Genomic DNA, 57098 nt, shown 5'->3' with positions numbered 1-57098 from the left:
GGCGCAGGATCCTGATATCCCTTCGGATGTCAGTGCGTTGATTGAGACCAAACTGCTGACTTCACAGCAAGAGAATATTCGTGCGCTGAACCGGCTGCTGCAGAGTTAATTGAAGTGTATCGGATTGAGCGCTTTCAGGATTCATGGATAAGCCGGGCATAAAGCGCCAACCCAGCCAGCATGGCGTTTCAATTTGCTTTTGAGTAATCAGGCAATCGCCAGGGGAAAAAACTGACGGTCTTATTTTCGCGGTTTAAACCATCGTTAGAGGTTAATATGAAGATTCTTAATGTTGCTACGAAAAAATTGTGGTTACCGTTCGTTCTCGGCGGCGGCCTGGTCTGGGGCGCCCAGATGGCGCAGGCCGAAGGCATGGGCGGCACGAGCGCTACCGGGGAAGAAGGCGATGTAACGGAATATCCGACTTTTCAGGAAGTCGATAAAAATGGCGATCACTATGTAACCAAGGATGAATTGGCCGATCATCCTGATTTGCTCAAGCATTTCGATATGGTTGATGCCGGCAAAACCGGCAAGCTGGAAGAGCATGAATACGGCAACCTTATTTTGGAGAAGGCGCAGTCAAGAGGTAGATAATCAATCTCGGCACTGTGTTCGCAAAACATCCACTTAAGGTTCCGTTAGGTTCTGTTTTTTTAAAGGTTCTTGCGATCTTAAAACAATCTCAACGAAGGTAACCATTATGGAAACTATAGACAAATTATCAAGCACCGCGGATGAGGCAGCCGAGAAAATCGCCAGCGCCGCGGAAGAGGCGGCCAAGAAAATTGCCAGCGCCACCAGTCAGGCTACCGAGATGCTCGGCGAGAAAGGCGAGCAGTTAAAAGAGCTGGAAGAGAAACTTGTGGAAGATGCCCGCGACTACATCCGCGAGCACCCGATCAGCTCAATGGGCATCGCGCTGGCGGCCGGCTTCATGCTGAGCCAGTTGACGACGCATACTTTAGAGCACAGGAGATGATAGATGGCTATCCGTACCCCAGAGGAAAGGCCGGTATACTCATCCGCCGCTTCCAGCGAGCCGGTTAGCCATCCTGACTTGCTGGAGGATGTCCGGTCGCTTTGGCTCGAGTTGCGCGGGCTGACCCACGATCATTTAAAACTGGTCACGCTGGAGGCCAGGCGCGCGGGCCGGAGCCTGGTAAGCATGATCGCGGCGGGGGTGATCATGGCGGTCATGCTGATCAGCGTCTGGTTCGGGCTCATGGCGGCTGCCGCGCTGGCGCTGATCGAGAGCAATATGGTGGGCGATATAGAGGCCATACTGCTGGTCGCCGCCGTCAATCTGGTGGCCGCGCTGCTGCTGTTCTGGTTTATTCGGCGCAAAAGCCATTATTTACTGTTCCCTGAGACCATCCGCAGTCTTCGGGATAAGGAGATCTCATGAAACCGGATAAAGACATTCATGATGCAACAGAGGATTCCGGCACGTTAGCCGAGCAAATCAAAGAGATTGAACACCGGATTATGAGCCGGCAACAGGGCGTCCATGCCCGCACCGATATTCTGGTCAAGGATTTGCACCGGCAGATGACCTCGCCGGCAACATTGCTGCTGGTGGGCGGTGTCGGATTCATTGTCGGCGAGCTTACCAAGCGCCCGCCCAAAAAAGAGCGCCAAGCCGCCGCCAGGGCGGATGCCGATGTCACGCCTTTAAAAAAGGCGGTGAATCTCATGTCCTTGCTGCATAGCTTCTATCAGGCGTTACCGCTGGTCTGGATCATGGATGTGCTGTTTCCGGAAGATGCATCGAAAGCCGGCGCTTCCGCCAGCGGCGTTAAAAAAAGCCCCAACCAGCCCGTGTAAAGTGGATCGCCGCGCCCACGGCAGGACAAGGGGGGGCGCCTTCGGGCACCTGCGTGTAGCCGTTTATGGACAGCCTGTCTACTTTTTTCCGGTGCGGCCCACCCCAACAAAGCAGGCCGATTGTCAGCATAAAGCGATCTTCTCTTCACACCGTTATTGTTCTCGATTTTCCGGCCAGGGTTTGCCTGGCATCCATGCCATGGCATCTTTGGATTTATAGACACAGGTGAAACAACCAAAAAAAAACCCCGGAACTACGGACCGAGGCCATGTTCACGCCGAGACATGCTTGCGTGACAGGTGGTGGTAGGAGGCACCCCAAAAATATGTTCAGTTTGTCGAACAGCGTAACGCTTGGTATGGCGCGGACCATGTGACTGCGTGTCAAATGCACTGTCGGCTGGTCTGCCTTCCCCCTAATGATCATTCCTGTCGAGGTGCCCGCCAAAGTACGCCAAGAACATGGCGCTTTTTGACTACGGATAGTCTCAGGGGGCTACCGGTGAATTCGCACCGGCGCGGGCATTGGCACCAGGGCGCTTTCGCCAAATGAGGCTCAAACGCTCCGGTGCTCAGATGCGGCAAGCGGCGTACACGCGCCCCGCGTTCACATCAGTCAAAATTTCCACCAACAGCGATTCGACATAAGCGCTGCCGTTTACTCTTTTCAAGAAAAAAATGAATAGTAAGTTTATTGGGAGGCCTTAAGGTGTTCTTCCGCTTCTTTAGCGGCTTTTTGGGCCATGTCATCGTGGCCCTGATTGCCATGATCAATGGCTTCTTCCAGGCTTTTCAGACCGGCGTCCAAATGTTCATCGGCGATTTTGGCGTGTTTTTGCGCTTCTTCGGCATGCTGGGCGACTGACTTTCCATCCTTTGCCTTAGCAGCCATCATGACGTGCTTAATGGCTTCCTGCAGATGGTTTTCTTCCGCGTAAGCGGCAACAGAGCCCAGGCTCAGCGCGATGCCCGCCGATAATAGAGTCAATTTTATATTCATATAGATACCCTTCCAGTTGTTTTTTATTTTAAAAAAACTCTCGTTCGGACGAGAGAGGAAACCACGCCGCCGGGACAGCGTGGCATTGAATAACTAATGATGTGTAGGGCCGGATTCGCTTGAATACGGTTGCTGAATAGACTCAGTTGTATACGGCTTTGTTCCATAAAAGGAATGGACTTCTCTAGACCAGGTCTCATCCGCCATATCCGGCCAGCGGTCCTTGTCGAACCCGGGCGCCGATTCCAGGCGTTGTTTGTCGACATCCAATGTGAAACGTTCATTTTTGGTATCCAGCTTTAACGCATCCCAGGGTACCGCAAACAGTTTTTCGCCCAGCGTCAGAATCCCTCCGAATGACAGGACGGCGTAAGCCACTCTGCCAGAAGCCATGTCCAGCATGATCTCCTTGATATCACCCAAATCCTCGCCTTTGGTATTGTAGACATCATTGCCAAGCAGTGTGTCCGCCCCCATCAATCGCGGGCCGGGGCCTGATTTATCCAGTTTGCCCTTGTATATGCCATAGGTATCGCGATCTACATAGCTCATGTTCGTCTCCTCATAATGAATTTCAATATAGCCGGAGCGGTTATTCTCCAGCACTTGCTGTAAGAGGATACCTACAGGTTTGGAAATAATCAGTTCGGTTGCGCACATAAAAAAAGAAACCGTGGCCAGGGCCGATTACCGGTGACTTATGTTCGTCAGCGTACTGACATGAGCGGCATTTGCAACTAAGCTCCAATCATCTGTGGAAGAGGGCATTCAGCTCCAAAGAGTTGCTATCGGACATTGCGCAGTTAGCAGTCGCTAGAGCAGATGCTCGGCAATTTTCATTAACTGGATTCGGAGTACATGGTTATGAGCAATTTATCCTATGAACAAATGCAGGCAAGGTCCGGTATATCGGCTACTCAGAGACCAGGCCGGACGCGATGGATAAAACGGGTGTCCTGGGCGTCGGTCTTTGCCGGCGTGGCTGTCGCCCTGGGTGTTCAGGTACTGTTGAGTATGCTGGGCACCGGCATCGGCATGAGCACGGTCGATCCGTTGTCTGCCGAAGGCACGCCCAGCGCGAGCGCATTCAGCGTCGGCGCCGGGTTATGGTGGGTGGTCTCGAGCTTTATTTCGCTGGTGATCGGCGGCTGGGTTGCGGCTCAGTTTTCCGGCTATCTGCGCCATCTGGACGGTTTATTGCACGGCCTGCTGGTTTGGGCGGTGACCACGCTGTTTACGATTTATTTGCTGGGCAGCGCCATCAGTTCGATCGTGAGCGGCGCCGGCACTGTGTTGAGCGCGGGTGCTCGCGGCATGGCCGAGAGTACCTCTTCAGCGCTTTTACGGGACGATATCCGGGAAGATGCGATGGTGCTGCTGTCCAATCAGCCAGGCGCGGGTTCGCAACAGGCAATCGACCCAATGACCGGCATGCCTATCCCGGCAAGACCTCGCTCCAGCGTGATGGATCCTGAATTCAGCATGGCTCTGGAACGGTTTCTGACGGCGGAAGATGAGGATACCAGGATCAGCAATCGTACGACTTTGATCAATCTGCTTGTGACGCGTACGGGTATGAGCATGGATGAAGCGGCGAATCGGGTAGACACTTGGAGCAGTGCCTATCAACAGGCTGAACAGCGAGCCCGGGAAGCGGCCGATAGCACGGCTAAAGCGGTTTCGTGGTCAGCCTTGTGGGGCTTTATCGTGATTCTGCTGAGTGCCATAGCGGGCGCCTTGGGCGGTATTGCCGGAACGCCGATCCCGGATGAAGAGTACCCGGAGGAGGTTTAATCCTCTATTCAGTGGTGCATGTGCCACATTGACATTTTTACCGCGAAGCGCACGAAGCGACAGTCCGCGGCACGTCTTTACCACGGGCTGTCTTTATCAGCACAAAGCTGCAGGCCTTGCATCCCGCCGGGTTGTCAATGGCCGTAAACAGTATTGCACGACTGGAATCCGTTTGTTTTTTCCAGCGTTAATTTAAGGGGAGACCGTTATGAATCAGGCAAAGAGACAATCGGGAGAGCATGGCGGCGGTGAACAGAACGCGATTGCATTGCTCACCCAGGATCACAATAAAGTAAAAAAGCTGTTCGAGGAATTTGAAATGCTTAAGGAAAGCGAGGAAGCCGAGGACGAAAAGCTGGAGATCGTGCAGGAGATCTGTCTGGAGCTTTCGATCCATGCCCAAATCGAAGAGGAAATTTTCTATCCGGCCGCCATCGACTCGATCGGCCAATTGGATATCATGGATGAGGCGATCGTGGAGCATGCCGCGGCCAAGGATTTGATCGATCAATTGATAACGATGGCACCCGAGGATGAGCATTTTGACGCAAAAGTCACGGTGCTCAGGGAAATGGTGGAGCACCACATTAAGGAGGAAGAAGGCAAGATGTTTCCGCGGGTCAGAAAAGCCAATATGGATTTGGCCGCGCTAGGCGGGGAAATCACTCAATTCAAACAGAATCTGCAGATTGATATGGGCTTACTCAGCAGCGTATCGATGAGCAAGGACAAGCCGGCTAGCGAGCAAATGCAGCGGGGCCAAAACCGCTAGCCTGGAAATCGTGAGGCCCGTTTTTCGTGCCGGAGCCTCGCGCTCAACCGCATTCCGAATTTTCATTATTTTCACTGTCGTGACGCACAGACAGAGGGTTATGCCGTCCGCCGCTCCGGGCAGGCATTGTTCACTGGCCAGTGGGAGCGATGCCCACATCGCGACCGGCCGGGCGATTTTAAATCGAGATGCAGTCATCGCTCTCACGGAAACGGCCTTAACCTGAAGGGATATCAGTGGTTATTTTCAGCCGAATCCGCTCCTACCGGTGCCTGAATCAATTGTCTACGTAATATCAGATCTTCATCTTCGTTGCTTGACATGGGACCTGCCGGTTAGATGCTTATCGAAAAATCCGGCTTACCTATCGCAAAAAATGATTTATGTACGGCAACGCACCGACTGCAAATGCTGTTCGGGTTAAATTAGTTATCAGGTTTAAACGTAACGCGCGTGGCGAAACCTGGTGTTCTAGCAAAATAGCGCAGCCCTTTGAGGCTGCGTTTGTCTTTCTAATTTTGGAGAATCGACCATGTATACCAGTCAATCAGAGCAAAGAAAAACCTCAAGCCCATCCTATCAATCCATGCAGTCATGCATCGAAATGTGTACCCGCTGTTCCCAGGTCTGCCGGGAAACCGCCATGAACCAATGCCTGGAAATGGGCGGACAGCATGTTGAGCCGGAACACTTCCGCCTGATGATGAATTGCGCCGAAATTTGCCAAACATCCGCTAATTTCATGCTCAGCAGTTCACGATTCCACAACCGTACCTGCGAAGTCTGCGCCGAAATCTGCGAAGCCTGTGCCATGGACTGCGATAGCATTGGCGATATGGAGGAGTGCGCGTCTACCTGTCGTGAATGCGCCGACAGCTGCAGGCAAATGGCCGGCATGACCACGCAGCACTGAATTTAAACGGCACAGCATGTCTGTTCGGCCCGGGTTGCGTCATCGCATTGGGGCCATTAAAAAATATCAGAAACTTAGCCACAAACCGGCTGTGCAAAATTACTCGTGGCCTCAGGGGCAGTTGAGTTAACGGAAGGGCGGTCAAGCGCCCTTCCATCATTTACCCGATCCGTTTGCTTGCCGGTGCTTCCAATCTTCGTTCGATAAGTTCGATAATCCCATTCTAGTCCGCAAGTCCCGCATGCCGTTTTTCCGCGGCGCATTTGATGAATGTGACGATTGGCTGCTCAATATCGGATCTTGTTATCTATGAAATTGAGCGGTAGTGCCGGAATGAGCGGGGCACATATCGATTTATTGCGATGTTCCCGTTTTTAGCGGACTTGCGTCAGTTATTATGTGATGCGGTTAGCATTTTTAGATGACATTCGCTTCTACAATGTTTTTCATATTAGGAGTGATTATTATGAAAAACATACAAAAAATATCGAATGCATTAGCTATAACGCCGAAGTCAGCCATTGGCACGACTCAGGACGACTTTGCCGGCACCAAGCCGTCTTGGACTGTGCTGAAAAGAAAATACGCTGTTGTTTTTCAGGCAAGCCCGTTGTTGCTTTGCCTGTTCTCCAGTCCAGTCCTGGCGCAGAATTATTATGTCTGTGACAATGGATCGGATAGCAATTTCGGTTCCTCACCTTATGAACCTTTAAAAACCTTTGATTACGCCATGACGAAGTTCGGCCGTTTAAATGCCGGTGACGCCATTTTGTTTTGCCGGGGCGGGACCTTCACATCCTCTTACCCTCGATTGTTTAATCAATACTGTACCCCGGACGCGCCTTGTACCCTCGCCGACTATATACCCCCGAATATCTCGCCTATGGATGATCATCCCTCAATTTCCGATCTGCCGGTTATTACAAGTAGCGGCGCCAACGGGGTGTTGAATTTCCAGGATGGCGGTCCGGCCGATCATGACGAAGGCTATGTGGTCAGGAACCTGTCGCTCAAGGGAAACGGCAGCGGTAACGGCATTTTCCTGTTCAACGACGTGGATTACGTAACCGTTGAGAGCGTGACTATCGATGGCTTTTCCCAGGGGATCTATTCCGCGGGCGCCAATGCCCCCAATCCCGGCGCCAACCAGGTTAACGAACATATCGTATTCAAAAACTCCACCATCATTAATAATGCAGGTGGGGGATGGCTCGGCGGCTGCAATGACTGCGTAATTGATAATAATCAATTCATCAATAACGGCTTTGCCAGAAAACTGAATAACCATAATATAAAATTTGTCGGCCATAATTATTATGGCATTACCATTTCCAATAATTTTCTGAACAAATCAACTCTTGTCAACGGTAAATGCGCGGGCACCTCATTAGCGGTGCATGGGGTTGTACAAGACTTGACGATTGAAAATAATACGATCTATGAAGATATCGGCGCCGCCGAACAATCGTGTTGGGGTATCGGCGTTTATCCTTGGTCTACGGTTGATGAATCCTTTAATAACCTTATGATTGCCGGCAACAGGGTGACCAACGTCGGCAATGTGGGCATCGGTTGCGCTTCCTGCACGGATTTGCAGATCTTGAATAACACCATAACGCATTCCCAGGACTTCGGTTTTGTCGGAATCAAGGTGCCCGTTAGAACGGAGGATACCGTTAAGTCCGACAGGATAATCATTACCGATAATTATATTGAGCTGCTGAACACGAATAAGAAGAGCAAGCAGGGTATTGTCGTGCCTGCCGCCGGCGATGTGAACATAGGCTCGAATGATTTTTTCCTCCGATAAGGAATGGATACCATCCCATATAATTTTACTGCCCTATCGATGCTCGACAGGATGAATCCGGCGTCTTAAAACCCAAGGATGGGTTTTCTCCCTAAAAAACCCGCTATTCGACGCGAGGAATCGACAGAAATAACCGTCGCGGCTGGCTGCATTTTGTCAAACCAGATCAAAATTCTCCGATATTGCTCCTGAAATTCATCAGGACGATATTTTTCAATGGCTTATCGATCATGATGATCCAGTTGAACAGATAGAGCTGATAGTAGATAGATGCGATTTTGAATGTGCGGCAGCGCACGGACTTCCGCATTTTTTGCGTCTTATCTTTGAAGCGCATACTAGCGTTATGGTCTGAGAGAATGTGAAAGCGTGTAGGCTGGGTTGGAGCTTTGCGGAAACCCGGCATAAAGGGCTTCGAAATGCCGGGTTTATCAACCCCGCCTACACCCTGCGTTTTCGACATTCGCCACATCCCTGTGGCTTAGCGCGTAGGCTGGGTTAGCGCTTTGCGGAATCCCGGCATAAGAGGCTAATTCATCCACAGTCTCTAGAGTGCGTATTTTGATTTATTCTCCGATGTATTGGCGGTCTTGCTGTTTTTAACGGACAAACACAAACCGCCCGGCAATCACTATGTGATGCGGTTAGACATTGTTTTTTAGATCACATTTGATTTGTACAATGTTCTCAATTGAGGAAACTATTATGAACGCGACAGACAACGTATCGAAAGCAATCATTGAAAACCCGTTGACGGCTATCGGATTGAATAAGGATGGTCTCGCCGATATCAAACGGTCATGGGATATGACAGAAAAATATACTTCTATGCTTAAAGCCGGCCTGTTATTCCTGTGCCTGTTTTCCGGGGCAGTACAGGCACAGAATTATTATGTTTGTAATAATGGCGACAATAGTAATTCCGGCCTATCGCCTTTTGAACCATGGTCAACCTATGATTATGCCATGTCGAAGTTCGGCGCTTTAAATGCCGGCGATGCCATTTTATTTTGCCGGGGCGGGACCTTTACTTCCTCTTATCCCCGGCTGTTTAATCAGCACTGTACTCCGGATGCGCCTTGCACAATAGCTGACTATATACCTCCAAACGGACCTTCCGGGAACAATAATTCTTCAAACAGCAATTCCTGTACCGACATATTGCCTGTAATTTCAAGCAGCGGCGCCAACGGGGTATTGAATTTCCAGGATGGCGGTCCGGCCGATCATGACGAAGGCTATGTGGTCAGGAACCTGTCGCTCAAGGGAAACGGCAGCGGTAACGGCATTTTCCTGTTCAACGACGTGGATTATGTAACCGTTGAGGGCGTGACCATCGATGGCTTTTCTATCGGTATGTATTCCGCGGGCGCCAATGCCCCCAATCCCGGCGCCAATCAGGTTAACGAACACATCGTATTAAGAAACTCAAGCATCATTAATAACAAGGGACAAGGGTGGCTGGGCGGCTGCAATGACTGCCTGATACATAATAATAAGTTCACTAACAACGGGTTCGAGCGGAAAATATTCAATCATAATATCTACATTGGGGGTAAAGATAATTATGGCATTACGGTTTCCAACAATACGTTATATAAAGCCGCTATCGTGGAAGGCAAATGCTATGGGGTTTCCCTGGTGGTTCACGGTGTGGTAACGGATTTGACGATTAAAAACAACACGGTTTATGAAGATCTTGGCGCCGCCCATCAAACCTGCTGGGGCATCAGCGTTGATCCGGGCTATGCTTCAGAGGAATCGTTCAGCAATGTGGTTATCGCTGACAATAAAGTAACCAATGTCGGCAATATAGGCATCGGTTGCGCTTCCTGCACGGATTTGCGGATTATAGACAACACCATAACGCATTCCCAGGATTTCGGTTTTGTCGGAATAAAGGTGCCCGTTAGAACCGAGGATACCGTTAAATCCGACAGGATAGAAATCACCGGCAATTACATTGAGCTGCTGGATACGAATAACAGGGGCAAGGAGGGTATTGTTGTGAATGTTACCGGCGATGTGAACGTGGGCTCAAATGAGGTCATTATCCTGGAATGATCCCATAATTGCTGGTCGATATTGCACCGACTATTTATTTATCCCGACGTAAGCTGCGTACCGCGGTTGTTCACGGTCTATGCGTTTTCGTCGGGAGTCGAAAAAAATCGCTTTGATAAACCCTTGAATCCAATACCGGTAGATAACCTGAATTCGGGCTAAGAAAAGAGAGCGGATTGTGTTGTCGCTGATATGGCATGGAAGGCGATCGTATTCCAAGCCGTAAACAAGCGGCGGACTGCGATGAAGGGTTTTATCTTGCTCAAATTCCCGATATCCCGCATTAAGGGAATCAGTCGATAATTTATGTGCGACAGCGCACTGACTTTGGCAAGTTCCGTAACTAAGCTTTTAAAACCTACCCGGGTGAATCTATCGATGAGCTAATTCGTGGCAAGTCCCGATACGAATGGCCATTACGCCTTAACAATTGAAGGAGAAAGTCTATAAATCCCGATGGATAGTATTCCCGCTGACAGCGGCCAAATCCAGTCCGCTCAGCCATGTTGCGTCAGACACTGTTTTTTTGATCACAGATGGTTCTACAACGTTCTCAAGAGGAAACTATTATGAAAATCATAGACAGAGCATCGAATACAGCAGCTACAAGGCCAGAAACGGTTTTCCGCATGAATACGGCCGAATTTAGCCAAAAAAAGTTCTGGTTGCCTTTGCTCTTAGGCATCGCTCTGATTTATGTGGGCAATCCACTGTACGCCGGGGAATATGAGAGCTCGGGTAATCAGCCCATGCAATCCGAAGGCATTCAAGGTCAAGGCAGTCAACCGGGAAGAACGCAAGGTACTGAAAGACAGGGTGTCGGCAGGGATACCGAGCCGTCTTCCGGTTATACGGACAAACTGCGTGAGCAGGGCAGCGAAACCATGGAGCGGGGCAGGGATAGAATGAGGCAGGGTATGGATCCCAGTCCGGGCACCGAAGAAATGGAGACTCCCGCTCCCGGCAGTGAAAATATCAACAGGGATACCACCGCCCCAGGCGGCGATAACATGATGCGGGACGCCATACCAGGCGGCAGTGGCATCGATAGGGAATGACAAATTGACGGACGGCAACATGGGGGCAGAGGGCAATAGCCAACACAACGATAGACAAGGCAGGGCGGTCTCCTTTCAACGACAGCGCGGCAGCAGCGGCAGCCTCCGGCACAGGCGGCTGTAAAATGAACAGACACGTAGGGGCGAACCTGTGTGTTCGCCCTTGCTCAACGGTTCACCTATGGCCAGCGGTCCTCCGATAACCCGTTGTGCACCTGAAACTCCTACATTTTCTGCATCATTACATTCCCGTTCCTTACCGATTCCAGCGATCCCGAAAATTTCAATCCCTGAAAAAAACAGTGTTATGTGCGGTATTGTACAGACCGAATTCAATTATAGAGCTAGACTAATTTCGGGTTTACGTAGTGTGATGCAAGTAATTGATTAAATAAGGAGATTTCCATGAGTGCTATGACTATCACGCCTGTTCTGTCCTTGATAATAGGGATATTAATCTTGCTGATACCCAGGTTTTTGAATTATTTCGTGGCTATTTATTTAATTATCGTCGGGATTCTGGGATTGATGCAGCAGTAGGTTTTATGCGTGGATTACATAATGCAGTACCGCGACGATTCATATTGACGTTCACGTTTTAAAGGAGAAACGCCATGACACCCGAAACTATATTATTGATCATTTTAGTCTTGATTATCCTGGGCGTGGTTCCCATTTGGCCTTATAGCCGAAGCTGGGGTTATGGGCCTAGCGGTATACTCGGGGTAATACTGATCGTTCTTTTGATTATGCTCATATTATAGGCGCAGGCCGCCGAACCGATTGGCATAGGCAGTAATCCTCAAGGATTACTGCCGGGCAGGAGCGTGTTTTATAATCTTGACGAATGTACACAAAATAACCCGGGCATTCCCTTTCCTCATCCGGGGGGAAAGGCCCAGGATGCCACGGCTGTTTTGTGCTCTTAAACACATGCCGAGGACTATGCCATGAAAACAAAGAATGCGAACTTATCAAACACAGTCCTTACTGCCGCCTTGTCCATGGCGGCCGGACTGGCCGGCTGCGCTCAGGACAGAGTCGGAGAGCGGACCGGACGACAGGTTGATCAGGCCGCAACAACAGCGGCCGAGACTATGGACGATACCCGCGAGTCGCTGGACGAACAGACCGAAAAAGCCGGCGGCTATATCAGCGATGCCGCCCTGAGCGTCCGCCTCAAGGCCGAACTGCTTAAGGACCCGCACCTGGCCTTGTCCGATATTCGCGTCTCGACTACTGACGGCGTGGTCACGCTTACCGGCACAGTAAGTTCACAAATCGCGGTCACCCGAGCGCTGGAAATAGTGCGCCGCGATCCGAACGTGAAGTCGGTCAAGCACAATCTGGTCGTTAGAGGGCCGGGCAGGGTATAGCCGGTGCGTGCGGCAACCCTGAAAAGAGACCGTTCGGCATCGGAAGAAAAAGGCCGGATTTAATAAAAAACCTTGAGTCGAGCTCGCCAGAAAAACTTATAATGAGTCCATTTTTCCGCACTTGAGCTGCAAAACGGACATTCATTATAGGAATCCATGATCAAACGAATTCTCCTTATCGTTGCGTTATCCGTGCTGATTTTCGGCGGACTGTTCGGCTGGAAGTTCTATCAGGACCGGCTGGCGCTAAGCCAAATGCAAGCGCCGCCGCCGGCCGTCGTGGCCGTTACCGAAGTCAAACGGGAACGGTGGCAGCCTTATCTGACCAGCGTCGGCAGCCTGGTTGCCGTTGCCGGCGTTGACGTCAGCAACGAACTGGCCGGCAAGATCACGGCCATTCATTTCGAGTCGGGGCAGTCGGTCAAAAAAGGCCAGTTGCTGCTCGAACTGGATACTTCCACGGATGAGGCGGAACTCAGGGGCTTGCAGGCCGATGCGCAGCTGGCGAAAGTCCGGTTTGAGCGCAGTGAGCGGCTGATCGGTAGAAATTTCATTTCCCGATCCGATTATGATCTTAACCAGGCGCAGCTGGCCCAGGCCCAGTCGGCGGTCAAGGCCAAGCTGACGGTAATCGCCAAAAAACACATCCGTGCGCCTTTCGACGGCAAGCTCGGCATCCGGCTGGTCGATATCGGACAGTATCTGGCCGAAGGTTCGGCGATTGTACCCTTGCAAATGCTCGATCCCATCTATGTCGATTTCACGCTGCCCGAACAGCATCTGGCCGGACTGACAATCGGCCAGCAATTGATCCTGACGGTGCAGGCCTATCCGGGCAAAATCTTCACCGGCACGATCAGCGCCATCAACCCGGCCATCGACATCGAAACCCGGTCGATCAAACTGCGCGCGACAATGGCCAATCCCGACAGCATCCTGCGCCCGGGCATGTTTGCCGACGTACGGGTCCTGTCCAGCCAGGAACAGGAAGTGCTGACGCTGCCCGATACGGCCATTACCTACAACCCTTACGGCGATTCCGTGTTCGTGGTCGAGTCCGGCGAGCAGGGCCTGACGGTACAGCGCCGGCAGATTGAAACCGGCGAGACGCGCGAGGGTCGCGTACAGATTGTCAAAGGGCTGCAGGCCGGCGAACGCGTGGTCAGCGCCGGCCAGGTCAAATTGCGCAACGACATGCCGGTCCGCGTCGATGACAGGCCGGCGCCCGGCGAACGCGAGAACACGCCGTGAAATTCACCGACCTGTTTATCCAGCGGCCGGTACTGGCCAGCGTCATCAGTTTGCTGATTCTGGTGATCGGCCTCAGGTCGATCCTGGTACTGGACGTGCGCCAGTATCCCAAGACCGAGGATACCGTCGTCACCGTCACCACGGTCTATCACGGCGCCAGCAGCGATCTGGTCAAGGGCTTTATCACGACGCCGCTCCAGCAGGCGATCGCCGAGGCCGAAGGCATCGATTACCTGTCCTCGACCAGCCGCCAGGGCAGCTCCACGATCGAAGCGCACATGCGCCTGAATTACGATCCGAACGCGGCGGTGGCCGAAATCCAGGCCAAGGTCGCCAGCCAGCGCAATGTCCTGCCGATAGAATCCGAAGATCCGGTCATCACCTCGCAGACCGGCGACCGGACGGCGTTGATGTACATGGCTTTATACAGCGAAACGCTGGCGCCGGCGCAGATCAGCGATTACATGCTGCGCGTGATACAGCCGAAGATGCAGGCCGTGGCCGGCGTCGGCAAGGCGCAGATGCTGGGCAATAAAACCTTCGCCATGCGCATCTGGCTGGACCCGCAACGCATGGCCGCGTTGGGCGTCACCGCCGACGATGTCGCCGAGGTGCTGCGTACCAACAATTATCTTTCCGGCGCGGGCCAGACCAAGGGCGATTACGTCATGATGGACCTGAGCGCCACCACCGACGTCGCGCGCGAACAGGATTTCCGGCGGCTGGTCGTGGGCAATCGCAACGGCACCCTGGTGCGCCTTGGCGACGTCACCCATACCGAAATGGGCAGCGAGGATTACGATTCGGTCAGCTGGTATAAAGGCAAGGATGCCATCTTCATGGCCATCGAACAGGCACCGGGCGCCAATCCGCTGGTGGTCGCCCAGGATGTGCGAAAAGCACTGGACGAGCTTAAGTCGGAACTGCCGGAAGCGCTTCAGGTGCTGGTGCCTTACGACGCCAGCCAGTTCATTCAGGACTCGATCGATGAAGTGTTTTTTACCCTGGTCGCCGCGGTCGTGATCGTGCTGGTGGTTATCTATCTGTCCCTCGGCTCTTTTCGCGCGGCGCTGGTGCCGGCGGTGACCGTGCCGCTGTCATTGATCGGCGGCACATTTCTGATGCTGCTGATGGGTTTTTCGATCAATCTGCTGACCATGCTGGCGATGGTGCTGGCGATCGGCCTGGTCGTCGACGACGCCATTGTCATCGTCGAAAATGTGCACCGGCATATTGAATTGGGAAGCTCGCGGTTTCAGGCCGCGATCGATGCCATGCGCGAACTGGTGCTGCCGGTCATCGCAACCACGATCGCCCTGGCCGCGGTCTATTTGCCGATCGGCTTCATGGGCGGCCTGGTCGGGACCTTGTTTACCGAATTCGCGTTTTCACTGGTCGGAGCCGTCATCGTATCGACCGTTGTGGCGATGACGCTGGCCCCCATGCTCAGTTCCAAGGTACTGAAGGAAAAAGGCACGTCCGGCCGCTTCGAGCACATCGTCGAGCGCCTGTTTACCGGCCTTTCCGAGCGTTACCGGCGCCTGCTGCATCCTGTGCTGGAATTCGCGTCCATTCTGCCGGTTTTCGCGCTGGTCGTGATCATCAGCATTTACTTCATGTTCACGCTGTCGCAGAAAGAGTTGGCGCCCACGGAAGACCAGAGCATCCTGTTCTTTATGGCCACGGGACCGCAGACTGCGACCTTGAAATATAACGAGACTTACGCACGGGAACTGCTCAACACCTTCGAGACTATTCCGGAATATTACGAAAGCTTCGTGCTGCTCGGCTTCGGCGGCGACGACAACGTCGTGTTCGGCGGCTTTAAAATGCCGTCGACGACCGAGCGCCAGCGCTCGCAAATGGACATCCAGCCGGAACTGCAGGACAAGGTCAATGACATCGCCGGTTTCCAGACCGCCGTGATTCCGCGCCCGAGCCTGCCCGGATCGGGCGGCGGCCTGCCGCTGCAGTTCGTGATACAGAGCGATGCCGATTATGCGCAGATCGATCAGCTTGCCGATGAGCTGGTAAACTCGGCTATGGGCAGCGGGCAGTTTTCGTTTCTGATGAAGGAAGTCGAATTCACCCGCCCCATGGCCACGCTGGTGATCGATCGCAACCGGGCCGCCGATCTCGGCATCTCGATGGAGGAAATCGGCCGCAATCTGGCGGCATTGCTGGGCGAGAGCTATATCAACCGCTTCAATCTGCAGGGCCGCAGTTACAAAGTCATACCCCAGGTGGACGACTTGTCCCGCTTCGATACCAGCAAGTTCAGGGATTATTACCTGCGCACGGAATCGGGCGGCCAGGTGCCGCTGTCATCGCTGGTTCACATCGAAAAATCGGTGGAACCCAGCAAGCGGACCCAGTTTCAGCAGCTTAACAGCCTGACGGTCTCAGGCTCGCCGCAGCCGGGCATCGCCCTGGGAGACGCCATGGCGTATCTGGAGCGACTGGCCCGCGACGTGTTTCCGCGCGGCTACACCTTTGATTACACAGGCGTCTCGCGCCAGTATGCGCAGCAGGGCAGCGAACTGGTCATCACTTTTTTCATGTCCCTGCTGGTGATTTATCTGATCCTGGCCGCACAGTTCGAAAGCTGGCGCGATCCGCTCATTATCATGACCTCGGTGCCGATGTCCATCGCCAGCGCGCTGGCGTTTCTGATGCTGGGGTTTGCCTCGATCAATATCTACACGCAGATCGGCCTGATCACCCTGATCGGGTTGACGGCGAAAAACGGCATCCTGATCGTTGAATTCGCCAACCAACTGCAGATCCGGGAAGGGCTGTCCAAACACGATGCCGTGGAACAGGCGGCCATGATTCGCATGCGGCCAATTCTTATGACGGCCGTATCGACCATGGTCGGCATGGTGCCGCTGTTGCTGGCGACAGGACCCGGCGCCGCCAGCCGCTTCGATATCGGCCTGGTGGTCATCACCGGCCTCGGCATCGGCGGCACGCTGTTTACCTTATTCATCGTGCCGCCTTTTTATCTGCTGCTGGCGCGCGACCGGCACCAGGGCGAGGCAAGCGCTCAGGCATCATAGGCATTGAAACCGATGGCCTTCTGGTTCCCACGGTCCTGAGACTGTGAAAGTATTCAATTTAAAGGATTTAACCACGAAGGACACGAAGAGCACGAAGTTTTAAGCTATTGATTAACTTAATTTTTTCTTCGTATCCTCGGCAACTGCTCCTGCGTTGCTCTACCTCCTGCATCCCTGCAGTCGTTCGTGATCTTCGTGGTGAATAAGGCTTTTTATGACGTTTTTCACTAATTCTTTCACAGTCTCTCCTCCGTGGGAATCCATACCGGTCGCCCCGAAGCCTCGATATGCATTTCCACGCAGGAACGCGGGAACGAATAGAAACCAGACTGAAGGTTGCGTGTTATCAGGAAAAAGCGTTTTTAATCCTTAAAACCTTCGTGTTCTTCATGGCCTTCGTGGTAAAAATACCTTGACCAGCGTTTAACTAACAAACAAGCTTGATGTATGACCGATGCTAACGAATCTCATCAAAACCCTGCCACGGGCCGCGTTAAATCGGTCAAGGGCAGCATTGTCGACGTCGCTTTCACGACGGCGCTGCCCGGCATCAATCAAATGTTGCTGGCCGGCACGGAGGGCGATATCGTGCTCGAAGTCGCCGGCCATCTGACTGAAACCGATGCGCGCTGCATCGCCTTTCATTCCACCGAAGGGCTGGAGCGCGGCGCGCCCGTGACCGATACCGGCCGCTTTCTGTCCGTGCCGGTCGGCGAGGCGCTGCTGGGCCGCATGATCAACGTGTTCGGCCAGGCCATCGATGGCAAGCCGGCCATAGCCGGCGGACACAACCGCTCCATTTACCAGCCGCCTTTGTCGCTGGCGCAACGCAGCACCGCCTCCGAGGTGTTCGAGACCGGCATCAAAATCATCGACCTGCTGGTGCCGCTGGAGCGGGGCGGCAAGGCCGGGCTGTTCGGCGGGGCCGGCGTCGGCAAGACCGTGGTGATTACTGAACTGATCCATAACATGGTCGGCCATTACCGCGGCGTCAGCGTGTTCTGCGGCATCGGCGAGCGCTGCCGCGAGGCCGAGGAACTCTACCGCACCATGGACGAGGCGAACGTGCTGAAGGATTCGGTGCTGATTTTCGGCCAGATGAACGAACCGCCCGGCGTGCGCTTTCGCGTCGGCCATACGGCGCTGGCCGTGGCCGAGTATTTCCGCGACGAGACGCGGCGCGACGTGCTGCTGCTGATCGATAACATCTTCCGGTTTATTCAGGCCGGCTCCGAGGTTTCGGGGCTCATGGGCCGGATTCCGTCGCGCGTCGGTTACCAGCCGACCTTGGCGACCGAGCTGGCGGAACTGGAAGAACGTATCACCAACACGGCCAACGGCAGCATGACCTCGATCCAGGCCGTTTACGTGCCGGCCGACGATTTTACCGATCCGGCCGCCACCCATGTGTTCGGCCATCTGTCGGCCTCCATCGTGCTGTCGCGCAAGCGTGCCAGCCAGGGCTTTTACCCGGCCGTCGACCCGTTGGCCTCGCGCTCCAAAATGCTCAATGCCGCCGTGGTCGGCGACCGCCATTACGCGATCGCCATCGAAGTGCGCCGGGTGCTGGCCGAATATGACGAATTGCAGGATATTATCGCCATGCTGGGCCTGGAGGAACTGAGCGAAAACGACCGGGCCACGGTCAACCGCGCGCGCCGGCTGGAGCGCTTTCTGACGCAGCCGTTCGCCACGACCGAGCATTTCACCGGGCGCAAGGGCAGCCTGGTCAGTCTGAACGATACGCTGACCGGCTGCGAACGCATACTGAACGATGAATTCGCCCGGACCGACGAACAGGCGTTATACATGATCGGCACGATCGACGAGGTAAACCGTGAGACTAAAACTGCTGCTGCCTAGCCAGATCCTGATCGACGAACCGGTGCGGAAGATCATCGCCGAAGCCGGGAACGGCTCATTCTGCCTGGAGCCTCGCCACGTCGATTTCGTTGCCGCGCTGGTGCCGGGCTTGCTGATGTATGTCCCGGAAACAGGCGGAGAGGTGTTTATCGCGGTCGATGAGGGGATCCTGGTCAAATGCGGCGCCGAGGTGCTGATTTCGACGCCCAACGCGGTGCGCGGCGATGATCTGGCGACCCTGCGCGAAACGGTCGAGGAACGCTTCAAGCAACAGGACGAGGCCGAGCGACTGACCCGCAGCGCGCTGGCCAGGCTGGAAGCCGGCGTATTGCGCCGGTTCACGCAGATGCAGGAATAATGATGAACAAACACAAACCTGAAGCCCCGGGCGATAAAATCAGCCAGTCGGTCGACCGGCAGGCCCAACGCAAGCTCAAGGCACGCCGAGACAAACGCCATAGCGTCTGGTTCGGCCTGGGCATGTTCGGGCTGATCGGCTGGTCGATCGCGATTCCGACCCTGGCCGGCATCGCCCTGGGCTTGTGGATCGACCGGCAGTGGCCCGGCCAGGTGTCGTGGACCTTAACCTTACTGTTCGTCGGCGTGGCGCTGGGCTGCATGAACGCCTGGCGCTGGATCGGCAAGGAGCGCGACCGTGACTGAAAGCGTTTACCTGTATGCCGGTATTATGCTCTGGGGCGTTGTGCTGGGATTTTGTTATTTTGGCGGGCTTTGGTTCACGGTACGCCGTTTGCCAACGGCGAGGCATCCGGCTCTGTGGATGCTGGGCAGTTTTATTCTGCGCAATGCGCTGGTCGCCTCCGGGTTTTATGCGGTCATCAGATGGAGCTGGCAGTCTGTGCTGTTGTGCCTGGTGGGATTTGTCGGCGTCCGGTTGCTATTGATCAGGCGCATTAAAGCGCCTTCTCCTGGTAGTGAGAGTTGGATGGGGAGGAACACTATTGTGGGGGCGACTTCAGTCGCCTGTTCGGAGAAAAAAGGGCGACCGAAGTCGCCCCCACAGGATAGATGACAACTCGACAAGGGCACAAAAATGATTAACAACCCTGACCAGATCATTCTATGGCAATACGGCTTTGTTAAAATCAATGCCACGCTGGCGTTTACCTGGCTGGTCATGGCATTGTTGACGGTAGGCAGTTTCCTTATTACCCGCCGGCTGTCGATCGACGCGCCTATATCAAGATTTCAGAATCTGCTGGAAGTCATCGTGTTTTTTGTCAACAAGCAAATCCACGAAATCGGCCAGCAGAATCCCGCGCGCTATCTGCCGCTGATCGGCACCTTATTCCTGTTTATCTTTCTGTCCAACCTGCTGGCCGTGGTGCCGGGCTATCTGCCGCCGACCGGCTCGCTTTCGACCACGACCGCCCTGGCCATCTGCGTCTTTGTCGCCGTGCCGGCATACGGCATCAGCCAGGTGGGATTATGGCGCTATCTCAAGCAATATGCCCGCCCGAGCGTGTTCATGTTGCCGTTCAATATCATCGGCGAGTTTTCGCGCACGCTGGCCCTGGCGGTCAGGCTGTATGGCAACATCATGAGCGGCACGGTGGTGGCCGGCATCCTGATCAGCCTGACGCCGTTCTTTTTTCCGGTGGTCATGCAGGTGCTGGGTTTGCTGACCGGCTCCATACAGGCGTATATTTTCTCGATCCTGGCCATGGTTTATATCGCCTCGGCAACCTCCGGCGATCAGGCGGATTAATGGCGGGATGTCGCGGTCGCTTTGCTAACTTTAAGGAGTACAACATGAATGAAATCAGTCTGATCGGCATGGTATCGGTTTTTACCGCAGGCTTGACGATGGCCATCGGCGCCATCGGACCCGCGCTCGGCGAAGGGCGCGCCGTCGCCCAGGCACTGAGCGCCATCGCCCAGCAGCCCGACGAAGCCAATACGATCACGCGCACGCTGTTCGTCGGCCTGGCGATGGTTGAATCCACGGGCATTTACTGTTTCGTCATCTCGATGATCCTGATTTTCGCCAATCCGTTCTGGGACTACGTCATCGCCAGGGCAGGGGGCTGATTCATGGAGATAGACTGGTTTACGACCGGCGCCCAGATCGTCAATTTTCTGATTCTGATCGGCTTGCTGAAGAAGTTCCTGTACCGGCCTATCATCAATGCCATGGCGGCCCGCGAGCGGAATCTGGTTGAGCAGCGCCAAGCGGTGATGGACCAGCGGGCGCAAGCCGAAAGCCTGAAACAACAGTATGAGGCCAGCCTGCAAGGCCTTCATCGCGAACGGGAAAAAGTCCTGTCCGAGGCCAGGGCGCGGGCCGAAGCCGAAAAAACCGAGCGGCTGCAACATCTGGACGATGAAATCCGGCAGAAAAAAAATCGCTTCTCGGAACAAATGCGCCAGGAGCAACAGGAACTCGGCACGGCAGTCGGGCGGGCCATCGCCGATAAAGCCCTGCGGCTGGGCGGTAAAATCCTGGCAGGGCTGGCCGATCAGACCCTGGAGCAGCGCATCGTCGAGCAGTTTCTGCGGCAATTGTCGAACCTGCCCGGTCCCGAGCGGGCGGCGCTCGGGCAAAGCCGTACGGTCACGGTCATTACCAGTTTCCCGGTCGACGAAACCTTGCGCCAGCGCATCAAGGACAGGCTGAACAATGCCGCCGACGCCATACAGTTTGAGCAGGATGCGCGGTTGATCTGCGGCATCGCCCTGGAAGCCGGCGGCAGAAGCTGGGAATGGAATATCGAGCGCTATCTGGCCGAACTTGACGCCGATCTGCTGACACCGGCCGATCATGAACAACTTACTTGAACAATTTATCCGGCAGGCGCTGGAGCACATCGATACGGCCATCGCCGGACATGACTTCGCCCTGCAAGAGCGTGAAATCGGCCGGCTGATGCAGGTCGGCACCGGCGTGGCGCGCGTGGCAGGCTTGCCGGGCACCAAAGCCATGGAACTGCTGCGCTTTGAAAACGGCGTCATGGGTATGGCCTTCAATCTGGACCCCGCCGAAATCGGCGCGGTGCTACTGGGCGAGGAATCCGACCTCAGCGCCGGCAGCCGCGTCGAACGCACCGGCCGCGTCGTCGACATACCGGTCGGCCGGGAATTGCTGGGACGCGTGCTCGATCCATTGGGGCGTCCGCTGGATAATGCCGGCACGGTACGGACCGGCCGGCGCTGGCCGATCGAGCGCGAGGCCCGGCCGATCATCGAGCGCGCGCCGGTATCGGTGCCGCTGCAGACCGGCATCAAAGTCATCGACGCCCTGATCCCGATCGGCCGCGGCCAGCGTCAGCTGATCCTGGGCGATCGCCAGACCGGCAAGACCGCGGTCGCGGTCGACACGATACTGAACCAGACCAATAAAAACGTCATTTGCGTCTATTGCGCGATCGGCCAGCGCGGCTCGGCCGTGGCCAAGGTCATCGAGCGATTGCGCGCGCAGGATGCACTGAAAAACTGCATCGTGCTGGTGGCGCCGGGCGAGACCACGCCGGGCGTGCAGTATATCGCCCCTTATGCCGCCGCCAGCATTGCCGAATGGTTCATGACCCAGGGCGAGGACGTGCTGGTGGTCTACGACGATTTGACCCGCCATGCCCACGCCTACCGCGAACTGTCGCTGCTGCTGCGCAGGCCGCCGGGCCGCGAAGCCTATCCGGGCGATATCTTTTACCTGCATTCGCGCCTGCTGGAACGCGCCACCCGGCTGAAACCCGAACACGGCGGCGGCAGCCTGACGGCCCTGCCGATCATTGAAACCCAGGCGCAAAACCTGTCCGCCTACATACCGACCAACCTGATTTCGATTACCGACGGCCAGGTTTATCTGTCGCCGATACTGTTCCAGAAAGGCGACCTGCCGGCCGTCGATGTCGGCAAATCGGTCTCGCGCGTCGGCGGCAAGGCCCAGTTGCCGGGTTATCTGGACGTATCCGGACAACTGCGGCTGGCCTATTCGCAGTTTGAGGAATTGGAAACCTTCGCGCGTTTCGGCACGCGCCTGGACGAAGCCACGCGCCGCAATATCGAACGGGGCCGGCGCGTGCGGGAAGTATTGAAGCAACCGGAAAGCCGGCCGCTGACGGCGTTTGAGCAGATCGTCATCCTGCAGGCCCTGAACGAAGGCTTGTTCGATGCCGTACCTATCACCGGGATCAACGCGGCCGGCGACAGGCTGACCCGCGCCCTGGCCGGTCAACTGGAGCCACAGCGGCAAAAAATCCATGCCGGCGAGAAGTTAAGCAATGAAGACAAAACCGTATTGCTGGATTTCGCGCGCGGCGTATTGGATGCATTGTAGGGGCGGACCTACGTGTCCGCCCTGTTTCGGGTGCACAATGGGCTATCGGAGAACCGTTAGCCAAAGGCGAACCTTTTGCCTGAATATTTCACCACGAAGGACACGAACGCCTCCAAGGATGGAGGCGGTAGAATTGCGTCTGGAACAGCAATCGAGTACACGAAGGCTTTTCAATTCAAATACTTAGAAATATTTCATGATGAGCTTATGAAGTTATCGGTGGTAAATGATAACGCCATGATTTTCTTCGTGTTCTTCGTGTTCTCTGTGGTTTCATGAAATATCCGGGTTAGGCAAGGACGGACACACAGGTTCGCCCCTACGTATGACGGTATCAGGGCATCAATCCGTGGGAATTGCCCGATTAAAACGCCTGGGAATCAAGGAAAATGAACAGCCCGATTAACAATCGATACTGAAATAATGCTGATTGGGTCAAATTTTGCCGCGTAATGCAGGTTTCAAGTAACGGCTGATTGCTATCGCCTCCCGAACAGCCATCCGAACGATTTTGGATCGGTATTCGCCCGGTAGGAAAATGCGACGGTTTTGGCCAGGCAATAAACGCTGTCGCCTTCGTTCAGGTTCATATCCTGGCAGGCCTTCAGCGAAATGCCGGCTATCCAGACGTTGCCGCAATCGATTTGAACCAATATGCCGTTTTCGGCGGGAATAAGCGCGCAAATCCGGCCCTTGATTTGATTCTGCATCGAAATGCCCGCTATGTAGCCGCGCGATAGCGCGATTTCGTTCGAGGATAGGGTGACCGCGATCGAAGTGCCCGGCGCCAAGTCGCTGCGCAAAGGCAGTATCAATTCGGTGCCGTAGGTTTCCGCGAGCGTGCAGCCATTCGGAATGTCGTGCGCGATGATCGTCGCCCGCATCTTATTCTCGAATTGGCTCAAGCCGATTTTCTGAATCATGCCAACCTCTCTCAACAGATCGTTCAGCAAGCCGAGCCGGACCACGCGTCCCTGGTCCATGACCGCGACTTTTTCGCTGAATTCGAGCATGTCTCCCAGCGTTTGACTGGCATAAACCAGCGGTAGCCGCAGTTCGCTGGCCACGCGTTTCAGAAAAGGTGTCAGCACATTCGATACATCATGCCCCATCGTTGCAAGCGGGTCGTCGAGCAACAATAACCTGGGCGATTTCAACAAGGCATTTGCCAGCAAGACCCGTTGGCGTTCACCGGTGGACAGGCTGGCAATCGGTCGATTCAGTAAATGGCCGATGTGCAGGAAATCAATCAGATGATCCGGTTGGAATCCGCGCCGTTGCTTGAGGGTGCGTTCATAAGCCGAAGACAAACATTCCTTGACTGTTGCGCCCGAGTGCAACGTGTCGTTCTGGAGCACGGCGCCGACGGGGCGCTGCTCGCGCGGAATAAAAATGCCTTTACGGCTATCGAAAAGCGTTTTTCCGTCCAGGACTATCCGTCCCGATTCGGGCCGCATTGTGCCGGTCAGCAAGCCCAGCATGGTGCTTTTGCCTGCGCCGGAGCGCCCTAGCAGTCCAATGTTCTCATCCTGTACCGATAAATCGGCGGTTAGATCGAAATTGCCGCGTCGCAACGAGACGTTCATTTCCAGTAACATAATTTCCCTCTTCGTTATGTAGTTGAGTTCATAATGATTGACGGCTAGCAGAAACCGCGCCAAATTTTTGCCGGTTGTCGCGGCATTTTGATCGCGAGCGAACAGGACTGGAAGGCGTTATTTCGATTCGCGGGTACTTATGGCTTACATATTGCTGTGCATGAGCATAACTTAACGTTATATACTATAGTACATAACGTTAAGTTAGGATTTCCACCGGCTCCTGGTGTTGCGTTTCCGACAATTCAACATAATTTGTCGGAAACAAGCCATGACTGGAGTCGGGTGTGACCAGCGTTATATAGATGAACTGATGTTACGCAGCCAGTTGAAGTTAGATCGATTTAATAAAGTGTCGCTATCGCGACGGTTTTATTTAATCGGGTTTATCGCACCCGAAGGCGAGTTACTTTCTTTTGCGCGGCCAAAAGAAAGTAACCAAAGAAAAGGCCGCCCGTTGCCGCTTTTTCCTTGCGCTCCTCGCTTTCGCCGAGGGTTGCCAAAAGGGACTCCTGTCCCTTTGGCAACGCGCTTCATCCATGAAGCGCCCCTTCGGGCTATTCTCGGCGAAAGCTGCGGTGCTCGGCGCGGCAAACGGGATGAAACCGCCCGTGCGTAACATCAGTAGATTAAGTACAAACCAATAAAAAAGGTTCACCATGCATCCAGCTGTTTTATTACTGTCAATGGCCGCGTTTTCACAGGCTACATTGGCTAATCCGGACATATTTGATTTGGGGGTGATTGAAATCAACGGTGTAGCCGGACAAGAGAAATTTTCCGACAAGGAAACGATTACGGCCGAGGAAATAGCCCGCCATAACCGCAACGATGTCGCTTCGGCGCTGAACTTACTGCCCGGTGTTTCGATTCAGAATCTGGGCGCGCGTAACGAACGCCTGGTTTTTATCCGCGGTTTCGATTCCCGCCAGGTGCCGCTGTTTATGGACGGCATTCCCGTGTATGTGCCTTACGACGGCAATGTCGATTTAAACCGTTTTACGACTTTTGATATCGGCCAAATCGATGTCAGTAAAGGCAATGCCTCGGTGCTGTATGGTCCTAATACCCTCGGCGGCAGCGTCAATCTGGTCAGTCGGCAGCCCACGGAAGAATTAGAGGGCAATTTCACCGTCGGCATGGGCATGGATTCCCGGTTCGACGCAAACTATTACCAAACCGCTTTGAATTTTGGCTCCAATCAGGGATGGTGGTATATCCAGGGCGGCGCCTCGTTTCTGGACCGGCAGTTCTGGCGGCTGTCCGAGGATTTTTCCAGCGCGGCGTCAGAAGATGGCGGCATTCGTGAAAACTCGGGCAATACCGATTATAAAGGCAACATCAAACTGGGTTTGACGCCGAACGAAACCGACGAATATGCGATCGGCTATAACAGCCAGAGCGGGCGCAAGGATAGCCCGCCTTATGCCGGCACTGACAAAACCTTTGCTACTCGCTATTGGCGTTGGCCTTACTGGGACAAGGACAGCGTTTATTTTCTGTCCCGAACCCAGTTCGGCGACGATCACACCGTCAAACTGCGCGCCTACCACGATACCTTTCAGAACAGCCTGCAGTCATTCGACGACGCCGGATATCGCTCAATGCGCAAGGCTTATGCTTTCGATAGCCGATACGACGATTACACCTTCGGCGCCGGTCTTGACTATGGCACGACCTGGTTCGACAAGCATGAACTCAAACTGGGATTCAACTACAAACAAGACGTACACCGCGAAATCGGCGATACCGGTCAGCCGTGGCAACGCTTTGCCGATGAATACCATTCCTATGCGATCGAGGACAGCTACACGCCGACCGATGCGCTCAGGTTCGTGGTCGGCGCCAGCTACGATCGGCAAAAACGCCTGCAGGCGCAGGACCTGATCAATCATCAAATCGTCTCGTTTCCGCTCGGAAAAACCAAGGATGCCTACAATATTCAAGGCAGTGCATTCTATGAATTGTCCGAGGATTTTGTGGTGCATGCGAGCCTGGCGCGTAAGACCCGGTTTCCGACGATCAAGGATCGGTATTCCTATCGGTTGGGCAGCGCCTTGCCCAGTCCCGATCTGCAAGCGGAAAAAGCCCTGAATTACGAGTTCGGCCTGGACGGCAAGGCGTTCGAAATGCTTGATTACGGCGCGGCGGTATTTTTCAGTCAAATCGACAGCACCATCGAAAGCGTGACGCTGCCTGACTCCATCTGCACCCGGCCCCCCTGTTTTCAACTGCAAAACATCGGCGAGCAGGAGAATCTCGGTATTGAATGGTACGCAACCGCCAAGATCAGCGATCAATGGCGCATGCATGTCAATTACACGTGGCTGGATCGCAACAATATTACCCATCCGCAGATCAAGCCGCTCCGCACACCCAGGCACAAGGTTTTCTCGTATCTCGAATATCAGCCTATTCGCTATCTGCGATTGCTCGCCAGCGCCGAATACAACGACAAGCGCTTCAGCGATACCGATGGAACCCGGATAGCGGATGCCTTTGTTGTCGGCAACCTCAAAGCCACTTTCATCGCGAATAAGCATTTGAATGCCGAGTTCGGCGTCAATAACGTCGCCGATCAAAATTATGCCTATGAGGAAGGCTTTCCCGAACCGGGCCGGAATTACTTCGCCAATATCAACTATCGCTATTGAACCTTTGGAGACAATGTCATGACAAGTTTAGTCCGTGTTTTAATCTGCCTGATCGCAGGGCTCAGCATCGATCCGGCCGGGGCCAAAGAAAAATTGACGGTATTGACCGCGTACCCCGAACACGTGGTCTCCCATTACGAAACGGCATTCGAACGCGATAATCCGGATATCGACCTGGTGGTGTTATGGCGCATGCCGCACGATGCCCTGCTGTATTTAAGAAAACCCGGGCAAGGCGGAGTCGATGTTTACTGGTCCGTCGCGCACCGTAAATCAGCCGCGCATCATAATTTTCTGATGCTGAAACAGGAAAATGCCTGGCAGAAACTGGCCATCGACCGCAGCGGCCTGGCGGATCGGCTCGGCGCCTTGCCGCTAACGGACCCGGACGGTTATTACAGGGTCACGGAAATGGCCGGCTACGGTTTCGCGGTCAATCCCGGTTATCTGCAAAAACACGGCCTGCCGTTTCCGAAAACCTGGCAGGACTTGAGCGATGCCCGCTACAACGGGCATCTGGTCATGCCCATTCCTGCCAAGGTCGGTTTCGCGCCGATGATGGTAGACAGCATATTGCGGCAATACGGCTGGAAACAAGGCTGGGCTCTGCTGGCGGGTATGGTGGCCAATGCGCGCCTGGTCGAACCTGGCGCGGCATTTATCAGCGAACTTATCGGCTCCGGCGAACGCGGCATTGCACCGAGCATCGACTTTTTTATTGCCTCGGCCGCGGCCAACGGCGCCCCCATACAGATGATTTATCCGGCACCGATCGCCTATTCGCCGGCGCATATTGCGATCACCGCAGTCAGCCGACATGCCGACGCGGCCAGGCGTTTCGTCAGTTTCGTACTGTCGGATGCGGGCCAAAAACTGCTGTTCCATCCCGACATCGGAAAACTGCCGGTCCGGCCGGCGGTATACGCGGATAAGCCCGAGCAGTACTTCGACCCGTTTGCGGCAGCCAGACGGCATCCGCCTGTTTTCGATCCCGGTGTTTCGTTGCCGCGCCTGGCATTGAATAGCGCATTGTTCGATCTGATGTTTACCGAACAACATGAAACCGTGCAACGTCTTTGGCGGCAGCTGCGTGCACAGGAGGCGATTGCTGAAACCGATAAAGGCGAGGCGTTGGCGGAAATACGGCGATTATTGACGGCATTGCCTGTCGATGCCTCAATGTCCGATGATGCCGGGCTGCAACAAATATTCATGAAGCGCATCGAGGACCCGGATGCCGACAGGCAGGCGCGGGAATTGGAGCAGGCCTGGCGTCTGGAGATCGAAAGCCGGTACAAAGAAGCCGAACGGCTGCTGCGGCAACAGGAGTCATGATGATGCGTTGGCTGAATATTTTCTCGGGATTGTTCCTATGCTGGATGGCTATGCAGCCAGTGCAGGCGAAAAGTGCTTTTGAAGCGGCTGATGCCGGGCGGGAGGCGTTTACCCGTATCTATTCCCCTATTAACGAGGAACAATTGACTCAAGCGTGGCATGGACGTCGATTGTTCCGGCACAGTTGGGTGATTCCGCCGGCAACGGACATTGAAAACGAAGGGCGCGGACCGCTTTTCAGCCAGGTAGGGCTTGGCCCCCTGTATAACCAGTTGGCTTGTGTTTCCTGCCATCCGAAGAACGGGCGCGGACGCCCGCCGGAAACGCCCGGGCAGGCCATGCGTTCGATGCTGGTACGGCTCAGTCTGCCGGGCCAAAATGAACAAGGCGGTCCGCTCGCGCATCCGGTTTACGGCGATCAGTTGAGCGAGCAAGGCATTCCCGGCGTGCCGGGCGAAGGCCGTGTGCAAGTCGAGTATAAAGAGCATGTCGTGACCTTGCCGGACGGCGAAAAAGTCAGCCTGAGAATGCCGGTTTACCGATTCGTCGAGTTGCAATACGGCCCGTTGGAGCCGGAAATATTGTTTTCTCCGCGCGTCGCCCCTCCGGTATTCGGTTTGGGTCTGCTGGAAGCGGTGTCCGGGCGGACGATCTTGGATCTGGCCGAGCAGGGCAAAAAGCAGGGCGTCAGCGGTCGGCCGAATTACGTTTGGGACGCCGAGCGGCAGCGCCGCGTGATTGGCCGCTTCGGACTGAAAGCCAATGTGGCCACGCTCAGACAGCAAATTGCCGGCGCCTTTATCGGCGATATGGGCGTGACTTCTTCTTTATACCGAAAAGAAAATTGCTCGCCAGCGCAAACAGCTTGTCAAAAAGCGCCATCGGACCGCCAGCCGGAATTGGCCGATGAGCAACTCGACGCAATACTGCTGTATCTGCGTTTACTGCAGGTTCCGGCGCGGCGTGATACGGATGATTCGAGGATGAGGCAGGGAGAAAGGATTTTCGCCCGGATCGGCTGCAGCGCCTGTCACACACCGACCTTGACGACCGGCGAATTTCCAGAATTACCGGTACTGTCCAGGCAAACATTCCATCCTTATACCGATTTGTTGCTGCACGATATGGGTGAAGGCTTAACCGACGGGCGCCCCGATTTCGAGGCGGCCGGTCCCGAATGGCGGACGCCGCCGTTATGGGGAATCGGTCTGATCGAGCGGATCAATGAGCACCAGACATTTTTACATGACGGACGGGCGCGTAATTTAACCGAAGCGGTGCTATGGCATGGCGGCGAGGCGCTGGCTGCCCGGCAGCGTTTTCAGAACTTGCCCGTGGCGGAAAGACAGTCGGTCATTCGGTTTCTGGCGTCTTTGTGAGGATTTTCGGCAGGGTTCGATCTTGCTTAACGGCTCGGACTAAAATGATGTTAAGGTACGGGAATGAAATAGGATCCGCGACCGAGGCAGGATTTCAGTACCTGTTCAAAGCGCTCCAGGCGACGCAGTGAGGCGCATCGCTCGCGAACGATGCGCACCCTGTGTTACAGCGGGTAGGCTGGGTTGGAGCTTTGCGGAAACCCAGCATAAGGGGCTAGCTCAAGTCGCGATGAGGGCATCGCTCCCACCAGCTCTTGAGCGATGCGTACCCTATGTTACAGGATCATTATTGAGGACCAAATCCTTAAGGGATGGCCGTCTGACTCAACCGCCTGCAATTCGTCTGGAACTGGTCGGCGGCCTGTCAGTCAATTTAACGTCACGAGGCTATTGCGCCGTGGCAATTCCGATGAGCCTATGAACTCGAGCGCCGTATGAATAACGAGTCCGATGCCGAAAAAGCAGCTCCCCCCGATCCCGGGCTTCGCGGCTATGTGTTGATCATCGGCGGCGTGTCCGGGGCCGGGAAGACGACCGTGGGCAAAGCCCTGGCCGATCGTTTGAACTGGCGCTTTATCGAGGGCGACGATTTTCATCCCGCGGCGAATGTCGCAAAAATGCAGCGCGGCGAACCTTTGGATGATGCCGACAGGGCACCCTGGCTGAACCGTCTGCGGGAAGAAATCAGAACCTGCCTGGATAAAGGAGACCGGGCCGTCCTGGCTTGCTCGGCGTTAAAGAAAAACTACCGCGCACTGCTGCGTCCGGATCACGAACGCGTGCAATTCGTCTTTCTCACCGGGGATTATGAAACCCTGCGCAAGCGGCTCATGCAGCGGCGCGATCATTTCATGGGGGCGGACTTGCTGGCCAGTCAGTTGGAAACCCTCGATTTACCCGATCATGGCTTGCTCGTTAATATCAACCAGCCGGTAGCCGCGATTGTGGATTTAATATTGGATCGCCTGTCTTTGCTGAACAAGGGCGGGTAATCCGTGCGCTACAGTTTTTTATTGGATCGATAATGTCTGCCCAATTGAGTTTAAATTTAAAAACTGATGTCAATAAGACCTAAAGAGCCAGGAGAATCACGATGGACGATACCGAAGTGCTTGTAACAGGCCTTGTCTTTCCCGAAGCGCCGCGCTGGAGGCAGGATCGTTTATGGTTCACCGACCAGCACGCCAGGCGGATAATGACCGTCACGCCGGACGGGCAGGCGGAATGCCGGCTGGAAATGGATGATCCGCCGGGCGGCCTGGGCTGGCTGCCCGATGGCACGCCGCTGGTCGTCGCCATGGCCAGGCGGGCGGTTTATCGCCTCATCGGCCACAGGCTCGTCCTGCATGCCGACCTGTCCGGATTGGCCCCGTTCCATTGCAATGACATGGTCGTCACGGCCGAAGGCCGCGCTTATGTCGGCAATTTCGGTTATGACCTGCATGGCGGCGCGCCGCCGGCTGCAACGCATCTGATTGCGGTTGAGCCCGACGGCCGATGCCGGATAGCGGCGGAAGGGCTGGTTTTCCCCAACGGCAGCGTCATTACCCCGGACGGCACCACGCTGATCGTCGCGGAAACCTTTGCCTCCCGCCTGACGGCTTTTCTGATCGGCGATGACGGCCTGCTGCACTCGCCCCATCTCTGGGCACATCTGGGGGACGCGACGCCGGACGGCATCTGTCTCGATAAGGAAGGCGCGATATGGGTCGCCAGTCCGGCAACGCGTTCAGTGCTCCGGGTCAGCCAGGGCGGCGATGTTTTAGCGCTGATTCGTCCGGCAGGCATCCCTTACGCCTGCATGCTCGGCGGACCGGAGCGGCGGACCCTGTTCGTGCTGAGCTCGGAAACGGATGATCCGTACCAGGCCGTGGTCATGGAATCGGGGCGCATAGAGATTACCGAGGTGGCAATACCGGGGGCGGGGCTGCCGTAAGCATCCCGCCGCAATCCTCCATTAACCGAAGCGAGAACCTGAACATGCCTTTACTCACCGAAAAGACACTGGCGGGGCAGCGCGCATTGGTCACCGGCGGCAGTTCCGGCATCGGCGCGGCGGTCGCTCGCGCATTGGCCGAAGCCGGCGCGCGCGTGGCGATCAATTACCTGTCCGATGCCGAAGCCGCGCAAAAAATGGTCGACGAGATACACGCCTGCGGCGGCGAAGCGCTGGCCGTTCAAGCCGACGTCAGCCAGGAGCAGGAGGTCAAGTTGATGTTTGGAATCCTCATGGAACGCTGGGGCAGCCTCGATATCCTGGTCGCCAATGCCGGTATCCAGCTGGACGCGGCTTTTTCCGAAATGACCCTGGCGCAATGGAACACGGTATTGGCCGTCAATCTGACCGGCCAGTTTCTTTGCGCGCGGGAAGCCGTCAAGGAATTCACGCGGCGCGGTCTGGTACCGGAATTATCCAGCGCCTCCGGCAAAATCATTTGCATGTCCTCCGTGCATGACGTGATTCCCTGGGCCGGGCATGTCAATTACGCGGCCTCAAAGGGCGGGGTGCTCATGTTCATGAAAAGCCTGGCGCAAGAGGTGGCGCATCGGAAGATCCGGGTCAATGCCATTTCGCCGGGGGCGATCCGCACGCCGATCAACCGTGCCGCCTGGGAAACGCAAGAAGCGGAGGCCGAGCTGAACAAGCTGATTCCCTACGAACGCATAGGCGAACCGATGGATATCGGCCATGCAGCGGTCTGGCTCGCTTCCGATGCCTCCGACTATGTGGTCGGCACCACGCTTTACGTCGATGGCGGCATGACCTTATACCCCGGGTTTCAGGAGGGCGGTTGAGAAGGGCGGTCAAATCAGGCCGGAGCGTCAAGCATGAAAACCCTTGAAGCCCTGCAGCGGGACATGGATACCGCCACCGACCTGCAGTCCATCGTCAGAACCATGAAGGTGCTGGCGGCGGTCAGCATCCGGCAGTACGAAAAGGCGCTGGCTTCGCTGACCGACTATAACCGCACCGTGGAAATGGGCCTGCAGGCCGTATTGCGCAACCACCGGTCCGCCGCGTCGGGCCGCGTCCAGACGCCGCCGCGGACCGGCGCCATTGTGTTCGGCTCCGATCATGGCTTGTGCGGACGCTACAATGAAAGCATCGCCGCCTTTGCCATCGAAGCGCTGGAGAATGCCGGCGACCGGCGCATCCTGGCGGTCGGCAGCCGTATCGAGGCGGCGTTGCGGGCAAGGGGGGAGGATGTCGAACAGCTTTTTTTCGTGCCCGGTTCGGTTACCGGCATCACCTCGACGGTCCAGAACCTGCTGCTGCGGATCGATGACTGGCGGCAGGCCGGCGTGGAGCGCGTGCTGTTGTTCAATAATGTGCACGAACAAAAAACCGCGTACCGGGCCCAACGCCGCGAGTTGCTGCCGATCGATCCAAGCCGATTCAACTCCAGCCGCGACCGGCCGTGGCCGTCCCGTTCGTTGCCTGTGTTCACGATGGACAGCGGGGAGCTGCTTCGCGCCCTGATCCGCCAGCACCTGTTTATCGTGCTGTTCAGCGCCTGCGCCGAATCGCTGGCCGGCGAACATGCCAGCCGCCTGATTTCGATGCAGGTGGCCGAAAAAAACATCCAGCAGCGGCTTGAAACACTGACCTCCACCTATCGCCAGCAGCGCCAGAACCAGATTACCGAGGAACTGCTCGATGTCGTGTCCGGATTTGAAGCGCTGGGCGGCGAGTTGTAAGGATTGGGTCGTCAGTATAACGAACCGGTGGGAGCGATGCCCTCATCGCGACTTGAATGCGAGTGCGAATAGTGCGAATACCCTGAAGGGCACAAGTAAATTCGCACCTACAATTCACAGACCATAATTAAACTGGCTGAGTACTGGTGGGAGCGATGCCCTCATCGCGACTTGAGGACTGTTTTTAACCGCGATGAAGGCATCGCTGCCGCAAGCATTGTAAAACAAAGCCGCTGTGTATTCGCCGGACCGCGGGCTATGTCAAGCGACTGCAATTACTTGCCGATCTTCTACTTTGCCTTGCCGCCGGCGAGAAGGTTGGGCGGCGGGCCGACCGGTTCGAAGTTCTTCAGCAAGGGAATGTCATCCTTGTTGATCCACCTGAGCTCAAGATCGTAAGAGCCCTGCGGACCCCAGCCTCCGGTGAATTTCTTGCCATCGGGCGTGAAGCTCCAGCACATATCCTCGCCGGCGGTATTGATGGTATCGCCGAGATTCAACGGTTCCTGCCATTCGCCCTTCGGATTCTGGTATGCGATCCACTCATCATGCCCGCCCCGCGAGCCGAGATCAGTTCGCGTGCTGGTCACGATGATGCTCTTGCCGTCCTTTGACAGTCCGGTCCAGTGCAGATGGTCACGGTGCGGCGAATTGATTCTTGAACCGAGGCTCTGCGGTTTCTGCCAGACGCCATCCTTCTTCTCGACCTTCCAGATATCGCTGTCCTGCGTGACTCCCGGCTGCTGGTAGCTGAAATAAATCAGGCTGTCGGAGGCGATGATCGGGCAGTGCTCCTCGCCGGTCGGCGTATTGAGGTTCGGCAGTTCGGGAACCTCGTTCCAGCTTTTTGCCGGCTGCCAGACGCCGTCAACTTTCTGCGTGACGTAGAGGTCGCCGGTAGACAGATTGCCGGGCTCGTAGCGGGTGAAATAAATGACATTGCCGTCATCGGAAAGGCTCGGCTCCAGTTCCCAAGCGGATGTGTTGATGTTCGGTCCCACGGTGGGGTCAATGTCCGGTCCCAAATGCACGGGAGTCTGCCAGGCGCCGTTGGCATAATGGGACATCCAGATGTCGAAGTTGTAGGGTCCGGGCGATTCGATGCTGCCCGGTCGGGTCGAGGTGAAGATGGCGGTTTTGCCATCGGCGCTGTAGGTGATCTCGAAGTTGGAACCGGCTGAGTTGAGCGGCTCGCCCATACTGTTCGACGGAGGCGGAGCCGCGTTATCATCAACGCTATCGGATTTGGACATGCCGGGCATCGCGTTAGCAACCCCGTGCGCCAGGATGAGTGCGGGCACCACGGAACAAAGCCTTGAAATAAGGCGTTTTTCTTTCATATACCGAACCTTCTTTTTAGATGAATAATACGTTTGTCTCTTTCATCGCAATTTTTTCGATAAGCCTTTTCTTATCTACCGTTGCGGCTTCAGATTGTGTTGGCAATGGTTGATAGTGTCAAGAAGAAATCCCTAATATTTTAATGTTCGGCAGGGGAAGCAGACAGGGATATTCCAGCCAGGTAGGGTACGCATCGCGTGCCATTTTTTAAAAAATTCAGATGAATTAAATCCAAAAGGTACGCAGTGCGTACCCTACCGGACTGAGCCCCTACCGGACTGAGCCCCCCCTCCGGCTGAGCCGGGGGTTTACCGATATTAGTTATTTGTCTATACAAGCTGCTATTCCGAGGAGCCGTACAGATACGCCACCATGTCACGGGCATCGTTTTCCGGCACGTTCAGGAAGGGCATGATGGTGTCGGGATTGATCCGTTGCGGATTCATGATCCAGGCGACCATATTGTCCGGTGTATTGGGAATCATCCCTGCCAGGTACCAGCGCTGCGCGACGTCGGTCAGGTGCGGGCCGACCCGGCCATGGGCGCCGGCTACCCCGGAAATGGTATGGCAGGCGCCGCAGCCGTAGCGGTAGAGCGCCGCCTTGCCGCGTTCGGGATCGCCGCCGATCAGCCGGGAGCGGAGCGTGTCCCGCCGGTCCGGTCCGCAGGCGGTAAGCCCGGCCAGAAAAAGGATCAGTACGCCTGCAAAGAGGATGTTTGTCCGCATGGTTGTGTTCTCCCGTGCTTATTCCCGTTTCGCCAGGATCAGATCCCGGTCTTGCCTCGAACCCCGTTCGGCTTCCTGAAAGTAACGCATCAGTGACAAGAGGCCTACGACGATGAAGACAGCGCCTCCCGGCACCCACATGATCAGGCCGCCCAGTTGCTGATCCTCGATGGGCGTGAAGCCCCAGCCGGGCGCCGTCGCGGCATAGGCGGGATACCAGGGACTGGCGGTAAAGGTCAGCAGGGCGCCGAGAATGCCGGTGTGAACGGCGGTGGTGAAAATGTAGAAAACGCCCAACAGCCGGTTGGAAACGCCCTGCTGTCGATCCACCATGGCCCACCAGAACAGCAGCGCCGAAAGCAGAAAGCCCAGATGCTGCAGGGTATGCACCAGGTTGTTGCCGATCGCCGACTGGAAAAGCAACGGAATGTGCCACAGCCACAGAACCAGGGCGTGGATGCCCCAGGCGCTCAGCGGGCGACGGCAGAAATGCCAGAGGCCGGCCAGGGGGCGGCACCTCCATACCGCGACGGCGCGTCGCCGCCAGCGCGTCGGCAAGCCCCACAAGAAAGCCGCCACCGGCCTGCTGAGCACGAGCAGGGGCGCCGCCACCAGCATCATGATCTCGTGCTGGGCCATATGGGCCGAGAACAGTTCATTGCCGAGCGCATCCAGCGGCGACACCAGGGCGATAAACAGCGCCAGCCAGCCGGCGGCAAAGGCCGCCGCCTCCCGCGCCCGGATGCCGGAGCCCATCCGGACGCGGCGCCGGAGGCGGTACAGGCCGGTCGCGTATAGGCCGCCGGCCAGTGCCAGGGGCGCCAGCACGGTCAGGTCGGTGTTCCAGACCGTCCACAGGCCGTCTCGGGCGATAGCCGTCGCGCCATGGGCATGCGCGGCGACCGGCACGCCTAAGGCCGCCAGGCTCGGCAAACGGACTGAATGCGGGATGCCTTTCATTTCGCGCAGGGGTCCAGAAACAGGGCCGGAAGCCATTGGGCAATGATGACGAGCGTGAAAAAGCCCGATAGCATCAGGCCGCTCAGGGCCATGAAGCGGCTGCGCGAGACCGGATCGCCGCCGCTATCGGGCCACTGCGGCCCCGCGATCCGCCAGCTGTGCCAGGCCAGATAGAGACCGCCGGCGGCGATCAGCAGGGTGGCCAGGGTCAGCAGGTGGTAGATCATGCCGTGGCCGCTCTCGCAGAGCCAGTCGACCAGGGCATAACCGATACCCAGGTGCAGGGACCAGGCGAGCGGCGCCATCAGCAGGCCGGCCCACAGGGCCGCGATGCCTTTAGGGTGCATGAAATAGTCGGCGGGGTCCCGGTGTTCCAAGCGCATCTCCTCAGTTCGACAAAAAATACGAGGCCCAGTAAATGGTCATATACAAGGGAATCCAGATGATCACGACGAAATACCAGTAAAGCCCGTTGACCGTGACCCCGATACGCCGCTTGCGGTTGAAATAATTTCGCCAGGCCAGCGTGGTGACGACGGCGGTTTTTAACACCAGGGCCAGCACGTGGGCGCTGTGGAAGCCGACAATGGTCCAGACCACTGAACCGTAGGCATGCGTGTCCCAACGAAAGCCGATGTCACGGTACTCGACAACCTTCATTGCCAGGAACACGAGCGCCAAGGCGATGCTGATCAAGGGCCCTACCTTCAGGGGAAACGTCTTGCCCTGCTTGAGGGAAGAGTCCGCCCAGTACATGGGAATGGCGCTGGCCAGCAGCACCAGCGTGGCGAGCGTGGGCTTCAGCAGTTCCGGCGACCGGGTGCCGTCCGGCGGCCACTGGGGAAAATTGCTCCGCAGATAGAAGAAACTGGCGACCAGGCTGGCGAAGACCGTGGCCTCGATCACGATGAGGCCGATGATGCCCCACCACAGCGGCGAGCGGTGCTCGAAAGCGTGGCTGGGCAGCTTGCTCGCGTCCAGCACGGAAAAAGTGCCGTTCATGACGATTCCTCCCGGGCTTCCCGAGCCAGTTGCCTTGGCCAGAACCAGCCCACGATGGCGATAAAGCTGAGAATAAATCCCACCACCGGAAAAATATTGTGGAAGATGAAGCCGCCGAAGCCGATGCCCACCGCCAGCGCCAGAAGCAGCGGCCAGACGGTAGGCCCGGGCATCTTCGACCGGGATTCGGGGTGGGCATCGAGCAGCGAGGTGACCAGCAGTTCCCGGCGGTCGGAGCGGATGCCTGTCACCACCGGGACTTCCTGATTCTTCAGGTGTTCCCAGAGCGGATAGCGGCCCATCACCACCGGAATATAGCGGAAGTTGTAAGGCGGCGGCGGTGAGGCCGTGCCCCATTCCAGGCTGTCGGCGTCCCAGGGATTATCGCCGGCTGGCCGGCCCCGCTTCAGGCTCCGAAAGACATTGACGAAAGTGGCCAGGAAGCCGACGGCGAGCAGCCCCGAAGACAGGGACACGAACAGATTGAGATCCCCCCAGCCCAAGGGTTCGAGATAAGTGTAGACCCGGCGCGGCATCCCCTGGAGGCCCAGATAATGCATGGGAAAGAAGGTCAGGTTGAAGCCGATGAAAGTCAGCCAGAAACTGGCCTTGCCCAGACCTTCGCTCATCAGGCGGCCCGTCAGTTTGGGATACCAGTAGTAGAGGCCGCCGAACAGGGGGAACACCGCGCCGCCGATCAGCACGTAGTGGAAATGGGCGACCAGGAAATAGGTGTCGTGGACCTGGGTGTCGAACGGCACCGAGGCGACCATCACCCCGGACAGGCCGCCGATGACGAAAATGAAGAAGAAACCGAGCACATACAGCAGCGGGGTGGCGAAACGCGGTCGCGTGCCCCACAGCGAGGCGAGCCAGCAGAATACCTGGACTCCGCTGGGGATGGCGATCATGGAACTGGCGGCGGTGAAGAAATTGGCGGCCAGGTGCGGCAGCCCCGTGGTGTACATGTGGTGCACCCAAAGCCCGAAGCCGATGAAGCCGGTGGCGACCAGGGACAGCACCAGCGCCGTATAGCCGAAGATGGGCCGCCGGGTGAAGGTGATGATGATACTGGAGATCATGCCCAGGGCCGGGACGAAAATGATGTAGACCTCCGGATGTCCGAAGAACCAGAACAGGTGCTGCCAGAGCAGAGGGTCCCCGGAGCCGGGGGTAAAAAAATGAGCGCCGACCGTGCGGTCCAGGGCCAGCATGATGCTGGTCACCATGAGCGGCGGCATGGCGAAGACGATCATGAAGGACATGACCAGAATGGACCAGACGAACAGCGGCATACGGTTCAGGGACATGCCCGGCGCGCGTTGCTTGAAAATGGTGACGATCAGCTCCACCGCCGCCACCAGGGCGGAAATCTCCATGAAGGTGACGACCGTGGCGTAGAAATCCACGCCCATGCCCGGCGAATGTTTGGCATCGGCCAGGGGCGGATAGGCGAACCAGCCGACGGCCGGCGCCATGCCCAGAAACAGGCTCAGATACATGGCGGCTCCGGCGATCAGATAGACGTAATAACCGAAGGCATTGAGCCTGGGAAAACTCATGTCCCGGGTGCCCAGCATCAGGGGGATGATATAGATGGCGAAACCTTCCATGATAGGCACGGCAAACAGGAACATCATGGTGATGCCGTGCATGGTGAAGATCTGGTTGTACAGGTCCGGGTTCAGAAATTCGTTCTCCGGCGTCGCGAGCTGGAGGCGCATGAGCAGGGCCAGCACGCCGCCGAGGATGAAGAACACGAACCCGGTGATGATAAAGCGCTTGCCGACGCTGGTCTGGTTGACGTGCGTGAACCAGCCGAAAAAACCCGGCGGCGAACGCCAGACTTCGGTCAGCAGCCGGATTTCCTCGCTGGAGTCGATGGCCTGGATTCTCTCATGGCTGGTCATGGTTCGGCGGCTCATTTGAGGCTGTGCAAATAATCCAGCAGGGCGGACAAATCATCCGGAGCCAGCGCGGTCGGCGGCATGAAATTGCCCGGCTTGATGCCCTGGGGATCGAGAATCCATCCGGCCAGATGGCCGCGGGAATTGGGCACGGAGGCCGCGGCCAGGGTCCTGCGGCCGCCGAAATGGGTCAGATCCGGCGCCACCCGGCCCAGCGCCCGGGTGCCCCGCACGGCATGGCACATGACGCACTGGGAGGCCAGGAACACCGCCTGGCCGCGCGCCAGGACCGGATCGTCGGGCGCGGCCGCCGGCTCCCGCTGGCGGGCCAGCCAGGACTGGAATTCCCCGGCCGGCTGCGCTTCCACCCAAAACGCCATGCGGGCATGCTGCAGGCCGCAGAATTCAACGCATTGGCCGCGAAAAGTCCCCGGCTGGTCGGCCTGAAGCCAGCCGGTATTGGTTTTGCCCGGAATCATATCAGTCTTGCCGCTGAGATTGGGCACCCAGAAACTGTGTATGACGTCGGTAGCCTTCAACAGCAGACGAACCGGCCGCCCGACCGGGATATGGATTTCGTTGGCGGTAGTGGCGATCCGGCGTTGCCGGTTATCCAGGTAATGCACCTCCCACCACCACTGGTGCCCGATGATTTCAACGGTGAGGGCATCCGCCGGCAGCGGCTTGGCCACCACCCGGTCGGTCATGGCGCTGAACAGGGTGAAGCCGAGCAGGACCGCGACCGGCATGACCACGCCCGAAACCAGGACCAGATTACGGCTCTGGATATAGGTCAGCGGCTTGCTCTGCGCCTGTTGCCGCCCGCGGAACACGCCGGCCAGCAGCAGAAACAGGACCAGGGCCAGGATGGCGCCCGCCACGCCCGTCATGATCCAGAAAAACCACGCGATCCGGTCGGCCACCGGTCCTTGGGGCGTGATGGCGGACTGCTGGCCGGAGCAGGCGCACAGCAGGACGCAGGCCAGGGACAGGGCGGCGCCGCGCAGCCGGCTGCGGTTAAAGCCGACCCGGGTGCTAGTCATCGCCAGCCTCCTTGTAATATTGCTTCAGTTCCTCCGGTCCCTGGTCCAGATTGCCGGAGGCCTCGTCCTGCAGGGGAGTGCTGCCGGCGCCTTCGGGCAGTTTGGTGCCCAGGCCGCTCAGGGAACGCACGAAGGCGACGATTTTCCAGACGTCATCCGCCGGAATCCTGCCGCGGTATGACGGCATGCCTTGCGGCCGTCCCTCCATGATAGTGGCGAAGATCTCGGCGGGCTCGCTGCCGTAGATCCACTGATCGTCCATCAGGGCCGGCCCCATGCCGCCACCGCCGGCGGCATGGCAGCCGTTGCAGTTGAACCAGGCATAGAGGCGTCGGCCCTCATTGATGGCATGCACCTGGCTTTCATAGGGATTGGCGATGGTCTGGCGCTCTTGGGGCTGACCCGTCATGGACGTGCCGGCCGGTGCCAGCCGGGCAGCGGGACCTTCCCGCACCGGCCGCTGTTCCTGCTCGCAGCCCGCGAGCAGAACGAGCAACAGAGCCGCCAGGCCGGCTCTTGAATTCGGTTGGTACCGGCAAACGTTCATGGCCCGGCCTCCTGCATGTCGATATACGCGACCTGGGGAATGCCGTAGGCGCCGAGGATTTTCTGGATGTCGTCATGCCGCCGCGCCAGGGCTGCCTCCACTTCGGCCTTGAAGGCCTGTTCGCCGTGGCGCACGCCCATGGCAATGTCATACTCCATGGGCAGGAAGGACTGGTCCAGAGCCGGGGAGACCGGCGCCATCGCCAGCGGCACCGGTTCCCAGCGGGCAAAGAAGCCGGCCAGAGGACCCCAGACGATGGCCACATCGATGCGCCCTTCGGCCAGGGCATCGAGAATCCGCGCCGGCGGGTTGGGCTGGCTGTAGTCGCCATAAATGGGGAAGCCGACCACGTTATCGATGATGCGGCGCCGGGACAGGGCATGGGCGGGCGGCGTATTGGCATAGTCGTCGCCCATCAGATGCACGCCCACTTTGAGCTCGTGCAGAATGGGGTCGTTGAAGGAGCGCACCCGGTAGGGACTGTCCTGCCGGTACACGAATACATAGGTGGAGCGGTAATAGGGGGCGGTAGTGGCCACCATTTCGAAGCCGGCGGGCACGGCCATGACCAGATCGCAGCGGCCGGCCTTGAGGGTGTTGCGGATGAAGCCCCGGCGCTGGGCCCACCAGGTGTAATGCAGGGTCGCCTTCAGTTCCTCGGCCAGAATCTCGGCGATCCGGTTTTCGAAGCCCTGCTGGCGGGCATTGGAAAAGGGCAGGTTGTTGGGATCGGCGCAGACCCGCAGCTGGCGGGCGGGCTGCGCCTTCACGGCCAGGCCAAAGGCGAGCAGGAGGCCGGCCAGAAGCAGGCGAAGAATGCGGCCGGAATCAAGGCAGTGCGAAGACATAGAGGTCGCCTCCCTTGTTGGTATGGTTGGGCAGGTCTTTCATGGCATTGACGAAGCCGAGGGCGGCGGTGCCGTCGCGGGCGTCCAGATCTCCGGCGACAATAGCGCCGGACCAGCCGCCGACCCCGGCCAGCACGGCGACGTACTGCCTGCCGTCCGGCCCCAGGTAGGTGACGGGCTGGCCGATGATGCCGGAGCTGGTCCGGAACTGCCAAAGGAGCTCGCCGGTACGGGCATGGACGGCCTTGAACCAGCGATCCATGGTGCCGTAGAAAACCACGTCGCCGGCCGTGGCGACCGCGCCGCTCCAGACCGGAAACAGTTCCTTGATGCGCCACAGCTTCTTGGCGGCCACCGGGTCCCAGGCCGAGAATTCGCCCCGGTGGCCGCCGGGCCCCGCGAACATCTTCACCTCGGCGCCGACGAAGGGCGTGCCGGCGATATAGTTGGCCTCGGTGCCGCGCATGTCCATGCAGAGATTGTTGTGCGGCAGATAGAGCAGCCCGGTCCGGTCGGAATAGGCGGAAGGCTGCCAGTCCTTGGCGCCGGGCGCGGCCGGGCAGATGTTATGGACCGTCTTGCCCAGCCCGGTCGCCTTTTCCGGCACCTTTCTCGGCTTGCCCGTCCGCAGGTCGACGCCGCGGGTGACGTTGACGTGAGCATAGGTTTCGGCGGAAAGCACCTCGCCGGTGGCCCGGTCCATCACATACATGTGACCGTTGCGCTCGGGCCGGATCAGCGCCTTGCGCATCTGGCCATTGACCGGCAGATCCAGCAGAATCAGTTCGTTGACCCCGTCGTAATCATAGAGGTCATGGCCTTCGATCTGGTAAGCCCAGGCCGCCTGGCCATTGTCCGGATTGCGGGCGAACAGGGTCAGGGTCCACTTGTTATCGCCCGGACGCAGGTCGGGATTCCAGGGGCCGGGATTGCCGGTACCGTAGTAGATCAGATTGAGCTCCGGATCGTAGGAGATCCATCCCCACACGGCGCCGCCGCCGATCTGCCACATATCCGGAGGCCAGCTGCTGACGCCCAGGTCGGCGCCCTGGTCCTTGGCGTAGAAGGGCTTGAAATCCGGACCGATGAGCACGTCCTGATCGGGCCCCGTGCTGTAGGCGGTCCAGGCGACCTTGCCGGTATCGATGTCCACCGCCTTCAGCCAGCCGCGCACGCCCATTTCCCCGCCGCTGTTGCCCACCAGCATCTTGCCCTTGACCACTAGCGGCGCCATGGTGATGGTCTCGCCCAGATTGATGTCGCCCAGCTTGGTTTTCCAAAGCTCCCGGCCGGTTTTGGCATCGAGCGCGACGGCATGGTTATCCAGGGTATTGAACAGGATCTTGCCGTCGGCATAGACCGCGCCCCGGTTCACCACGTCACAGCAGGCCACGCCCTGGGCCGCCGGCTGCGGCAGCGGATTGTACTTCCATTTCAAGGCGCCGCCCTTGGCGAGGTCCAGGGCATAGACGATGTTGGGATAGGGGGTGACCACGTACATGATCCCGTCGACCACCAGCGGAGCCGCCTCGTGGCCGTTGGTCTGCCCGGTGGAGAAGGTCCAGGCCAGCTGGAGGTTCTTGACGGTCTCGGTATTGATCTGGTCCAGGGTGCTGTATCGGGTGCTGGCATAGTCCCTGGCCGGCATCCGCCAAAGACTCTCTTCATCCCTGGCAAGCCAGGACGGGAGCGCCGCCCCCGAATGCGGTTTGGGGTCCTGATAGTGCTCCTTGATCGGCAGAATGCCGGACGTTTCCGGGGAACCTGTTGTCGTTCCCTGCTTGTCCTGGGCCGGCGCGTCGGTGACGACGAGGACGAGCAGAATAAACAGCAGCGCCAGCGAGCCGGCAGCGGTAGGGGAGGCGATGTCAGCGGTTCGATATGTCGTCATAGGATTACTACACTCTCGGGTCGTTTGGGGCAGGAGGTACTAGTAATTTTTTGATCGAACTCATACGCGAGACCCGTATGAAATAGCGACACACCAAATTCGTCAACTGAACATTCGAGTTGGTTCAATTTTTCTCGCGCTACGGGTATCAATGAGGGGATTGCGCTGATATTCCAGTCGCCGGGCATGGGGAGGGTTGGCGGCAGCACAGCGCCCGGAAGGGTGCCGATGTGCGCCAGCTTACAAAGGTGGGAGCGATGCCTACATCGCGACTTGCCGGGCGATTTTAAATCGCGATATGGGCATCGCCCCCGAGGAGACGGCCTTAACTGGAAAGGATGTCGGAGGGTGCTTCTAGCCGAATCCTTAAGGTGTCTGCTGAGTCAATTATCCGCGTAACATCAGTTCAAAGGTTTTACTTTGTTTTTAAGCGTAGCCACGAATCAGACACCGCCCAATCTTAAACAGGATGCGCTATCTGTATTAAAGATATAGCCCGTTTTCTCGAATGATAAATAAACAGGCTGATTTGCATCGACTTCTGATTAAAGGGTTTAACGGTATCTCGACGATAATTTGAGCAGAGGTTGATTGTCCGAAAATGATTACCTGTTGAAATGTTGAGACAATGGCTGGTTTTTTGAGTAGACTCAATTAAAGAGTGATTTCGGGTGTAAAGTCACTCTGAGGCTCAAATAAATAATAATTAGGAGCGCGGCATGGATCGCTTTGAAAGAATCTATCAATTGCACACTATTTTATCCGGCCGTCGCACGCCGGCTTCCAACCGACTTCTGCAAGACAAGCTGGAATGCAGCGAATCCACCATAAAACGCTTGGTGGGTCTTATGAGAAACCATTTTGATGCGCCTATCATCTACGACCGAAAGCGCAACGGCTATTACTACGATACGGAAACAGGCGCGCATCCCTATGAATTGCCCGGCTTATGGTTTAACGCCGATGAGCTCTGGGGACTGCTGACTTGCCATAGGATGCTGCGCGACCTATCGCACGGTATTTTTGGGGAACAGATAGCCCAACTGCAAACCCGCATAGAAAAACTGCTGGCGCTGGACAACAGCAGCGCCGAATGCAAACTGGAAAGCGTTAAAATACTGACTATGGCCTCCCGCTACAAAGGCCATGACCATCTGTTCACCAAAATCGCCGCCGCCTTATTCGGAAACCGGCGATTAAAATTGGTTTACCAGGCCCGAAGCGACGGGCAAATCTCGGAACGCACTATCTCACCGCAAAATCTCATCTATTATCGTGACAACTGGTATATCGACGCCTGGTGTCACAGCAAAAACGGGCTACGCACATTCGCCCTGGAAAAAATCAAATCCGCGATCCGGCAAAACATACCCGCCAAACACATCGACCGCCAACAACTGGAAGCACATTACACATCCGCCTACGGCATCTTCGGAGGGCCGGCCCAACACCTTGCCAAACTCAAATTCACCCCCGAGCGTGCCCGCTGGATCGCCGACGAGCAATGGCACCCGAAACAAACCGGCCGCTGGCTGGATGACGGCAGCTATGAGCTATGTATCCCGTTCGGCGATCATCGGGAACTCCTGATGGACATTCTGAAACACGGTCGCAACGTCGAGATCATCGAGCCGGAGTTCTTAAGGCAGGCTGTAATTCAGGAAATACAGGCAATGTTGGAAATTTATAAATAATTAAAGAACCGTGGCATGGAATGATACGGTGGGTATGGATAATGGAACTCGGGTAAATCGTTAGAGGGGGGGGGAATGTATTACAAGTATTGGGGGAAGGCCGATGAGCCATTGAGAGCGGCTTATTGTTCGGGACAGGATAAAAGGGAAATTGTTGCGAAATTTAAAGCACAGCTTGCCAGAAATTTACAACTTCCAGAAAGTCAGATTCAACAGCGTCATTTAGATGAATGGGCGGAAAAGGAAGATAAAAAACGCGGGAAAGTAAAATGGGTGCATGGTCAAGCTGGTTATGCAGCTTATCATTTGCTGCCTTACCATTGTTTGGATGTGGCAGCGGTGGCTGATCAATGGTTGAAAAATAGTCCGGCGTTACGCCAGCAATTTAGGCGATCCAGTCAATTAGCTACAGAAGAAAGAACTTATGCCTGGTTGATGTTTTTTATCAGCTTGCATGACTTGGGCAAGCTGGATATTCGCTTTCAGATGAAATCATTGGGAACAATGGAACAGTTGCAGTCTGAAATTTATTCGTCAATTAAAGCCAAATACGATCATAAAATTCAATACGACCACGGCAGTAACGGCTATGGCTGGTTTGAGCGAGAAGTTTCCGATTATGGATTTGATTGTATCAGCGAAAATGAGGCGATGAACTGGATGCAGCAAGTTGCTGGTCATCATGGGTGCATCCCTGACAATAATTCGTTGGTAGAGCCCGCATTTATAAGTGATGACATTAAACGGCAAGATAAACAAGTCCGTATTCAAGGGATACAAAGCCTTAAACAGCTTTTCTTGGAGCCAGAAAATCTGGAATTGAGTGATGTTCCAGAAACTTTGCCAATTATGCTGGCGGGATTTTGTAGCGTTTGTGACTGGATAGGCTCATCAACTGATTATTTTCCCTATCAGTCGTCAAAACAAGCCGATTTAAAAGCCTATTTTGATTCACGTTTGCCATTCGCTGAAAAAGCTCTCAAGGCGTTCGGTGTGTTATCGAATATTAAAGGAATGGGCGGTATGGCGGCGTTATTCCCACTCTATAAACCACAAGGACTGCAAACGCTTGTCGATAATTTTCCGCTTGAACAAGGTTTAACGATCATCGAAGCGCCCACTGGTTCAGGCAAAACCGAAGCTGCGTTAGCGTATGCTTCCAAGTTATTAACATCTGATCCAAGTTTTGGCGGCAGCATTATCTTTGCCTTACCGACTCAAGCCACTGCCAACGCCATGTTGAAACGTTTAGAAGACGTTGCCGACAAATTATTTGCAGATGGTGCAAGCATAGTATTGGCGCATGGCAAGAGGGACTTGAATCCTGACTTTAAAACCATTCTGGAAAACAGCAGGGTAAGCGCTCAAGGTAAAGAAGAAGCGGGTGTGCAATGCTCAGAATGGTTGGGCGCCAGTAAAAAACGGGCTTTTCTAGGGCAAATCGGCGTATGCACCATTGATCAGGTTTTATTGTCGGTATTGCCTGTACGCCATCAATTTGTGCGCGGTTTCGGCATTCAAAAAAGTATTTTGATCGTTGATGAAGTTCATGCTTACGACAGCTATATGTATGGCCTGTTGGCCGAAGTCATAAGACGACAAAAACAAGCCGCGGGCAGTGTCATTTTATTATCCGCGACATTGCCGCATCATCAAAAAGCCAAATTATTGCAAAGCTGGGGCGTTCAATCGGAACAGCAAAATCCTGCATACCCCCTAGTGACTTATGCGTGTGCCAATCGGGCTCTTCCGTTTCAATTACCGGATTCAAAACATACTTTCGAACGTATTGTAAATGTTGAAACATGGCGGGCTGATCAGCTCGTTTTATCGGCAGAGCAGTTGGAAAAAATCGTTCAAGCCGCTGAGCAAGGTGCGAAAGTTGCCGTAATCTGCAATCTGGTTAGCGATGCTCAACGTTTCTCCCAACAATTAGCCGCATTAACGACGATACCCATTGATTTATTCCATTCGCGCTTTCGATTTGTTGACCGTCAGAAAATAGAGCAAGAAATTTCCCGTTATTACGGCAAGAATGAAAAAGAACGCGCGTCAGGCGGGCGGATTTTAGTGGCAACCCAAGTGGTTGAACAAAGTCTTGATTTAGATTTTGACTGGATGTTGACTCAGCTTTGCCCGGTCGATTTATTGTTCCAGCGTTTGGGCCGATTGCACCGGCATCAACGCGATAACAGACCGCCAGGGTTTGAACAGCCGTGCTGCGTGGTGATTGTGCCGACAACGGAAGCGATCTATGGCAATACACATTATGTTTATCAAAACTTAAGGGCATTGTGGCGGACTGAACAATTTCTGAAAAATAAAGAAATTGTCTTTAGTTCAAGTCAGGAAGATTTAAGAACTTATACCGCATATCGGGATTGGATAGAAAAGATTTACTGTGAAGAAGCATGGGGCGATGAACCGGAAGCAGTAGAAACAGCCTACCAAAAATATTCAGATGAAATAGTTGGCGTTCAGCGCATGATTGCAAACATGATAATTCACCGGAAGGTTGAAGAGATTAAATGCGATGAAAGCGATAAAGCCGGATCACTGACACGTGACGGCGAAATGAGCCTCACCGTCATTCTGGTAGTTGAAAAACAAGGCGGGGTTTTTACCTTGGACGACGTCGATTTGGAGAGCTTGGAAAAATGGCAGTATTGGGAGTCGATTAGTTTAAATTCGGTTTCTGTCTCTCAGCGGTGGCAGGATCAGCTTCCTAAAGCAGATGCCAGAGGACTGCGTTTTTTACCAATGGTTTTTGAAAAAGAACAATGGGTTAGTAAGCTGGATAAAGTGACGTTTGTGTACTGTAAAGAAACGGGATTGACAATAACGAAAGCATAAAGAACGGATATAGTATCCGTTCTTTGTCGATGTTTGTGCAAAATTTAAGGATGGAGAAAAAATGAATTTACTGATTGATAATTGGATACCTGTATCGTTAAACGGCAAATCACAACGGATTTCCTTAAAACAACTGTTGTGCAACAAACAAGAACAAGACTGGCGAATGGCTGCGTTACGTGACGATATGGATCTCGCAGCCTTACAATTACTTGTTTGTTTAGTGCAGGTGGCGTTGATGCCGGAAGATGCGAAAACATTAAAAAAACGCTGGTTTGAACCGCTGCCAGAATCGGATTATGAGAAAGCCATTCAGCCGTTCATCGACTGGTTTGATTTGTTGCATCCTGAAACGCCTTTTATGCAAACCGCCACCGTAACTCCCGAAAAAGATAATAAAAACTGGGCATCATTGCAGAAGCTGTTTGTGGGATTGCCTGAAAAAACCAGCACCAGCGCTTCATCCAACGGATTTTTCAATACCTCTGATGAAATTCAGGCTGTTCATTTGGGCGATGCCGCCATTGCATTATTTCAGCAAGCGACGAATGGTTTTAGTTTAGGCGGCGCGGCATTTTCGGTAGGATTGAAAGGTTCTATGCCGCTAACAACCCTGGTTTTAAGTGAAAACTTTAGAAAAACCATTTGGACGAACATACTGAGTAAAGCGTTTTTGCTGGAGAAAGCTCCCGAATTATTAAACGCTGAAATTCAACAACCAACCTGGGTTATTGCTCCCCATACAGGTAAACAAGAAAATGCGCTACATATCGGTTTATCGCGTGGCTTATTTTGGCAACCTGCAAAAATAAAGTTGGAAGTTAAAAATGGTTTAGCTACCGGCTTTTTCAAAAATACCGGCATGTGCAGTGTTCCTGGTTTTTGGCAACATCCCCATACTCCGATTGACATGCTACGGCTACACACAGGCAACGCGAAAGAAAAACCCTTTCTTTCAGCGCGCAATGATTTGCCGTTATGGGGGCAAATGTTGAGTTTTTTCTATACGAACAAGCAATTAAAAATAGTTGATGAACAACAAGAAGGTACAAGTTGTGCTTTGGTCGTACAGCAATATCAAGATAACAACACTTGGCGAGGGAAAAATATTAAATTGGCTATAGGCGGCTATGTAAAAGGCGGCAGTGCCGAGAGCCTGGCCGGACGTAAGCACGAAACCTATAGCCTTTCTACCGATTGGGAAAATAAAAGTGCTGAAATGGATCATTTAATTAAGATAGGACTTGAGGTTTACAAAAAATTGGATTGGGCAATGAATGAGTTTGCTCGTATCGCCATAGATAAAGGCAAGCATAAAGCCAAGGAATCGGGATTTAAAAAAGCAGTAAAAGGCAAAGCCAAACAAACGTATTTCGATAATTCTGAAAGCTTAATGCACAGTATTTTAAGAAAATTGGCGTGGGATGATGACATTGCGAACTATCAAAAACAATTTGCAGACTTGGCCCGGACAATTTTTGAACAAATCATGGCTCCTTATGAACATGACCCTAAAATGCTGCAGGCCATTATTGAAAGCCGGTCCCTGTTAAACAATATGCTGAACAAAATGGGAGCAGTACATGAGTAAGCCGGAAAATGAGTATTTAAAGTTAGTTGAACGCTATGAGCAATTGGATAACGGCCAGAAAGCCATGTTACGCCGTGCAACCAGCCCTGATGATATGGCAGGTATTGCAGCATTTTATCAACTGATTAGTTCGACAAAATTTCAATTGAAGCAATATGAAAAACAGGCCGCACAGGTGGTTTATTTTTTACCTTGGATTCAACAGCGAGCTAATGGCAAACCGCTCGGCAAGTCATTACATGAGCATGGCATTAGCGAGAAACGCTTATTTTTAGTGGTGCGCCGAGAATCCCCTGATGATTTGATTCAGCTAAGGCGTGTTGTACAGCAAATAAAGCCCACTGCTTATGCCGATTGGGCAGAATTGGGCAATCTTCTGTTTTATTGGGGAAAAAAGAACAAGCACCAATTGATGCGCGATTTTTATATTTCCGCATCAGCATCATCACAACTCCAAGAAGCAGTAGAGGCTTAATCATGCCTATCATCAGCCGCTTTTTGGGCATCGTTATCACCATGTATTGGTCAGATCACAGCCCACCCCACTTTCACGCTAAATACGGCGATTATGAAATAATCGTCACTATTGATGGCGGTGTTGTTGAAGGGAAATTTCCAAAACGGGCGTTAAAACATGTGCTGGAATGGCTGGATTTGCATCAGGAGGAACTGTTGGAAAATTGGCGTTGCTGTCAACAACGCGAACCTTTAAAAGAAATAGCCCCTTTGGAGTAACCTCAATGATATTACACGTTACCGATGCCAAGCATTTGCAGGATTATCAGGTATGGCTCAAGTTTAACGATGGCGCAGAAGGCGTTGTAGATTTCAGAAAAGAGTTATGGGGAGCCATGTTTGAGCCGCTTAAAGACTTAAACTTGTTCAGCCAACTCAAATTAGATACCGAACTCGACACCATTGTCTGGCCCAACGGCGCCGATTTAGCTCCTGAATTTTTACACGAATTATTACAGCAATCTCAAGGAACCCAACATGTCCGATAAAAACTTCGTTAATTACCATATCTTGATTTCCCATAATTCCTCATGCCTGAACCGGGATGATATGGGTATGCAAAAAACCGCTGTTTTTGGCGGCACACGGCGAGTGCGGATTTCCAGCCAGAGTTTGAAGCGGGAAATGCGCAAGCCCCGTTTAGCAGAACATGCAAACAACTATTGGCAGCAGCATTTAGGCGAGCCTTCAATACGTACCCGCGATTTGAGCAAATTAAACGAGAACTTTGTTAAAGAACTTAGTGATGAATTCGATCCGGCTTTTGTTACTGAAGCGATTGACCGTTTTGTTAAAACCACTAAATCAACTGTAAATGAAGTGGAAGAAGATACAGCAGATGAACAAGGCGGCGAATCAGCGGAAAAAACCGATTCCAAAAAAACTGATAAAAAAGTTGCGGTTGCGCCGTGGGTAGTCAATGAAATCCGCGAAATCTGTCGAGTCATTAAGGCCGTAAAAGACGAAGGTTTGTCGGATAAAGAACTAAAAAAAATTGATGAAACATTTAATAAACAAAAAAAGAAGAAAAAAAGTAAAGAAGATTTAGTTGAAGAGGCTCTCGGTAAGAAAATTGAAAAGATGCTTAAAGAAAAAGCCGACGTAGTTGCAAACGCATTGGCTTCCGCTAAAGATATTGCTCTTTTTGGACGTATGGCAACGAGCGGGCTCATGACCAGCGTCGATGGTGCAATGTCGGTGGCGCATTCAATAACCACACATACGGTTGATGGCGATATTGATTGGTTTACGGCCGTGGATGATTTGATTCAAGACTCAGGTGAAACCGGTTCAGGGCATTTAGATACTCAGGAATTCAGCGCGGGTGTTTTTTACCGATACGCAAGCCTCAACTTGTCGCTACTGCAAAAAAATCTGGGCGTTGACCGGGCCGAAGCATTAGTCATAGCCAAGCATTTTTTACACTTGCTGGCAACCACTATACCGTCCGCAAAACAAAACAGCTTTGCCGCATTTAACCCAGCTGATTTTGCCTGTGCCTCTTTAAGTGATATGCCTATTTCCTTAGCCAACGCCTTTGAAGAACCTGTTGCAAGAGGACAAAAAGGTGGTTTCCGTAAACCATCAATTAATGCTTTTTGCGAATATAAACAAAAAACTGATGATATTTACGACTTTGAAGACCGGACAGGTTTTTTCAGTAGTGAAAATTGTGCTTTACCATCCAACCAACGCATGAAAACCCTAGCCGAGTTGGAACAATGGCTACAAAATGACGGCAAGGCCTAAACTATGCAAGATTACCTTATCATTAAGCTTCAAGGCGCGATGCAAGCTTGGGGTGGGCATACCTATGAAGACTATCGCCCCAGTTTAATCTTTCCAACGCGCAGCGCGATAGTTGGTTTGTTGGGCGCTTGTCTGGGCATCGAACGCGAGGATATAAACGCATTGAACGCATTGGATAAAAGCTTTCAACTGACCGTTAGGGCAAATAAACGCAAGATTGAACGGCGGAAAAGTGCAGAAGATAAGTTTGTTCTGATGCAAAAAATCACCGATTTTCATACCGTTCAACAGGCTAGAAAAGTCGATGGCAAACCACGGACAGAAGCGATTGTTTCGCGGCGCGAATATCTCTGCGATGCTGAATTTACTTTGGCGTTAGCATTTGCACAAGATGCTGATTACGGCTTGGAGCAGGCGAAACAAGCCATCCAAAAACCGGTTTATACACCGTTTTTAGGGCGGCGTTCCTGTCCGATACAAAGCCGTTTGTATGAAGCCGTCGTAAACGCGGAAAATGCCCAAGCCGCTTTGGGTCAAATTGAGCCTTTTCACGGTACGTTATACAGTGAGGTTAAATTGGACGGCGGTACGCCAATGATGGTGCGTGACCAGCCTTTATTTGCTACAACCGTGCGGCAATTTAACAACCGGCAAATTTATATTTTGGGTGCAGGAGGCGAACATGCACCTCAGTAAAGTATTTATTGATTTTAGGAAGCCCAAAAATATCTATCAGATACATCAAGATTTATGGACATTATTTCCTGGTCAGGAAGATAAGGCGCGAAGCTTTTTGTTTCGGGTCGAGCAACAACAAGCAGGGGCTGGTGCATCAATTTTGATGCAGTCTGAAATAGCGCCAAGTGCTGGAAACGAACAAATCAAACTGTTGGGTACACGCGAATATCCTTTAACCGTACTTAAAGGCCAGCGATTGCGTTTTTTGCTGATCGCCAATCCGGTCAAAACGATTAAAGATCAACGAGAGCGAAAAAATAAAAAAGGAGTTATTAAATCCAATCGGGTGCCTTTGATAAAAGAGGAAGACCAGCAAAATTGGCTGGAACGCAAACTGCAATCATCGGCACAGATTGATAGCTTGATGATTCGTCCTTGCCATCCCATGTATTTTTATAAAAAAGACCAGGAAAACCCAAAAGGGTACGGAGGAAAGATTGTCCCCGTTACATTTGAAGGAATCTTGATTGTGCAAGAGCCGGATACGCTTACCCAACAAGTCAAACAAGGCATAGGTCCCGCCAAAGCCTTCGGCTGCGGCTTGCTTTCAGTCGCCCGAATTTAGCCTGTAGAACAGCAATACTTTAATAGTGTGTTTTTCCGAGGATACCTGATGAAATTTAAAGTGATCGTTCACGAAGCAGAAGAATCCGGTTACTGGGCCGAGGTGCCGGCAATACCGGGATGCACTACGCAGGGTGAGACGCTTGAAGAATTGCTGAACAATCTTAATGAGGCGATAGCCGGCTGTTTGTCAGTTGATTTGCTGTCCATTACTGTGGCGCAAAATGATCATGTAATTGAAATTTCAGTATGAAAAAATGTTTAATCTAGCTCATGTTTTATTGTTGCCACGCTGCTTCGCGCTTATCGTTATATATCATCTTGCGGGACTCGACATGTATGGCTCGCTAATTGAATAAGGAAATCCATCATGTTACCGCCCCTCAAACCCATCGCCATGAAAGAACGCGTCTCCATGGTCTTCATCGAAAAAGGACAAATCGACGTCAAGGACGGCGCATTCGTCGTGATCGACGAAACCGGCATCCGCACTCATATCCCGGTCGGCAGCATTGCCTGCATTATGTTAGAGCCCGGCACACGGGTTTCCCATCATGCCGCCGCTTTGGCGGCCAGGGCAGGGACGCTGCTGGTGTGGGTGGGTGAAGCCGGTGTCCGCCTGTATGCTTCGGGACAGCCGGGCGGGGCGCGTTCCGACCGGTTGCTTTATCAAGCCAAACTGGCGCTGGATGATGCGGCACGCTTGAAAGTCGTGCGTAAAATGTACGAGATTCGTTTCGGCGAAAAACCGCCGGAAAGACGTAGCGTTGAACAGCTGCGAGGCATAGAAGGCGCCCGCGTCAAGAAAATTTATCAATTATTGGCCAAACAGGCCGGCGTGGAGTGGAAAGGGCGTAATTATGATCCGACCCAATGGGACAGAAGCGATATGCCCAACCGTTGCATCAGTTCGGCGACGGCCTGCCTCTATGGCATCAGTGAAGCGGCGGTTCTGGCGGCCGGTTATGCGCCCGCCATCGGCTTTATCCATACCGGCAAGCCTCTGTCGTTCGTTTACGATATAGCGGATTTGTTCAAGTTTGACGATATCATTCCGCATGCTTTCAAGATCGCCGCCAAGAATTATCGTGATCCCGAACGCGAAGTGCGTCTGATGTGCCGCGATATTTTCCGGCAAACAAAAATCCTCAGAAAAATTATTCCCACCATAGAAGAAGTGCTCGCGGCCGGCGAACTGGAATTGCCGAAACCGGCCGAAGAATCGATTGCACCTGCTATTCCTAATCCTGAGAGTATCGGCGATGTTGGTCATCGTAGTTGAAAACGTGCCGCCGCGGCTGCGCGGCCGTCTGGCCGTCTGGCTGATCGAAATCCGTGCCGGCGTTTATGTCGGCGACTTATCGGTTAAAGTCAGGGAAATGATCTGGTCGCAGATTGAAGATGGTATTGAAGAGGGTAATGCCGTCATGGTCTGGACCACCAATACCGAATCCGGTTTCGACTTCATAACGCTGGGTAAAAACCGCCGCCTGCCGGTCGAACTCGATGGTCTCAAGCTGGTCTCGTTTTATCCTGTTGAAGATCAGAAGGATGAAAATGCTCTTTAACAATTTAGCTTTAAAAAATCCGCTTTTTATCGGTAGAAAATTGGAAGTGATTATTTCGCTCAATTAACAGTATGTTAAGATAAGTCTGTTCCCCACGCCCGTGGGGATGAACCGGATATGGGGTTTGATGTTGATACAACGTATTACTGTTCCCCACGCCCGTGGGGATGAACCGCAGTTCGGCCAGCAACCACGCTGTTTTTCCTGCTGTTCCCCACGCCCGTGGGGATGAACCGTGTTATCTTGACTGTATTACCTTCCTGTTCATCTGTTCCCCACGCCCGTGGGGATGAACCGCCCCCACGGGGCTTTTCACTTTGCCGCTCGCCCTGTTCCCCACGCCCGTGGGGATGAACCGCATGCGCTACGCGCCCTGCTTTTTTTAATCATCTGTTCCCCACGCCCGTGGGGATGAACCGCAGCGCATGCAGGAGCAGTAAAACAATGACCGCTGTTCCCCACGCCCGTGGGGATGAACCGCGTATATACACCAAACGTCGTGACCAGCCCAACTGTTCCCCACGCCCGTGGGGATGAACCGGCGGCTCTATCTGGGTAACAAAACCGAACTCACTGTTCCCCACGCCCGTGGGGATGAACCGCCGAAACTTCCCTTTACATTTTCATTAACTAACTGTTCCCCACGCCCGTGGGGATGAACCGGCAATGATATTGCCTAAAACGCTTTCATACAGCTGTTCCCCACGCCCGTGGGGATGAACCGCGAATGCGCCCAATTTAGGGAAATAACAACATCTGTTCCCCACGCCCGTGGGGATGAACCGTGCGGATCGAGCCAGCGTAGACGCGAGATATCACTGTTCCCCACGCCCGTGGGGATGAACCGCTAATTCATTCAATTTTTTTATTAATAAAGCTCTGTTCCCCACGCCCGTGGGGATGAACCGATCGGTTTGATCTCTTTGAGATTACAGGTCGTCTGTTCCCCACGCCCGTGGGGATGAACCGGCGCCAACCCGACCGCCCTAGCGGATGGCACGCTGTTCCCCACGCCCGTGGGGATGAACCGCTTCAGGCAAAATTGATGCTCAGGCGAAAGCACTGTTCCCCACGCCCGTGGGGATGAACCGTCAGCAAGAGTTGATTAAGGATTTGCTGGAGTCTGTTCCCCACGCCCGTGGGGATGAACCGTTCAACCGAGCCCGGCTGGATTATCCCAAGGCCTGTTCCCCACGCCCGTGGGGATGAACCGCTGCTCAGATCATGATCGGCGCCCGCCACTATCTGTTCCCCACGCCCGTGGGGATGAACCGCCGCCCGTACCTGGCGCTTTCCAAACCCGTCCCTGTTCCCCACGCCCGTGGGGATGAACCGCGGTTAATCAGGCGAGGGAGGGTATCTGTATTCTGTTCCCCACGCCCGTGGGGATGAACCGGTCGTCGATAAGGTGACTCAAGAGGCGATGCGCTGTTCCCCACGCCCGTGGGGATGAACCGCTGGGCGCAAAAATTACCGAGTTCGTGACGCACTGTTCCCCACGCCCGTGGGGATGAACCGCCCCCGATGTCCATGCTGCGTCACGAACTCGGCTGTTCCCCACGCCCGTGGGGATGAACCGGCAGCGGGAGTCATTTTTGTAGTGGATGCGGTCTGTTCCCCACGCCCGTGGGGATGAACCGCTGCTTTCCTGCCAGGGCCATACCAACTTTTTCTGTTCCCCACGCCCGTGTGTCAATGGCCAATAATTTTGAGCCAGTTTCGGCCATTAAAATTGAGCCACTTTTTCCGGTTAATATGAGTTGTTTAGCTTCGCTTTCAGCCGATAACTTTCCCCTCCGAGCATAAAGA

Annotated in this window: 57 protein-coding genes and 1 CRISPR repeat array (1 of these 58 only partly in view); of the genes, 43 read left to right on the top strand and 14 right to left on the bottom strand. The window is 54.6% G+C overall.

The genetic code is table 11. The features are described from left to right. From METMA_RS0122550 to METMA_RS25405, 5 genes are all read left to right on the top strand, one after another. Positions 1-109: the end of a DUF2383 domain-containing protein gene (locus METMA_RS0122550; RefSeq protein ID WP_020161390.1), read on the top strand. It extends 326 nt beyond the left edge of the window; 109 of the gene's 435 nt are visible here — the last part of the coding sequence; its start codon lies beyond the left edge, outside the window; the stop codon is at positions 107-109. 167 nt (positions 110-276) lie between these two features. Beyond that, the gene (locus METMA_RS0122545) at positions 277-597 is read left to right on the top strand and encodes a hypothetical protein (RefSeq protein ID WP_020161389.1); all 321 of its coding nucleotides are present in this window, start codon (positions 277-279) and stop codon (positions 595-597) included. Between the two features lie 106 nt (positions 598-703). Further along, positions 704-982, top strand: a complete 279-nt coding sequence (locus METMA_RS0122540; RefSeq protein WP_020161388.1) for a DUF883 C-terminal domain-containing protein — start codon at positions 704-706, stop codon at positions 980-982. A gap of 3 nt (positions 983-985) precedes the next feature. Beyond that, positions 986-1408: a phage holin family protein gene (locus tag METMA_RS0122535; protein WP_020161387.1), complete on the top strand. Its 423-nt coding sequence runs from the start codon at positions 986-988 to the stop codon at positions 1406-1408. Then, positions 1405-1827 (top strand): hypothetical protein, encoded by a 423-nt coding sequence (locus tag METMA_RS25405; protein ID WP_020161386.1) that lies wholly within the window; start codon positions 1405-1407, stop codon positions 1825-1827. Before METMA_RS0122535 ends, METMA_RS25405 begins: the two co-directional genes overlap by 4 nt. A 691-nt stretch (positions 1828-2518) precedes the next feature. Here the strand turns inward: METMA_RS25405 and smbP are convergent. Next, positions 2519-2827, bottom strand: a complete 309-nt coding sequence (gene smbP / locus METMA_RS0122520; protein ID WP_020161384.1) for a small metal-binding protein SmbP — start codon at positions 2825-2827, stop codon at positions 2519-2521. A 93-nt stretch (positions 2828-2920) separates the two neighbouring features. Further along, positions 2921-3379: a PRC-barrel domain-containing protein gene (locus tag METMA_RS25400; RefSeq protein WP_036251234.1), complete on the bottom strand. Its 459-nt coding sequence runs from the start codon at positions 3377-3379 to the stop codon at positions 2921-2923. A 312-nt stretch (positions 3380-3691) separates the two neighbouring features. On the opposite strand from METMA_RS25400, the gene METMA_RS0122510 reads away from it, so the two are divergent. The 4 genes from METMA_RS0122510 (at position 3692) to METMA_RS25395 (ending at position 8116) form a co-directional block, all read left to right on the top strand. Then, positions 3692-4621, top strand: a complete 930-nt coding sequence (locus tag METMA_RS0122510) for a hypothetical protein (RefSeq protein WP_027147550.1) — start codon at positions 3692-3694, stop codon at positions 4619-4621. Between the two features lie 208 nt (positions 4622-4829). Beyond that, on the top strand, positions 4830-5393 hold the full coding sequence (locus METMA_RS0122505; RefSeq protein WP_020161381.1) for a hemerythrin domain-containing protein: 564 nt from the start codon (positions 4830-4832) through the stop codon (positions 5391-5393). Between the two features lie 532 nt (positions 5394-5925). Beyond that, complete coding sequence (locus METMA_RS0122500) at positions 5926-6306, top strand: four-helix bundle copper-binding protein (protein WP_051114377.1); 381 nt, start codon at positions 5926-5928, stop codon at positions 6304-6306. 466 nt (positions 6307-6772) lie between these two features. Continuing rightward, a complete protein-coding gene (locus METMA_RS25395) occupies positions 6773-8116 on the top strand; it encodes a right-handed parallel beta-helix repeat-containing protein (protein ID WP_051114376.1) in 1344 nt (447 codons plus the stop codon). Between the two features lie 166 nt (positions 8117-8282). On the opposite strand, the gene METMA_RS25390 is transcribed toward METMA_RS25395, so the two are convergent. After that, positions 8283-8579, bottom strand: a complete 297-nt coding sequence (locus METMA_RS25390) for a hypothetical protein (protein ID WP_020161378.1) — start codon at positions 8577-8579, stop codon at positions 8283-8285. Positions 8580-8821: 242 nt separating this feature from the next. On the opposite strand from METMA_RS25390, the gene METMA_RS25385 reads away from it, so the two are divergent. From METMA_RS25385 to METMA_RS0122415, 15 genes are all read left to right on the top strand, one after another. Beyond that, on the top strand, positions 8822-10180 hold the full coding sequence (locus tag METMA_RS25385; RefSeq protein WP_020161377.1) for a right-handed parallel beta-helix repeat-containing protein: 1359 nt from the start codon (positions 8822-8824) through the stop codon (positions 10178-10180). Between the two features lie 569 nt (positions 10181-10749). Next, positions 10750-11238, top strand: coding sequence for a hypothetical protein (locus METMA_RS0122480; protein WP_152565087.1), 489 nt, complete (start codon positions 10750-10752; stop codon positions 11236-11238). Between the two features lie 405 nt (positions 11239-11643). Continuing rightward, positions 11644-11778: a DUF3096 domain-containing protein gene (locus METMA_RS26720; protein WP_020161375.1), complete on the top strand. Its 135-nt coding sequence runs from the start codon at positions 11644-11646 to the stop codon at positions 11776-11778. 74 nt (positions 11779-11852) lie between these two features. Next, positions 11853-12002 carry a DUF3309 family protein gene (locus tag METMA_RS26715; RefSeq protein WP_020161374.1) on the top strand — a complete coding sequence of 50 codons (150 nt, stop codon included), beginning with the start codon at positions 11853-11855 and terminating at the stop codon, positions 12000-12002. Between the two features lie 186 nt (positions 12003-12188). Next, on the top strand, positions 12189-12614 hold the full coding sequence (locus METMA_RS0122465; protein ID WP_027147549.1) for a BON domain-containing protein: 426 nt from the start codon (positions 12189-12191) through the stop codon (positions 12612-12614). Between the two features lie 156 nt (positions 12615-12770). Further along, on the top strand, positions 12771-13865 hold the full coding sequence (locus METMA_RS0122460) for an efflux RND transporter periplasmic adaptor subunit (protein WP_020161372.1): 1095 nt from the start codon (positions 12771-12773) through the stop codon (positions 13863-13865). After that, positions 13862-16924, top strand: coding sequence for an efflux RND transporter permease subunit (locus METMA_RS0122455; protein WP_020161371.1), 3063 nt, complete (start codon positions 13862-13864; stop codon positions 16922-16924). The genes METMA_RS0122460 and METMA_RS0122455 overlap by 4 nt, the downstream gene beginning before the upstream one ends. Positions 16925-17371: 447 nt before the next feature. Further along, positions 17372-18787: a F0F1 ATP synthase subunit beta gene (atpD, locus tag METMA_RS0122450; protein ID WP_020161370.1), complete on the top strand. Its 1416-nt coding sequence runs from the start codon at positions 17372-17374 to the stop codon at positions 18785-18787. Beyond that, the gene (locus tag METMA_RS0122445) at positions 18762-19145 is read left to right on the top strand and encodes a F0F1 ATP synthase subunit epsilon (protein WP_020161369.1); all 384 of its coding nucleotides are present in this window, start codon (positions 18762-18764) and stop codon (positions 19143-19145) included. The genes atpD and METMA_RS0122445 overlap by 26 nt, the downstream gene beginning before the upstream one ends. Positions 19146-19147: 2 nt before the next feature. After that, positions 19148-19450, top strand: a complete 303-nt coding sequence (locus METMA_RS0122440; protein ID WP_027147548.1) for an AtpZ/AtpI family protein — start codon at positions 19148-19150, stop codon at positions 19448-19450. After that, entirely contained in the window at positions 19443-19820 is a 378-nt protein-coding gene (locus METMA_RS25375; RefSeq protein ID WP_020161367.1) for an ATP synthase subunit I, read from the top strand. The genes METMA_RS0122440 and METMA_RS25375 overlap by 8 nt, the downstream gene beginning before the upstream one ends. 21 nt (positions 19821-19841) lie before the next feature. Beyond that, positions 19842-20516, top strand: a complete 675-nt coding sequence (locus tag METMA_RS0122430; RefSeq protein ID WP_020161366.1) for a F0F1 ATP synthase subunit A — start codon at positions 19842-19844, stop codon at positions 20514-20516. Between the two features lie 44 nt (positions 20517-20560). Further along, positions 20561-20839 (top strand): F0F1 ATP synthase subunit C, encoded by a 279-nt coding sequence (locus tag METMA_RS0122425; RefSeq protein ID WP_020161365.1) that lies wholly within the window; start codon positions 20561-20563, stop codon positions 20837-20839. Between the two features lie 3 nt (positions 20840-20842). Then, a complete protein-coding gene (locus METMA_RS0122420) occupies positions 20843-21586 on the top strand; it encodes a F0F1 ATP synthase subunit B family protein (RefSeq protein WP_020161364.1) in 744 nt (247 codons plus the stop codon). Next, on the top strand, positions 21570-23084 hold the full coding sequence (locus tag METMA_RS0122415) for an alternate F1F0 ATPase, F1 subunit alpha (protein WP_020161363.1): 1515 nt from the start codon (positions 21570-21572) through the stop codon (positions 23082-23084). The genes METMA_RS0122420 and METMA_RS0122415 overlap by 17 nt, the downstream gene beginning before the upstream one ends. 479 nt (positions 23085-23563) lie before the next feature. Here METMA_RS0122415 and METMA_RS0122405 read toward each other — a convergent pair whose 3' ends face one another. Then, on the bottom strand, positions 23564-24682 hold the full coding sequence (locus METMA_RS0122405) for an ATP-binding cassette domain-containing protein (protein ID WP_040591473.1): 1119 nt from the start codon (positions 24680-24682) through the stop codon (positions 23564-23566). Between the two features lie 659 nt (positions 24683-25341). Here METMA_RS0122405 and METMA_RS0122395 point away from each other — a divergent pair. The 7 genes from METMA_RS0122395 (at position 25342) to METMA_RS0122360 (ending at position 33749) form a co-directional block, all read left to right on the top strand. After that, a complete protein-coding gene (locus tag METMA_RS0122395; RefSeq protein ID WP_020161359.1) occupies positions 25342-27336 on the top strand; it encodes a TonB-dependent receptor plug domain-containing protein in 1995 nt (664 codons plus the stop codon). A gap of 18 nt (positions 27337-27354) precedes the next feature. Next, the gene (locus METMA_RS0122390; RefSeq protein ID WP_020161358.1) at positions 27355-28671 is read left to right on the top strand and encodes an extracellular solute-binding protein; all 1317 of its coding nucleotides are present in this window, start codon (positions 27355-27357) and stop codon (positions 28669-28671) included. Continuing rightward, entirely contained in the window at positions 28668-30050 is a 1383-nt protein-coding gene (locus METMA_RS0122385) for a di-heme oxidoreductase family protein (RefSeq protein ID WP_152565088.1), read from the top strand. Before METMA_RS0122390 ends, METMA_RS0122385 begins: the two co-directional genes overlap by 4 nt. 434 nt (positions 30051-30484) lie before the next feature. After that, positions 30485-31042 carry a gluconokinase gene (locus METMA_RS0122375; protein WP_020161356.1) on the top strand — a complete coding sequence of 186 codons (558 nt, stop codon included), beginning with the start codon at positions 30485-30487 and terminating at the stop codon, positions 31040-31042. A 101-nt stretch (positions 31043-31143) separates the two neighbouring features. Beyond that, complete coding sequence (locus METMA_RS0122370) at positions 31144-31986, top strand: SMP-30/gluconolactonase/LRE family protein (protein ID WP_020161355.1); 843 nt, start codon at positions 31144-31146, stop codon at positions 31984-31986. A 44-nt stretch (positions 31987-32030) separates the two neighbouring features. Beyond that, positions 32031-32846: an SDR family oxidoreductase gene (locus METMA_RS0122365; protein WP_020161354.1), complete on the top strand. Its 816-nt coding sequence runs from the start codon at positions 32031-32033 to the stop codon at positions 32844-32846. Between the two features lie 33 nt (positions 32847-32879). Then, positions 32880-33749, top strand: coding sequence for a F0F1 ATP synthase subunit gamma (locus METMA_RS0122360; protein WP_020161353.1), 870 nt, complete (start codon positions 32880-32882; stop codon positions 33747-33749). 290 nt (positions 33750-34039) lie between these two features. Here the strand turns inward: METMA_RS0122360 and METMA_RS0122355 are convergent, their stop codons facing one another. The 10 genes from METMA_RS0122355 to METMA_RS0122310 all read right to left on the bottom strand — a co-directional run bounded on the left by METMA_RS0122355 (position 34040) and on the right by METMA_RS0122310 (position 44016). Continuing rightward, positions 34040-35089 carry a PD40 domain-containing protein gene (locus METMA_RS0122355; RefSeq protein WP_020161352.1) on the bottom strand — a complete coding sequence of 350 codons (1050 nt, stop codon included), beginning with the start codon at positions 35087-35089 and terminating at the stop codon, positions 34040-34042. 342 nt (positions 35090-35431) lie between these two features. Then, a complete protein-coding gene (locus METMA_RS0122350; RefSeq protein WP_020161351.1) occupies positions 35432-35818 on the bottom strand; it encodes a c-type cytochrome in 387 nt (128 codons plus the stop codon). Between the two features lie 18 nt (positions 35819-35836). Then, the gene (locus METMA_RS25370) at positions 35837-36814 is read right to left on the bottom strand and encodes a cytochrome c oxidase assembly protein (RefSeq protein WP_156830589.1); all 978 of its coding nucleotides are present in this window, start codon (positions 36812-36814) and stop codon (positions 35837-35839) included. Then, the gene (locus METMA_RS0122340) at positions 36775-37155 is read right to left on the bottom strand and encodes a hypothetical protein (RefSeq protein ID WP_156830588.1); all 381 of its coding nucleotides are present in this window, start codon (positions 37153-37155) and stop codon (positions 36775-36777) included. Before METMA_RS0122340 ends, METMA_RS25370 begins: the two co-directional genes overlap by 40 nt. 10 nt (positions 37156-37165) lie before the next feature. Continuing rightward, entirely contained in the window at positions 37166-37780 is a 615-nt protein-coding gene (locus tag METMA_RS0122335; protein WP_020161348.1) for a cytochrome c oxidase subunit 3, read from the bottom strand. Then, positions 37777-39705, bottom strand: coding sequence for a cytochrome c oxidase subunit I (gene ctaD / locus METMA_RS0122330; protein ID WP_020161347.1), 1929 nt, complete (start codon positions 39703-39705; stop codon positions 37777-37779). Before ctaD ends, METMA_RS0122335 begins: the two co-directional genes overlap by 4 nt. Beyond that, positions 39702-40730, bottom strand: coding sequence for a cytochrome c oxidase subunit II (gene coxB, locus METMA_RS0122325; protein ID WP_020161346.1), 1029 nt, complete (start codon positions 40728-40730; stop codon positions 39702-39704). Before coxB ends, ctaD begins: the two co-directional genes overlap by 4 nt. Beyond that, positions 40723-41277 carry a c-type cytochrome gene (locus METMA_RS0122320; RefSeq protein ID WP_020161345.1) on the bottom strand — a complete coding sequence of 185 codons (555 nt, stop codon included), beginning with the start codon at positions 41275-41277 and terminating at the stop codon, positions 40723-40725. The genes coxB and METMA_RS0122320 overlap by 8 nt, the downstream gene beginning before the upstream one ends. Then, complete coding sequence (locus METMA_RS0122315; RefSeq protein WP_020161344.1) at positions 41274-42125, bottom strand: substrate-binding domain-containing protein; 852 nt, start codon at positions 42123-42125, stop codon at positions 41274-41276. The genes METMA_RS0122320 and METMA_RS0122315 overlap by 4 nt, the downstream gene beginning before the upstream one ends. Further along, a complete protein-coding gene (locus tag METMA_RS0122310; protein ID WP_020161343.1) occupies positions 42106-44016 on the bottom strand; it encodes a methanol/ethanol family PQQ-dependent dehydrogenase in 1911 nt (636 codons plus the stop codon). Before METMA_RS0122310 ends, METMA_RS0122315 begins: the two co-directional genes overlap by 20 nt. A 719-nt stretch (positions 44017-44735) precedes the next feature. Between METMA_RS0122310 and METMA_RS0122305 the strand changes: the two genes are divergently transcribed. The 12 genes from METMA_RS0122305 (at position 44736) to cas2e (ending at position 55289) form a co-directional block, all read left to right on the top strand. Beyond that, positions 44736-45710, top strand: coding sequence for a helix-turn-helix transcriptional regulator (locus METMA_RS0122305; RefSeq protein ID WP_020161342.1), 975 nt, complete (start codon positions 44736-44738; stop codon positions 45708-45710). A gap of 75 nt (positions 45711-45785) precedes the next feature. Continuing rightward, the gene (gene cas3 / locus METMA_RS0122300; RefSeq protein ID WP_020161341.1) at positions 45786-48563 is read left to right on the top strand and encodes a CRISPR-associated helicase/endonuclease Cas3; all 2778 of its coding nucleotides are present in this window, start codon (positions 45786-45788) and stop codon (positions 48561-48563) included. Between the two features lie 61 nt (positions 48564-48624). Further along, positions 48625-50154 carry a type I-E CRISPR-associated protein Cse1/CasA gene (casA, locus tag METMA_RS0122295; RefSeq protein ID WP_020161340.1) on the top strand — a complete coding sequence of 510 codons (1530 nt, stop codon included), beginning with the start codon at positions 48625-48627 and terminating at the stop codon, positions 50152-50154. Then, positions 50147-50629: a type I-E CRISPR-associated protein Cse2/CasB gene (gene casB / locus METMA_RS0122290; RefSeq protein WP_020161339.1), complete on the top strand. Its 483-nt coding sequence runs from the start codon at positions 50147-50149 to the stop codon at positions 50627-50629. Before casA ends, casB begins: the two co-directional genes overlap by 8 nt. 2 nt (positions 50630-50631) lie before the next feature. Next, positions 50632-50889 carry a DUF4160 domain-containing protein gene (locus METMA_RS0122285; RefSeq protein ID WP_020161338.1) on the top strand — a complete coding sequence of 86 codons (258 nt, stop codon included), beginning with the start codon at positions 50632-50634 and terminating at the stop codon, positions 50887-50889. A 5-nt stretch (positions 50890-50894) separates the two neighbouring features. Continuing rightward, a complete protein-coding gene (locus METMA_RS0122280) occupies positions 50895-51158 on the top strand; it encodes a DUF2442 domain-containing protein (RefSeq protein WP_020161337.1) in 264 nt (87 codons plus the stop codon). Continuing rightward, entirely contained in the window at positions 51148-52419 is a 1272-nt protein-coding gene (gene cas7e, locus METMA_RS0122275; RefSeq protein WP_020161336.1) for a type I-E CRISPR-associated protein Cas7/Cse4/CasC, read from the top strand. The genes METMA_RS0122280 and cas7e overlap by 11 nt, the downstream gene beginning before the upstream one ends. Positions 52420-52422: 3 nt before the next feature. After that, positions 52423-53115 carry a type I-E CRISPR-associated protein Cas5/CasD gene (gene cas5e / locus METMA_RS0122270; protein WP_020161335.1) on the top strand — a complete coding sequence of 231 codons (693 nt, stop codon included), beginning with the start codon at positions 52423-52425 and terminating at the stop codon, positions 53113-53115. After that, positions 53102-53722: a type I-E CRISPR-associated protein Cas6/Cse3/CasE gene (cas6e, locus tag METMA_RS0122265; RefSeq protein WP_020161334.1), complete on the top strand. Its 621-nt coding sequence runs from the start codon at positions 53102-53104 to the stop codon at positions 53720-53722. The genes cas5e and cas6e overlap by 14 nt, the downstream gene beginning before the upstream one ends. A gap of 48 nt (positions 53723-53770) precedes the next feature. Further along, complete coding sequence (locus METMA_RS0122260) at positions 53771-53974, top strand: type II toxin-antitoxin system HicB family antitoxin (RefSeq protein ID WP_020161333.1); 204 nt, start codon at positions 53771-53773, stop codon at positions 53972-53974. Between the two features lie 117 nt (positions 53975-54091). After that, on the top strand, positions 54092-55003 hold the full coding sequence (gene cas1e, locus METMA_RS0122255; RefSeq protein ID WP_020161332.1) for a type I-E CRISPR-associated endonuclease Cas1e: 912 nt from the start codon (positions 54092-54094) through the stop codon (positions 55001-55003). Then, complete coding sequence (cas2e, locus tag METMA_RS0122250) at positions 54984-55289, top strand: type I-E CRISPR-associated endoribonuclease Cas2e (RefSeq protein WP_020161331.1); 306 nt, start codon at positions 54984-54986, stop codon at positions 55287-55289. The genes cas1e and cas2e overlap by 20 nt, the downstream gene beginning before the upstream one ends. A gap of 85 nt (positions 55290-55374) precedes the next feature. Next, positions 55375-56929: direct repeats of the CRISPR family, unit length 29 nt; unit sequence CTGTTCCCCACGCCCGTGGGGATGAACCG. Positions 56930-57098: the final 169 nt, after the last annotated feature.

The organism is Methylobacter marinus A45 (assembly GCF_000383855.1).
In the GTDB taxonomy this organism is placed as follows: domain Bacteria; phylum Pseudomonadota; class Gammaproteobacteria; order Methylococcales; family Methylomonadaceae; genus Methylobacter; species Methylobacter marinus.
This window is presented reverse-complemented; position numbering and strand designations above follow the sequence as displayed.

Bases quoted from the DNA above. Each gene is read 5' to 3' on its own strand.
- METMA_RS0122425 (WP_020161365.1), top strand. From the start codon at position 20,561: ATGAATGAAATCAGTCTGATCGGCATGGTATCGGTTTTTACCGCAGGC.
- METMA_RS0122500 (WP_051114377.1), top strand. From the start codon at position 5,926: ATGTATACCAGTCAATCAGAGCAAAGAAAAACCTCAAGCCCATCCTAT.
- METMA_RS0122415 (WP_020161363.1), top strand. From the start codon at position 21,570: ATGAACAACTTACTTGAACAATTTATCCGGCAGGCGCTGGAGCACATC.
- METMA_RS25370 (WP_156830589.1), bottom strand. From the start codon at position 36,814: ATGGCTTCCGGCCCTGTTTCTGGACCCCTGCGCGAAATGAAAGGCATC.
- METMA_RS0122335 (WP_020161348.1), bottom strand. From the start codon at position 37,780: ATGAACGGCACTTTTTCCGTGCTGGACGCGAGCAAGCTGCCCAGCCAC.
- METMA_RS0122420 (WP_020161364.1), top strand. From the start codon at position 20,843: ATGGAGATAGACTGGTTTACGACCGGCGCCCAGATCGTCAATTTTCTG.
- METMA_RS0122310 (WP_020161343.1), bottom strand. From the start codon at position 44,016: ATGACGACATATCGAACCGCTGACATCGCCTCCCCTACCGCTGCCGGC.
- METMA_RS0122385 (WP_152565088.1), top strand. From the start codon at position 28,668: ATGATGATGCGTTGGCTGAATATTTTCTCGGGATTGTTCCTATGCTGG.
- METMA_RS0122315 (WP_020161344.1), bottom strand. From the start codon at position 42,125: ATGTCTTCGCACTGCCTTGATTCCGGCCGCATTCTTCGCCTGCTTCTG.
- METMA_RS25405 (WP_020161386.1), top strand. From the start codon at position 1,405: ATGAAACCGGATAAAGACATTCATGATGCAACAGAGGATTCCGGCACG.
- smbP (WP_020161384.1), bottom strand. From the start codon at position 2,827: ATGAATATAAAATTGACTCTATTATCGGCGGGCATCGCGCTGAGCCTG.
- METMA_RS0122430 (WP_020161366.1), top strand. From the start codon at position 19,842: ATGATTAACAACCCTGACCAGATCATTCTATGGCAATACGGCTTTGTT.
- coxB (WP_020161346.1), bottom strand. From the start codon at position 40,730: ATGACTAGCACCCGGGTCGGCTTTAACCGCAGCCGGCTGCGCGGCGCC.
- METMA_RS0122360 (WP_020161353.1), top strand. From the start codon at position 32,880: ATGAAAACCCTTGAAGCCCTGCAGCGGGACATGGATACCGCCACCGAC.
- METMA_RS0122375 (WP_020161356.1), top strand. From the start codon at position 30,485: ATGAATAACGAGTCCGATGCCGAAAAAGCAGCTCCCCCCGATCCCGGG.
- METMA_RS0122395 (WP_020161359.1), top strand. From the start codon at position 25,342: ATGCATCCAGCTGTTTTATTACTGTCAATGGCCGCGTTTTCACAGGCT.
- METMA_RS0122535 (WP_020161387.1), top strand. From the start codon at position 986: ATGGCTATCCGTACCCCAGAGGAAAGGCCGGTATACTCATCCGCCGCT.
- METMA_RS0122480 (WP_152565087.1), top strand. From the start codon at position 10,750: ATGAAAATCATAGACAGAGCATCGAATACAGCAGCTACAAGGCCAGAA.
- METMA_RS0122285 (WP_020161338.1), top strand. From the start codon at position 50,632: ATGCCTATCATCAGCCGCTTTTTGGGCATCGTTATCACCATGTATTGG.
- casA (WP_020161340.1), top strand. From the start codon at position 48,625: ATGAATTTACTGATTGATAATTGGATACCTGTATCGTTAAACGGCAAA.
- casB (WP_020161339.1), top strand. From the start codon at position 50,147: ATGAGTAAGCCGGAAAATGAGTATTTAAAGTTAGTTGAACGCTATGAG.
- METMA_RS25400 (WP_036251234.1), bottom strand. From the start codon at position 3,379: ATGAGCTATGTAGATCGCGATACCTATGGCATATACAAGGGCAAACTG.
- METMA_RS25390 (WP_020161378.1), bottom strand. From the start codon at position 8,579: ATGTCGAAAACGCAGGGTGTAGGCGGGGTTGATAAACCCGGCATTTCG.
- cas7e (WP_020161336.1), top strand. From the start codon at position 51,148: ATGTCCGATAAAAACTTCGTTAATTACCATATCTTGATTTCCCATAAT.
- METMA_RS0122320 (WP_020161345.1), bottom strand. From the start codon at position 41,277: ATGAACGTTTGCCGGTACCAACCGAATTCAAGAGCCGGCCTGGCGGCT.
- METMA_RS0122390 (WP_020161358.1), top strand. From the start codon at position 27,355: ATGACAAGTTTAGTCCGTGTTTTAATCTGCCTGATCGCAGGGCTCAGC.
- METMA_RS0122355 (WP_020161352.1), bottom strand. From the start codon at position 35,089: ATGAAAGAAAAACGCCTTATTTCAAGGCTTTGTTCCGTGGTGCCCGCA.
- METMA_RS0122540 (WP_020161388.1), top strand. From the start codon at position 704: ATGGAAACTATAGACAAATTATCAAGCACCGCGGATGAGGCAGCCGAG.
- METMA_RS0122280 (WP_020161337.1), top strand. From the start codon at position 50,895: ATGATATTACACGTTACCGATGCCAAGCATTTGCAGGATTATCAGGTA.
- METMA_RS0122365 (WP_020161354.1), top strand. From the start codon at position 32,031: ATGCCTTTACTCACCGAAAAGACACTGGCGGGGCAGCGCGCATTGGTC.
- METMA_RS0122260 (WP_020161333.1), top strand. From the start codon at position 53,771: ATGAAATTTAAAGTGATCGTTCACGAAGCAGAAGAATCCGGTTACTGG.
- cas5e (WP_020161335.1), top strand. From the start codon at position 52,423: ATGCAAGATTACCTTATCATTAAGCTTCAAGGCGCGATGCAAGCTTGG.
- cas3 (WP_020161341.1), top strand. From the start codon at position 45,786: ATGTATTACAAGTATTGGGGGAAGGCCGATGAGCCATTGAGAGCGGCT.
- METMA_RS0122440 (WP_027147548.1), top strand. From the start codon at position 19,148: ATGAACAAACACAAACCTGAAGCCCCGGGCGATAAAATCAGCCAGTCG.
- ctaD (WP_020161347.1), bottom strand. From the start codon at position 39,705: ATGAGCCGCCGAACCATGACCAGCCATGAGAGAATCCAGGCCATCGAC.
- METMA_RS26720 (WP_020161375.1), top strand. From the start codon at position 11,644: ATGAGTGCTATGACTATCACGCCTGTTCTGTCCTTGATAATAGGGATA.
- atpD (WP_020161370.1), top strand. From the start codon at position 17,372: ATGACCGATGCTAACGAATCTCATCAAAACCCTGCCACGGGCCGCGTT.
- cas6e (WP_020161334.1), top strand. From the start codon at position 53,102: ATGCACCTCAGTAAAGTATTTATTGATTTTAGGAAGCCCAAAAATATC.
- METMA_RS25395 (WP_051114376.1), top strand. From the start codon at position 6,773: ATGAAAAACATACAAAAAATATCGAATGCATTAGCTATAACGCCGAAG.
- METMA_RS0122505 (WP_020161381.1), top strand. From the start codon at position 4,830: ATGAATCAGGCAAAGAGACAATCGGGAGAGCATGGCGGCGGTGAACAG.
- METMA_RS0122305 (WP_020161342.1), top strand. From the start codon at position 44,736: ATGGATCGCTTTGAAAGAATCTATCAATTGCACACTATTTTATCCGGC.
- METMA_RS26715 (WP_020161374.1), top strand. From the start codon at position 11,853: ATGACACCCGAAACTATATTATTGATCATTTTAGTCTTGATTATCCTG.
- cas2e (WP_020161331.1), top strand. From the start codon at position 54,984: ATGTTGGTCATCGTAGTTGAAAACGTGCCGCCGCGGCTGCGCGGCCGT.
- METMA_RS0122510 (WP_027147550.1), top strand. From the start codon at position 3,692: ATGAGCAATTTATCCTATGAACAAATGCAGGCAAGGTCCGGTATATCG.
- cas1e (WP_020161332.1), top strand. From the start codon at position 54,092: ATGTTACCGCCCCTCAAACCCATCGCCATGAAAGAACGCGTCTCCATG.
- METMA_RS0122370 (WP_020161355.1), top strand. From the start codon at position 31,144: ATGGACGATACCGAAGTGCTTGTAACAGGCCTTGTCTTTCCCGAAGCG.
- METMA_RS0122350 (WP_020161351.1), bottom strand. From the start codon at position 35,818: ATGCGGACAAACATCCTCTTTGCAGGCGTACTGATCCTTTTTCTGGCC.
- METMA_RS0122405 (WP_040591473.1), bottom strand. From the start codon at position 24,682: ATGTTACTGGAAATGAACGTCTCGTTGCGACGCGGCAATTTCGATCTA.
- METMA_RS0122460 (WP_020161372.1), top strand. From the start codon at position 12,771: ATGATCAAACGAATTCTCCTTATCGTTGCGTTATCCGTGCTGATTTTC.
- METMA_RS25385 (WP_020161377.1), top strand. From the start codon at position 8,822: ATGAACGCGACAGACAACGTATCGAAAGCAATCATTGAAAACCCGTTG.
- METMA_RS0122545 (WP_020161389.1), top strand. From the start codon at position 277: ATGAAGATTCTTAATGTTGCTACGAAAAAATTGTGGTTACCGTTCGTT.
- METMA_RS0122465 (WP_027147549.1), top strand. From the start codon at position 12,189: ATGAAAACAAAGAATGCGAACTTATCAAACACAGTCCTTACTGCCGCC.